Origin of the sequence: Pseudosulfitobacter pseudonitzschiae, from assembly GCF_900129395.1 — a bacterium.
Taxonomy (GTDB): domain Bacteria; phylum Pseudomonadota; class Alphaproteobacteria; order Rhodobacterales; family Rhodobacteraceae; genus Pseudosulfitobacter; species Pseudosulfitobacter pseudonitzschiae.
Genome location: NZ_FQVP01000001.1, coordinates 1 through 57,671, shown reverse-complemented (window position 1 = coordinate 57,671; position 57,671 = coordinate 1). Strand labels below are relative to the sequence as shown.

The following is a 57,671-nucleotide window of genomic DNA, read 5'->3' as shown; positions in this document are numbered from 1 at the left end:
GTCCGCTGTGGAACGTGCACCGGGCGTTCGAACAGCCCGGACAGTTCCTGCGCCAGCTGGCAGAAACGCCGGACGGCGTGCGCTATCTCAGTCTCGCCCGCGACGTGTCGAAACCGGCGGGGCGGTTCGGCGCACCCGTGCGGCGCTTTGCCATCTCGTTCGGCTGCGAGATCAGCCATGCGCGCAATCTGGTCTATGCCGACGGGCTGGATCTGGGGCGAGGTGATGCTTTTGAACCCATCGGGATTTCCTGCCGGATCTGCGAGCGCAAACAGTGTCACCAGCGGTCGGTTCCCCCGCTTGAACGCAAGCTCAGCGTCGATCCCCACACGCGCGATGTGCTGCCCTATCAGGTGGGCTAGTGCACGCTATCGCTGGGCCGGCCGCCAACCGGCGACCCGCGCCGCTGCCGCCGAGCAGAACCAGCGTTCGCCGCGTGCAATGTCGATGCCGGTGCGGTCATAGAATTCCTGCCCCGGCACGTGAAAGATGCGCCCGTTCTTCGATATGTTGCCTTTGATCACGCAGGCCGGATCAGGGGCACTGCGCCCTTTGGTGCGCAAGGCGCGGAACTGCGCCGGGGATTGCACGCGCATGGCGTGCAGGCCACGATCGTTCACGGCGGCACCCTTTTCGTCCAGCACATAGGCCTCGGAATAGCGGGTGTAGGCAAAGGCCAGACCCAAGCTGACGATCTCCCGTCCAATATCCACGTCGCCCACCACACAGCTGGCCACGGTGCGGCCATAGCGGTCGATGTCTACCTGTTGGCAGCGGGCCAGACGGTTCTGAAACAATGAGCGCACCTGATCCGCCGCCCACCGCCCGCATTCAAAGGCCACCCCCTGAGCGGTCTGGCATTCCTGATTCAACTCGGGTGCGTCAATGCCATGCAGGCGCACGCGTGTCGTGCCAACGTCGATTGTATCGGCGTCGATCACCCGTACGGGACCGGAAAATTCCCCTGCCCCGGCCATGACAGGCAGGGACAGAAGAACAATGAGGGACCAAATTCTTAACATTCGGTTAATTAGTCGGGGCACGTGCCCCGCTTCAACCGAATTCGTCGCTAAAAGTTAACGCTGCTGCGTTTCCCAATTGGGATGTATCCAGGGTGCGTCATTCACCGCAGGCAGGCTGCGGCCAAGGATATGATCAGCCATTTTTTCGCCGGTCATGATGGACGGACCATTCAGGTTGCCGTTGGTAATTCGCGGAAAAATGCTGCTGTCCACCACGCGCAAGCCATCAACCCCGATCACGCGGCCCTGAGGATCAACCACGGCCATCGGGTCGTCGGCACTGCCCATCTTGCAAGTGCCGCAGGGATGATAGGCGCTTTCGACTTCGTCGCGGATGAAATCGTCCAGCTCGTCATCGGTTTGCACGTCGGCACCGGGCTGGATCTCGTGTTTGAAGTAGGGCTTGAACGCCTCCTGTGCGAAAATCTCGCGGGTCAGGCGGATGCAGGTGCGGAAATCCTCCCAATCCTGCGGGTCGGACATGTAGTTGAACAGGATGTTCGGCGCATCTTCCGGATTGGCCGAGGCCAGCGTGACCGCCCCGCGCGAGGCCGAGCGCATGGGGCCGACGTGGGCCTGATAGCCGTGGCCTTCGGCTGCGGCCTTGCCGTCATAGCGCACGGCCATGGGCAGGAAATGATACTGGATGTCGGGATATTGCACGCCCGCCTTGCTGCGGATAAAGGCGGCGCTTTCAAACTGGTTGGACGTGCCCAGCCCGGTCTTCGAGAGCAACCACTGCGCGCCGATCCGCGCCTTGGAGAACAGGTTCCAATAGCGGTACAGCGTGATTTTCTTGAGCGAGGCGACTTGCAGGTACAGTTCCAGATGGTCTTGCAGGTTCTGGCCCACGCCCGCGCGGTCGGCGACCACGTCTATGCCGTGTTCGGCCAGATGGGCGGCGGGGCCGATGCCCGACAGCATCAGGATCTTGGGCGAGTTGATGGACGAGGCGGCGATGATCACCTCGCGGCCTGCGCGCACGATCTCGCCACCGGCCAGTTGCAGGCCGACGGCGCGCCCCTCTTCCATCACCACCTTTTCCACCAGCCCGCGCCGCAGCGTGCAATGTTCGTGTTTCAGCGCAGGCCGCAGATAGGCGTTGGCGGCGGACCAGCGGCGGCCCTTCCACACGGTCTGTTCCATGGGGCCAAAGCCCTCTTGTTTCTCGCCGTTGTAGTCGTCGGTCACCTCGTAGCCTGCCTGCCGTCCCGCATCGACAAAAGCCTGGAACAGCGGGTTCTTACGCGGGCCGCGCGCGACATGCAGCGGGCCGTCGTTGCCGCGCCATGCGGGGTCGCCCCCGTGGCCGTTGGCATGCCAGTTTTCCATGCGTTTGAAATAGGGCAACACATCGGCATAGCCCCAGCCCTCGGCCCCGCTGTCGCGCCAGTGGTCATAGTCCATCGCGTGACCGCGCACATAGACCATGCCGTTGATGCTGGACGACCCGCCGATGACCTTGCCGCGCGGCGTTGCCAGACGGCGACCGTTCAGGTGCGGTTCGGGCTGGGATTGAAAGCCCCAGTCGTACATCGACATGTTCATCGGATAGCTGAGCGCCGCGGGCATCTGGATGAACGGCCCCGCATCGGTGCCGCCATGTTCGATGACCAGCACGGATTTGCCCGCCTCGGCCAGACGGTAGGCGACAGCACAACCTGCGCTGCCTGCCCCGACGATGATGTAATCAGCTGTCATCAGAAGGGAGCCTCCATATCGTCCATGCGGACGAAAACCGATTTGACCTGTGAATAATGCTCGATTGCCGCCTTGGAGTTTTCGCGGCCCACACCCGACGCCTTGACCCCGCCAAAGGGTGCCTCGACCGGCGCGTCGTTGTAGGTGTTGATGAAACAGGTGCCTGCCTCGAACCCGGCGGCGACGCGGTGGGCGCGGGTCAGGTCGTTGGTGAACACCCCGGCGGCCAGGCCGAATTCGGTGTCGTTGGCGCGGGCCATCACTTCGGCCTCGTCGTCGAAATCCAGCACCGCCATGACGGGGCCAAAGATTTCCTCACGGGCGATGGCCATGTCATCGGTGACGTCCGCAAAGACAGTGGGCTGGATCCAGAAACCGGGCTGGTCGATGCGGTCGCCGCCATAGGCCAGACGCGCGCCTTCGGCCTTGCCCTTGGCGATATAGCCGTCCACGATGTCGATCTGGCGCTGGCTGACCATCGGACCAAAGCTGGTGTCAGGGTCCATCGGGTCACCGATCACCGCGTTGTCCAGACGCTCAGCCAGACGTTTCAGAAACGCCTCTTTGATGCCTTTCTGGACGAACACGCGGGTGCCGTTGGAGCAGACCTGCCCCGTGGAATAGAAGTTGGCCATGATCGCGCCGCTGACGGCGTTTTCAAGGTTGGCGTCGTCAAAGATAACCAAGGGCGACTTGCCGCCCAGCTCCATGGTCACATGTTTCATGCCAGCGGCAGCGGCGGAATAGACCTTGCGGCCCGTGGGCACCGATCCGGTCAGCGACACCTTGTCGACGCGCGGGTCGACCACCAGTGCGGCCCCCACATCGCCCAAGCCTTGAACAACGTTATAGAGGCCCGCAGGCAGGCCCGCCTCGTGCAATATCTCGGCCACTTTCAGCGCCGAAAGCGGCGTGGTTTCGGACGGTTTGAACACCATCGCATTGCCGCAGGCCAGCGCCGGTGCGCCCTTCCAGCAGGCGATTTGCGTTGGGTAGTTCCACGCGCCAATGCCCACGCAAACGCCCAGCGCCTCGCGGATGGTATAGACCCAGTTGCCCCCACCCAGTGCGATATGCTCGCCCGTCAGGCTGGCGGCCAGACCGCCGAAATACTCCAGTGCATCGGCTCCGCTGGTGGCATCGGCCACGGATGTTTCCTGATAGGGTTTGCCGGTGTCATAGGTTTCCAGAATGCTCAGGTCGTGGTTGCGTTCGCGGATCATGTCGGCAGCGCGGCGCAGGATGCGGCCACGTTCGGTGCCGGACATGGCCGCCCATGCGGGTTGCGCGGCCCGCGCGGCGTCCAGCGCCTGATTGATAATGTCGGGGGTCGCCGAATGCATTTTTGCAATTACCTCGCCAGTGGCGGGATAGATCACGTCAAAAGCTTCACCACCGGTGTCTTCGACGTATTGGCCGTTGATGAAATGGCTGGCGGCGGGTTGGGTTTGCATTCGGAGCCTCTTGGGAAAATGGGCAGCCCGGCCCGCATCACGCAGGCCGGACCACCGTTGGGGTTCGGGTTATTCAGCCGGAAGCGGCCGGGTTTTGGTCATGTCCGAAATCGCCTCACGCTTGCCGATCACATAGGCAATGCAGGCGACATAAAGACAGATCACCACGGTGCCGACCCACTGGATCTGCAGCCACTGGCTTTGGAACAGCAGGGTCAGCACGAACAGCAGGGCGGCGTTGCCCAGCACATATTGCACCTTGCCATAGCGGTCTGTGGTCAGGTTCAGGTTGTCGGTGTACAGCCGGATCAACGAGTCAAACGAGTTGATCACGAACAGGATGCCCACCACGGTCATCGACCAGTTGACCAGTCCGGTCATGTCGATGGCGTTCTGGTGGTAGTAGTAGGCAACCGAGAACCAGATCACGAGCGGGATCGACGGGAACACCAGCAAGGACGCCAGCAGTTGCCATGTCTTCAGCCCTCCGACAAAGCGCGAGGTGAACTGACCGATCATGATCGACCACGCGAACCACCAGAACAGGTAGAACTCGTGGTATTCGGTCAGCGGGATCACGAACTTGTGGATGTTGCCGAAATAGCCGCCCACAAGGCTGACGGTATCGACGAACTCGCCGCCCGACATGCCTGCGTTGATCCACATGCCGATGATCAGCGCAAAGAAGACCAGCGTGGAGCCGACCGACAGGAACTTGACGTATTTGATGTCTGTGGACGAATAGGACGCCGTCAGGATCACAAGGAAACAGATCACGTAGAACGCCGGGATCACCGTTTCGCCATCGCCCATTTCGGGGATGTAATAGGGCATGTAGATCAGGAACAGCGCGCCTGTGAATGCACAGGTGGTGATGATGACCAGGTTGTTGATCAGCTTGACAATGCCATGGTCAAAGAATTTCACGCGCGGTTCGATGGCGCAGAAATAGAAGGCTGTCAGAAAGTAGAACGCCCAGATCAGAAAACCCCAGAACCCGAATTCCAGCGCCAGCGGGTTGGTGAACCCATAAGCCGGTTCGGTCGCCACATCCGCATACAGCGGAAAGTCAAAGGCGATGGGGAACATGATCAGGCCCACGTCCAGACCGGACGTAAACAGGATCGCGATAAAGGTGAACAGGCCGACGGGGTCAGGCCCCACCAGCCGCAGGTTCCACCATTTGATGGTGCAGAAGATCACCAGCGCGAACGCCAGCAGAACTCCGAATGAGATGATATAGGTTAGCATTGGTCCCTCCGTGTTGGCCCTTTGGGCCTTGATGTGCGTGCCGTCAGCTTATTCTCTTCCGACGTTTCACGCTACAACGCAGCGGTTTCACTCGCCGCGCGGATATCTTGCGTTTTCTTCGACCACATTCAGGTCCATGTGGTTGCGCATGTAGCGTTCCGATGCCTTTTGAAGCGGTTGGTAATCCCACGGGTAATAGCCGCCCTGGCGCAGTGCTTCGTAGACCACCCAGCGGCGGGCCTGGCTGATGCGCACTTCGGCGTCGAACCGGTCCAGGTCCCAGCGCGCGTCGGCCTGCGCGCGGAAATCGGCGAGCGTTTCGGCATGGGCCGGGTCATCGGCCAGATTGGTCAGCTCATGCGGGTCGGCATCCAGATCGAACAGCTGGTCGGGGTCCAGCGCGCAGCGGTTGTATTTCCACTTGCCCGACCGCAGCGACACCATCGGCGCATAGGACGCCTCTGCGGCATATTCCATCGCAACGGGTTCGGTGCGCGTGGTCCCCTGCCCTTGCGGCACAAGGCTGCTGCCGGTGGTCCATGGAGCCACCTCGGACATGCTGACACCCGCCAGATCGCATAAGGTGGGGCAGACGTCGATGTTGCTGACGGGTTCGGTCACCAGCCCTGGCTGCATCTGCGGCGCGCTGATCATCAGCGGCACGCGCGACGCCCCTTCATAGAAGGACATCTTGAACCACAGGCCACGGTCGCCCAGCATATCGCCGTGATCGGACACGAACAGGATGATCGCCTCTTGGCGGGTGCCTTCCAGCGCTTCCAGCACTTCGCCGATCTTGTCGTCCAGATAGCTGATGTTGGCGAAATAGGCGCGGCGCGAGCGGCGCACGTCGTCGTCCGAGATGTCAAAGCTGCGCCAGTCGTTGGCGTCGAAAATGCGTTTGGAATGGGGGTCTTGATCGTCATAAGGGATCGGCGCGACCTGCGGCATCAGGTGCTCGCAATCTTCGTACAGATCCCAGTATTTCTTGCGCGCGACGTAAGGATCGTGCGGGTGGGTAAAGCTGACGGTCAGGCACCACGGGCGCGGGTCATGACGGCGGCCCAGATCATAAACCTTGCGGGTGGCGTGATAGGCGACCTCGTCGTCATATTCCATCTGGTTGGTGATCTCGGCCACGCCCGACCCGGTGACCGAGCCCATGTTGTGATACCACCATTCGATCCGCTCGCCCGGCTTGCGATAGTCGGGGGTCCAGCCGAAATCAGGCGGGTAGACATCGGTTGTCAGACGCTCCTCGAAGCCGTGCAGCTGGTCGGGACCGACAAAGTGCATCTTGCCCGACAGGCACGTGTGATAGCCCGCGCGGCGCAGGTGGTGCGCATAGGTGGGAATGGACGAGGCGAATTCAGCCGCATTGTCATAGACACCCGTGGCACTGGGCAATTGCCCCGACATGAACGCCGCCCGACCCGGCGCGCACAAGGGCGACGCGGTATAGGCATTGCGGAACCGGGTGCTGCGGGCGGCCAGCTTCTTGATGTTGGGCGCATGCAGCCAGTCGGCCGGGCCGTCAGGGAACAGCGTGCCGTTCAACTGGTCGACCATGAAGATCAGGATGTTGGGCTGTTTGGCCGGAGTGTCAGTCATGATTGCCTCTGGATCAAAGTGTTCAGGGTGCGCAGGGCTGCGTCGCAGGCGTCGTGATCGTCGCGTCCCGACAGCGCTGCGCGCAAATACAGACCGTCGATCAGGGCCGCCATGGTTTCGGCGTCGTTCACCGGATCGGCGCTGACCCCGCGCAGGGCATGGGTCAGGTTCGAGCGCAACCGCCGCTGGTACAGATGCAGCAGTCGCAGGGTTTCAGGATGCGACGCGGCGCGCCCGTAAAAGGTCATCCACGCGCTGATGGTGGCGGGGGCAAAGCACGACTGGGCAAAGCTGCCGCGCACGATGGCTGCGGCCCGGTCAGCGTGGCTGGTGGCCTTGGCCAAAGCGGCGCGCACTTCGGTGGCGTATTCGGTCAGGATGTGGCGCATGGCAGCCAGAAAAATCTGGTCCTTGCCGCCGAAATAATGATGCGCCAGTGCCGTGGACATGCCCGCACGACGCGCGATCTGGCCCACGGTCACATCCAGCGACCCCGCGGCTCCGATTTCGGCGATGGTCGCCTGCACCAGTGCGGATCGTCTGATCGGTTCCATTCCCACTTTGGGCACGGCCATATCCCCCATATTCCATGGGGGCACAGGATCAGGGGTTTTTACTGACTAGTCAATCAATAAAAAACGTCAGACCTTTGTGGCGTTGATCGTGGGCGTGATCGGGCGGCGTTTCAGCTGTGCCTCGCGCCATGTAATAAAGGTGACCGAGGCCAGGATCAGCACCCCGCCCAGCACCACGTAGATGTCCACCGGCTCGCCGAACACCAACATGCCCAGCAGCGTGGCCCAGACCAGTTGCAGGAATGTGATCGGCTGCGTCACCGTCACCGGGGCCGCGGCAAAAGCCAGCGTCATGGTATAATGTCCGGCTTGGGCAAACACCGCCACCAGCGCCAGAATACCGATCTGCTCCCAGGTGGGCGTGACCCAGACGATTGCCGCCAGCGGGGCAAGCCCGAGGCTGACAAAAACCGTCATCATGAACACCACCACCGTGGGTTTTGCCTCGTCCGACAGGATCTTGGCCAACAGGTAAGACCCCGAAAACACCGCCGCTGCGGCCAGCATGGCGATGTGCCCGTTGGCGACCTCGCGGAAACCGGGGCGCAGGATGATCGCGGTCCCCACCAGCGCCACCACCACCGCAAAGATACGCCGCGCCGCCAGCCGTTCGCCCAAAAAGATTGCGGCCCCGATCGAGACAAAGACCGGCGCAAGATAATTGATCGCTGTCAGTTCAGCGATGGGAATACGGGTCATGGCAAAGAACCACAGCGACACGCCGACGGAATGCAGCAACCCGCGCAGGGTGAACAGCTTCCACTGGCGTGGTGTCAGGTTGGCCTCGCGCACATCCTTGAGCATCGGGATCAGGAACACCATGCCCAGCATGTACCGCAGGAACGCCGCCTGCGAGGGCGGCATCCCCGGCCCCATCCACTTGACCAATGCGGTCACTGCGACAAAACACAGCCCCGTCACCAGCATCCACAAAATGCCCGTCATGGGGCGCGGTTCTTGTCCATTTATCATGGGCGTATCAATGGGCAAGCACGCAGGGAGGTGCAAGAGCCTGCGCGCAACCTTCTGCCTGACAGCGGCCTATGACATTGAACCCGCTTGTTTTTCACGCAAAGGATTTCAGGCCCGGACGCTGGACAGCTCTCGGGCGACTGCATCCAACAGCGCCGCCTTGTCATGGGTCCCGTCCAGCCGCAGCACGGGCACGCTCAGGGTGTCCAGCCAACGCTCATGCTGTGCCCGGTTGCGGCCGGAAAAGGCAGGATCATCATACTGCGAGGCCCACTTGCGAAAGGCCAGATGGGCCAGATGCATGTCTCCGCCCGGCAGGATACGCGCCCCGTGACGCTGCGCCTCTCTGGCGTCCAGTCGCTGCATCCGCACCTGCGTGGGCGTGTGTACATAGATGATCATGTCAACATCCTCGACCAGCGTCTCGCCCCAGCCGATGAAAGAGCCGGACAGAATCCAGCCTTGCGTCCGCGCCTGCTCGGCCCGGATCATCTGGACACGGTCTTCGGGCGCGCGTTTGGTGGTATAGGGCGGGTCGGTCGGCAGCCAGTAGAAGCTGTCCACATCCAGTTGCGGCACCCCCAGATGCGCCGACAGGCTCTGCCCCAGCGTTGATACGCCGGAACAGGACGCGCCGAGTATATACAGTCTTGACGATTGGGCCATGGGATCACCGCGCGCTACGCCGCCCGGTTACCATGCGGCAGGCTTGCAATCAACGGCGCGCTGCCGGCATCACATCCAGATCAGTTTCAGTGCAATCGCCCACATGGTCAGGGCAATCAGCACATCCAGCACCTGCCAGCTGCGCGGATTGGCGAACAATGGCCGCAGCCGCCGCGCGCCATATCCCAGACCGAAGAAAAACACGAAACTGGCCGTCACAGCCCCCACGCCAAAGGCCAGCTTGTCAGGATACTGCGCCGACACCGCACCCAGCAGCATCAACGTATCCAGATAGACATGCGGGTTCAGCCAGGTCAGCGCCAGCACGACCAGCAACGTGGCGCGCAACGATCCGCCCCGCGCATCGGCCGCATCCAGCGCCTGCCCGCCGCGCCATGCGCTGACCGCATTGCGCCAGCCGTACCACAGCAGGAACGCCGCCCCGAACCAGCGCATCACGGTTTCCAGCCATGGCACCGCCTCGGCCAACGCGCCAAAGCCCGCGACGCCTGCGCTGATCAGCAGCGCATCGGACAACGCGCAGGTCAGGCACACCCAGAACACATGCGACCGCATCAATCCTTGCCGCAGCACAAAGGCATTTTGCGCGCCGATCGCCAAGATCAATGAAAACCCCAGGTAAAACCCCGGCAAAAACGATGTCATGAAATACCTGCCTCAACCCTGCTGCGCGGTTGCTTACGGCAGCGCTGCCCCCTGCGCAAATCCAACTTTGCAATCACCGATCCGTGAGAACTGTCATTTTTGTGTCATAAAACGTCGAACGGACCTTGGCGAAGCACCAAACTTGCACCATATGCACAAGACTTGATCAAAGAAGGAACGCCAAGATGTCCGCCCTGCCCCATAGCCTTACGCTCTCAGCATCCGAATTCGAGATGATCGAAAGTGCTTTGGAAACACAGGAAAAGATCTTGTCCGTTCAAGTGCGCGCTGGTGGTGAATCTGCCGAAGTGCGCCTGACTGCCCTGCGTTCGGTCCTGCGGCGTTTGCGACGTCAGCGTCGCCAGGCAGATGCGCCCCAAGGGTGGGGCAGCATCGCGCGCGGCCTGTTCTGCAACAAGAACGCCGCCCCCGAGACAGGGCAGCGTTCCGAAGTGATCAACCGCCCGGCTTAATCGTCGCCCAGTTGTTCCATCACCTCGTCTGAGGCTTCGAAGTTGGCGGTGACGCGTTGCACGTCGTCATCGTCTTCCAGCGCATCAATCAGCTTCATCAGCTTTTGCATGCTTTCCAGGTCCATCTCGGTGGTAACGGTCGGCTTCCAGACCAGCCGGGTGGCCTCGCTTTCACCCAGTTCGGCCTCGAGCGCTGTCGACACTTCGTTCAAATCGGTGTCTGCACACCAGATCACGTGCCCGTCTTCGGTGCTTTCCACGTCCTCGGCACCCGCTTCGATCGCGGCCATCATCACTGTGTCGGCGTCACCGACAGAGGCAGGATAGACAACCTCGCCCTTGCGGTCGAACATGAAACCGACGCTGCCGGTTTCGCCCAGGTTGCCGCCGTTCTTTGTAAACGTCGAGCGGACCACGGATGCAGTGCGGTTGCGGTTGTCGGTCATCGCCTCGACGATCACCGCGACACCGTTGGGGCCATAGCCCTCATAGCGGATTTCTTCGTAATCCTCGCTCTCGCCGCCTTGCGATTTCTTGATCGCGCGGTCGATCACGTCCTTGGGGACCGAGACCGACTTGGCCTCTTTGATCGCCAGACGCAAACGCGGGTTCTTGTCGGGATCGGGGTCGCCCATCTTGGCGGCCACCGTGATTTCCTTGGACATCTTTGAAAACACCTTGGCGCGCAACTTGTCCTGACGCCCCTTGCGGTGCTGGATGTTCGCCCATTTTGAGTGGCCTGCCATAACGCCTCCGATTTGCAACTGACATGCGCCGCCGCGCGGCTTTGTCGGCTGCTATAGTGCACCGGACAGGGGGGCCGCAAGCCCGTCCAGAGCCGTGCGCCCGCGCCTTAACTGTGGTTCGGAGAATCCCAGGCCACGCGCCTCTGCGCCGGGGGCAAAGCGCCTGTCCCCCTCGCCATGCCGACAAACCCGCGAAATAGCACTGGCCGCTCCCGTGCCCGCGTTCTACGTTGCCGCGCATGACAACAGATCAAATCATCCTCTTCACCCTGTTCGGCACCGTCTTTGGGCTGCTGCTGTGGGGCCGCTTCCGCTATGACCTTGTGGCCTTTGCCGCGCTGATGACCGGCGTCGTGTTGGGGGTGGTGCCGGAAAAAGACGCTTTTTCCGGGTTCGGGCATCCTGCCACGCTGATCGTGGCGCTGGTGCTGGTGGTGTCGGCGGGGCTGGTGCGGTCGGGCGCCGTGTTGCTGATCACCCGCACATTGATTGACGCAAGCCGCAGCCTGGGCGCGCACATCACGATCATGGGTGCCGTCGGTGGCATCCTGTCGGCCTTTATGAACAATGTCGCAGCACTCGCGCTGCTGATGCCCGTTGACATCCAGACTGCGCGCAAGGCGGGGCGGCAGCCGGGGCTGAGCCTGATGCCGCTGAGCTTTGCCACCATTCTGGGCGGCATGGTCACGCTGATCGGCACGCCGCCCAACATCATCATCGCCTCGATCCGCCAGCAATCTCTGGGTGCGCCTTTCGGGATGTTCGATTTTGCCCCGGTGGGCGGCGTCGCGGCCATCGCCGGTCTGGCCTTTGTCGCGCTGATCGGCTGGCGGCTGATCCCCAGCCGCGAGGACGCGACGCTGAACCACGAGGATATTTCACAGTATATCGCCGAGCTGATCATCCCCGAAGACAGCAAGCTGATTGGCCAGCGCATTGCCGAACTGCAAGAGGAAGCCGACAGCGCCGATGTCGCGGTCCTGGGCCTGATCCGCGATGGCAAGCGGCGCTATGGCTCTGCGCGCAACATCGCGCTGCAAGCCGGTGACGCGCTGGTGATCGAAGCCACGCCCGACGCGCTGGACGAATTCCGCTCGACCCTGAAGCTGAGCGTGGCGGACGCCGAGCGCGAAGAGCGGCTGAACGCGGATGGCGAAGGCGTCGAGATCATCGAGGTCGTGATTCCCGAAGGCTCGCGTCTGGATGGGCGGACGGCACAGACCGTGGGACTGGCATGGCGTCAGCGCACCGTGCTGCTGGGCATATCCCGGCAAGGCCGCAAGATCACCTCGCAGCTGCGCAAGACCCAGTTGCAGGCGGGCGACATCCTGTTGCTGCTGGTGCCGCGCGACACCGCAGGCCACGTCACAGATTGGCTGGGGGTGCTGCCGCTGGCGGATCGCGGGCTGGCGGTGACCGAGAATTCCAAGGTCTGGCTGGCCATCGGCCTGTTTGGCGGCGCTGTGGCCGCCGCCAGCTTTGGCTTGATTTATTTGCCCATTGCCCTGGGTCTGGTGGTGGTCGCCTATGTTCTGACGCGCATCGTGCCGTTGTCCGAGCTTTACACGCACATAGAGTGGCCCGTGGTCGTCCTGCTGGGGTCGATGATCCCCTTGGGGGCGGCGTTGGAGACATCGGGCGGGACCGAGCTGATCTCGGGCGCATTGGTCAATCTGACCGAAGGGATGCCGGCCTGGGTGGTGCTGAGCGTGCTGATGGTGGTCACCATGACCCTGTCGGACGTGTTGAACAACACCGCCACCACCATTGTCGCCGCACCCGTGGGCATCCAGATGGCGCAAAGCCTGAACGTCTCGCCCGATCCCTTCCTGATGGCGGTGGCTGTGGCGGCGTCCTCGGCGTTCCTGACGCCCATCGGCCACAAGAACAACACGCTGATCCTGGGCCCCGGCGGCTATCGCTTTGGCGATTACTGGCGGATGGGGCTGCCGCTGGAAATCATCGTGATCTGCGTGTCGATCCCCGCAATCCTGTTTTTCTGGCCGTTGTAGCCCGTCACAAAACCCTAGCCCCCTGCCCCCCTGCGCGTTTACGCTTCCCGTTAAGGGAGGACATCATGGAACAGGCAGACGCCATCATCGTGGGCGCAGGGCTTGCCGGACTGGCCGCTGCGGCCGAGTTGGGGGACCGGGGCAAGCGGGTGATCGTCGTCGACCAGGAACCGCGCAGCGGTCTGGGGGGCCAGGCGTTCTGGTCGCTTGGCGGGCTGTTCATGGTCGACACCCCCGAACAGCGCCGGATGGGCATTCGCGACAGCCGCGAACTGGCGCTTTCCGACTGGATGGGCAGCGCACAGTTCGACCGGCCCGAGGATGCATGGCCGCGCAAATGGGCCGAGGCCTATATCGACTTTGCCGCAGGCGAGATGCGCCCGTGGTTGCACCAGATGGGCCTGCGCTGGTTTCCGGTGGTGGGCTGGGCCGAGCGGGGCGGCGGCTTTGCCGACGGGCATGGCAATTCGGTGCCGCGGTTTCACATCACCTGGGGCACCGGCCCCGGCACGATGGAACATTTTGCCCGCCGCTGCATCGAACATGAGGGCGCGGGGTTGGTCTCGTTCCAGTTCCGCCACCGCGTTGACCGCATTGACATGACCAACGGAGCCGCGGCCGGCGTGTCCGGCGCGGTGCTGGCCGATGACACGGCACCGCGCGGTGCCTCGACCAACCGCGATGCGGTAGGGGATTTTGCGTTCAAAGCGGCCTCGGTCATTGTCACCTCGGGCGGCATCGGGGGCAATTTCGAAATGGTGCGCAGGGCGTGGCCGACCGCGCGGCTCGGCCCCGCACCGAAAGAGATGATCGCAGGCGTGCCCGCCCATGTGGATGGCCGCATGATCGCGATTTCCGAACAGGCCGGCGGCCATGTGATCAACGGCGACCGCATGTGGCACTATACCGAGGGCGTGAAAAACTGGGACCCGATCTGGCCTGCCCACGGCATCCGCATCCTGCCGGGGCCATCGTCGATGTGGTTCGATGCCACCGGCAAACGGTTTGCGCCCCCCGCCCTGCCCGGCTTTGACAGCATGGGTACGCTGCGGGCCATTCTGGCCACGGGATATGATTACAGCTGGTTCGTGCTGACCCAGAAGATCATCAAGAAGGAATTTGCGCTCTCGGGGTCCGAGCAGAACCCCGATTTCACCTCCGCCAGTTGGCGCGAGGTGATCCGACAGCGCATCCTGTCGGGCAAACGCGCCACGGGGCCGGTCGAGGCGTTCAAGGCGCATGGCGCGGATTTTGTCGTGGCGGATGATCTGGACACGCTTGTGGCGGGTATGAACCGGATCGGGGATGTGCCGTTGGATGCACACAAGCTACGCGCCCAGATCGAAGCGCGTGACAGGCAGGCGGACAATCCATTCAGCAAGGATGCGCAGATGATGGCGATACACGCCGCGCGCCATTATCGCGGCGACCGGCTGATCCGCACCGCCAAGCCGCACAGGTTCCTTGATCCGGCCAATGGCCCGCTGATCGCAGTCAAGCTGCATATCCTCACGCGCAAGACATTGGGCGGACTGCAAACCAACCTCGACAGCCAGATGATCGGCGCAGACGGCGCGCCGGTGCCGGGGCTGTTCGCCGCCGGAGAGGTCGCTGGCTTTGGCGGCGGCGGATACCACGGCTATAACGCACTGGAAGGCACATTTCTGGGCGGTTGTATCTTCTCGGGTCGCAACGCGGGGCGCTCCACGGCCATTGCCTGAGGCGCTTGCGGAATGATGCCGACAGGGTGCGCCCCGTTGCCTTGACTTATCACCCTGCAATGCCCAGCTTCTGGGTATGATCATTCGCGAGATATATGCACGGTTTCTTCTTCTGAACCGCCCGGAACCTCGGGCGGTCTGACACCGGCGTTTCCGGCTCCTCCCGAGGTTTGCTTATCCCCGAATACGAACAAAATGGGCCCTGCCCATCTTTGGAGTGCGATCATGTTTCCCTATCAAGACCCCAATCCGCACGCGGGCCTGTCCGCTGCCGAGCCGACAGCACCGCCGCAACACTGTGTCCTGCCCCCGAACGTAAAAGATGCCGTTGCGCATCTGCTCGCAACACATTCGCCGGCGCCGCCAGTGGCCACCATTCTGCAGGACAAACTGGCCAGCGCACGCAGTGTGGAACCGCCGCATGACACAGGTTTTGCCCTGCCCGACCGGACCGTTGTCTATATGGTCAGCGGTGGTGGCGCACAGACCGTGCGGTTGACGTGTGCGGCTCCCGCGCCCGTTGTCGCGGGTCATGTTTCGGTGCTGACCCCGCTTGGGGCGACGCTTCTGGGCATGACGCGCCTGCAACGCGCGCCCTTGCCCCGTGCGGACGGCACAGTTGCCACGCTGGTTGTTCTGGGCGTCTCCGACACCTGACGGTCGCGTCCGATCACGATTTCTTCTTACCCCCTTCAACACTGCAATCCCGCCCCCTGCGGCGGTTTCGAAAGGATTATGTCATGACCACACCAACACCCCGCCCCGCCTCGCGCCGCCGCCCCAAGATCGTACTGGCGCGCGACACCTTTGACCGCATGGATGCACTGGCCGAAGGCGCGCAGCGCCGCAGCCCAGAGTTGGCCGATCGTCTGATGGAGGAACTGAGCCGCGCCAAAGTCGTCGCGAACGACAAGCTGCGCAGCGATGTCGTGGCCATCGGGCGGCACGTCACCTACCGCGACGAGAGCACGGGCCAGACGAAAACAGTGCAATTGGTGTTCCCCGAGGACGCTGATATTTCGTTGGGGCAAGTGTCCGTGATTACACCGATTGGTGTTGCGCTGATCGGACTGTCCGAGGGCGCAAGCTTTCGTTGGGAAACGCGCGACGGCACCACGCGCACGTTGACGGTTCTGGGCGTTGGCGCAAATGCCACTCTGGACTGACGCCGGTCAAGCCCCAAGGCATCCTCTGAGGGTATGCCTGATTGCACCATCGGTCTGCCCTGCCTGCGGCATGCAAGTGCCGCGCGCGGCGGCAGGCCGGTGTCCGCTGTGCCTGACCCGCTTCTGGCGGGACTGGGCGGGTTTCACCGTCAGCTTACCTTAAAACCCCCGAGGGCGTGCGCTGCGCCCTCAGATCTTGCCGCTGGCCGATAGCAGTATTGCGATGGGCCGCGCGGATTTGATCTCGGCCAGCACGATCACAAGACTGGCCGTCAGCGGCACCGCCAGCAGCGCACCGGCAAGTCCCCAAAGCGTGCTCCAGAACGCCAGCGCAAGCAGCACCACGAAGGGGCTGAGGTTGAACGCCCGCCCCATCATGCGTGGCTCAAGATAGGCGCCCACCACCACCTGTGCCGTAGTCAATGCCACCAGAACGGTGCCCGCCATGCTGAGCGTGCCGAATTGCGCAAGGCTGAGCAGCACCGGAAACAGCACGCCGATCAGCGAACCGATGTAGGGAATATAGTTCAGGAACGCGATCAGAACCGCCCAGAAAAGGGCAAACTCGATCCCCAGCAGCAGCATGATAACATAGCAGGCTACGCCGAGGATCACGTTCAGGGTGGTTTTGACAAAGAGGTATTGCCCGATCCGCTCGTTCACCCGCGACAGCAGCGTGATCGCCCGACCTCCCGCCTCTTCTCCACCCATGGCCATCACCACCTTGCGCGTCATGGCGCCCCGTTCCGCGATGAAAAAGCTGGCGTATAGCACGACGAGGAACAGGGTGGTGCCAAAGCCGCGCAAGGACAGCAGGGCCGGCGCGATCCAGGAACGGAAATCGATCCGGTCCAGCGTCACCGCGCGCACGTTGGCCCATGTCGGTTCGTCCTGAATGCCCAGCAGGCTGGCGTTGCGCGTGATCAGGTTTTCCAGGTTCTGCTCATAGCTTGGCAGGACTGCGGCGACCTGTGACAGGTTGTTCAGGACCAGGATGAACAGCAGGATCACAAAAAGCGTAAAGACCAACAAGATCAACGCACGACGCACCCAATCCGGAAGACGGCCAACCACGGGCAGTTTTTGCATGCTTTCGGCAGCAGCCAGCAGGATATAGACGGAAATCAGCGCCGCCAGCACCGGCAGCAACACGGGTTTGCCGATCCACAACAGCCAGCCGATCATCAGCGTCAGGGCAATGCCGTAGGTCGCGTTCCGCATGGTTTTGCCATCCTTCCCCAAATCCATCGGCGTGCCCGCGTCGTCCCGCATGGTTAAAGCGGCCACAGGAACGGGATCACCGCCGACGCCAGCAAACCGATGCTCAGGTTCAGCGGAATACCCACCTTCATGAAATCGGTGAACTTGTAGCCGCCGGGACCATAGACCAGCATGTTGGTCTGATAGCCGATGGGCGTGGCAAAGGACGCGCTGGCCGCGACCATCACCGCCACCACCAGCGCGCGCGGGTCAATGCCCAGTGCGCTGCCCAGACCGATGGCAATCGGCGTCATCACCACCGCCACCGCGTTGTTGCTGACCAGTTCCGTCAGCACGCTGGTCAAAAGGTAGATCGCCCAGATGATAAAGAACGGCGGCAGGTCCGAGATCAGGGGGGCTATGCCATTGGCAATCAGCGCCACCGCTCCCGAAGCCTCGAGCGCCGCGCCGATGGCCAGCATCGCAAAGATCAGCGCCAGCAGGCTGCCGTCGATGAATTCAAACGCCTCGTCCGCGTCGATACAACCGGTGATCAGCACAATCGCCACCGCCAGCACGCTCAGCAACAGGATCGGCGCCACGCCAAAAGCCGCCAAGCCGACGATGCCGAACAGCGCACCCACCGCAATCGGGGCATGCCCACGCCGGAATGCACGGCTTGAGGGGTGCGAAACATCAACCATGTCCATGTCGGACGCCAGCCGTGCGATGTCTTCCTGCGCGCCTTCCAGCAGCAGCGTGTCGCCCACGCGCACCACCAGATCGTCCAGTTGCTGGCCGATATTCTGGTTCCGCCGGTGCACCGCCAGCGTATAGACCCCGTACCGCCGACGCAGCCGCATCGATCCCAGCGACCGGCCGATCATCTTGCAGCCGGGCGTGATCAGCACCTCGACGGTCTGGGTTTCCACCGCAGAGACCTGGTCGACGCGCTTGAGCTCCTTGTTGCTTTGCAGGCTCAGCAATTCGGTCATCTGCGTGCGCAATACCACACGGTCGCCCACCTGCAGGCTGACCGCGGCCAGATTGCGCCGCAGCGACTGGTCGCCACGCACCACGTCGATCAGCCGCACGCCTTCGCGTTTGAACAGTTGCACGCCCGAAACCTCGCGCCCGATCAGGTTGCTGTCGGGGGGAATAACGGCCTCGGTGAAAAACTTCATCTTGCGTTTGTCGCTCAGCAGGTTGGCCATGCTGTCCCGGTCAGGCAGCAGCCAGGGAGCCACGAAACGCAGATAGATCATACCCCAGACCACCAAAATGGCACCCAGCGGTGTGACCTCGAAAATCGTGAACGGCGCCAACCCGTTGGCCCGTGCCGAACCGTCAACCAGCAGGTTGGTCGAGGTGCCGATCAGCGTCAGCGTGCCACCAAGAATCGCGGCATAGCTAAGCGGGATCAACAACTTGGACGGAGCGAGCCCCATTGTTTTGGAGATTTGCATGAACACGGGGATCATCACCACAACGACCGGCGTGTTGCTGACGATGGCGCTGGAGCCCACGACAAAGGCCATCAGCAAACCGATGGCCAGGGCCGGGTTTGTTCGGGCCTGTCGGCTGGCCAGCGCCGTGAACGCGTCCAGCGCTCCGGTCCGCACCAATGCGCCCATGATGATGAACATCGCCACGATGGTCCACGGCGCAGGGTTCGACAGAACCAGCCGCGCGGATTCGTAGGGCAGAACACCCGTGGCCAGCATCACCGCGGCCCCCGCAATCGCCACAACCTCGGTCGGATAGGTCTCGCGCAGGAACAGGATGAACATGATCCCGACGATGGTCAGTGTCAGGACCGCGCTGCCGGTCTGCGAAAGCTGGAAAATGCCCATATGTGGCGGCTCTACCTTATGAAAATGCCTGACGGGCACTTTTGCCGATCCGGCAACAGGCCGCAAGCAGATGCGTGCTTCCGCACGCTTGTCAGATCAACAATTCGACCCGAACACCGCATTTTCAGGCAACCGGCGACGGCCCCGCAGGCGACAAACGCCCGCCCTGTCGCACCATTTCGATCCGCGTGGCCTTGCCGGTCTTGTCGTCCGTCTCGACATAGACGCCCGACAGGGTGACGTCGCCCAGCGCGGGGGTGAAGCGTTCTTTCGGCATGCCGGTGATGAACCGGCGCAACGGTTCATCGCGCTGCATCCCGATGACACTGTCATAGTCACCACACATGCCCGCATCGCTCAGATAGGCGGTGCCCTTGTTCAGGATCATCGCATCCGCCGTCGGCACGTGTGTGTGCGTGCCGACAACCAGCGACGCGCGCCCGTCGCACCAATGGCCCATGGCCATTTTCTCGCTGGTCGCTTCGCAGTGGAAATCGACAATCACCGCCGACGCCTGGCCACCCAGCGGATGCGTGCGGAACACCTGTTCCGTGGCCGAGAACGGGTCGTCAAAGGGGCGCTTCATGAACACCTGCCCCAGCGCCTGACAGACCAGAACCTTGCGCCCGCCCCGCGCATCAAACAGACGCGCACCTTTGCCGGGGGCCGATTTGGAGAAATTCAGGGGGCGAATGATGCGCGGTTCGGCCTCGCAGAACTGCAACATATCCTTCTGGTCGAACGCATGATCGCCCAGCGTCACGCAATCCGCGCCCGCGTCGAGAATGCCGCGCGCATGTGCTGCCGACAGCCCCATGCCCGAGGTTGCGTTCTCGCCGTTGACCACGACAAAATCCAGCTTCCACGCCTCGCGCAGCTTTGGCAGCCCCTGGGACACCGCCTGTCGGCCCGCGCGGCCCATCACATCGCCTAAAAACAATATTTTCATGCGGCCCTCATATGCGCCCCGGCAGGTCCCGAACAAGCCCCTGCCCTTCTTTTGGCCAAAAATATCCTGGGGGAGCACCGCAAGGCGCGGGGGCAAAGCGCACAGCCAGTGACATCAGAACTGGATCACATCCGCCTCGGTCACGATCATGTCCAGCGGTTGATCGGTCTCTTCCAGCGGCAGCGCCTCGGCCTCCTGCGCGGCAAAGGCAAAGCCCACGGCCAACACCGGCCCCCGCGCCCGCAACCCCTGAAGCGTGCGGTCATAAAACCCGCCGCCATAGCCCAACCGCCCGCCGCGCCGGTCAAAGGCCACAAGCGGCACGATCACGATCTGCGGCACAATCCACGCGTCGACCATCGGCACCCGCGCGCCAAAGGGGCCGTCGCGCAGCGGCATGTCAGGTTCCCACTGCGAAAACTGCAGGGGCTGCCCAGCCCCCTGGATGACCGGCACACCGACAGGGCCATAGGCCGATGCCTCGGCCATCGCCGCCAACGGGTCAATTTCGGTGCGAATGGGCACATATCCCGCCAACGGAACACCGCGGTGCCCTGCCAACAGTTCCGACAACACGCCACAGGCAGCGGGCGCAGCGGTCTCATAGGCGGCCTTGCGCCGGGCAAAGGCGGCCTTGCGCGCCGCTGCTTTTTGCGCCTCGAGCGTCACAGCAGCACGGCCGCGGCCAGTCCGAGAAAGGCAAAAAAGCCGACCACGTCCGTGACCGTCGTCACAAAGGCCCCCGAAGCCAGCGCAGGGTCCACGCCGACGCGGTCGAGGATCACCGGGATCACCGTACCGGCAAAACCCGCAACAACCATGTTCACCACCATCGCGGCGGCAATCACGTATCCCAGCGCAGGCGAGCCAAACCAGACCAGACCAACCACGCCCATCACCACCGCGAACAACAGCCCGTTGAACAGTCCCACCAGCACCTCGCGTCGGATCACCCGCCAGACGTTGCTGCCGGTAAGGTCCTTGGTCGCAATGGCGCGCACGGCGACGGTCAGCGACTGGGTGCCCGCATTGCCACCCATGGACGCCACGATCGGCATCAGCACCGCCAGCGCCACGATCTGCGCAATCGCCACTTCGAACTGCGCGATCACCAGCGAGGCGGCAATCGATGTCAGCAGGTTGACCGCCAGCCATGGCATCCGCTGTTTGGTCGTCTCGATCACACGGTCCGACAGCGAGCCCTCGCCAACACCGGCCAGACGCATGATGTCTTCCTCGTGCTCTTCGTCCAGCACGGCCATGGCATCGTCGATGGTGATCAGACCGATCAGGCGGCCCTCGTCGTCGACCACCGGGGCCGAGATCAGGTGATACTGGTTAAAGGCATAGGCCACGTCGCTTTCGGGCTGCGTGGCGGGGATCACCTGAAACGTCGGCTCGACAATATCCAGCAGCGGCACATCGCGGCGCGAACGCATCACCTTGCCCAATGTAACATTGCCCACCGGATGCAGGCGCGGATCGACCACGACGATGTGATAGAACTGATCCGGCAGATCTTCTTCGGACGAGCTGCGCAGATGATCGATGGCATCGCCTACGGTCCAATGCTCGGGGGCCATCACGACCTCGCGCTGCATCAGACGGCCGGCGGAAAACTCGGGGTAGGACAGCGCCTGTTTCACCGCCAGACGGTCGGCATCCTCAAGGGCGTCCAGAATCGCCTCTTGCTGGCTGTCGTCCATGTCCTCGACCAGATCGACCACGTCGTCGCTGTCGAGGTCACGCACCGCCTGCGTCAGCACCTGCGGTGTCAGCACCGCGATCACTTCGTCGCGGATGCTCTCATCCAGTTCCGACAGGATGTCGCCGTCGAACTCGCGATCATAGAGCCGGATCAACCGCGAACGGTCATAGGCGTTGATCTGTTCCAGAAGGTCGGCGATGTCCGCCGGGTGCAGCGGATCCATCAGTTCGATCAGCTTGGCCTGATCCTCGATGTCGACCGCATACAGAATCGCGCTGACCGCTTTGCGGTCCAGCTGATAGGCCTCGTCAGGGCGTTCTTCCTCGACCTTGGCGTCTTGTTCAATCGTATCGAATTCGTCAGCCATGGCCCGGTCCCCGCGTTGCGCCCGCGACCATAGGGGCGCAGGTTTCCCTACACAATGGTGCGACGGGAACAAAGGTCAATTTACCTTTGTCCTTCGCCCGCTTAACGTGCACTGCATGAGCAAAGATATCCTTTTGACCGGCCATGTGCTGGTGACCACGGGCGACCCATTCACCGATCCGGATGCGGTGCAGATCCATGCCGGTCACGGCGTGCTGATCAAGGGCAGCCGCATTGCCGCCACAGGCCCCGCTGACGTCCTGCGGGCACAGGCACCGGATGCCACGGTGCATGACCACGGCGACCGTCTGATCCTGCCCGGTTTTGTCGACGCCCACGTGCATTATCCACAGACAGCGATCATCGCGAGCTGGGGCAAGCGGCTGATCGACTGGCTGAACACCTATACGTTTCCCGAAGAATCCCGCTTTGGCGATGCCGACTATGCGGCACAGGTGGCGAACAGCTATCTGGACCTGGCCCTGGCCCATGGCACCACGTCGATGTGTTCCTTTGCCACCATCCACCCCGCGTCGGTCGACGCGTTTTTTCAAGCGGCGTCGGCGCGGGACATGCGGGTGGTTGCCGGCAAGACCTGTATGGACCGCAACGCGCCGGACAGCTTACGCGACACCGCGCAAAGTGCCTATGACGACAGCAAGGCGCTGCTGACCCGCTGGCACGGCACGGGACGCGCGCATTACGCCATCACGCCGCGTTTCTCGCCCACTTCGACACCGGACCAGCTGGAGGCATTGGGCGCGCTTTGGGCCGAGCATCCCGATTGCCTGATGCAGACGCATCTCTCGGAACAGGTGGATGAGATTGCGTGGGTCCGTGACCTCTATCCAAATGCCCGCGACTATCTCGACACATACGAGGCGCACGGGTTGCTGGGCGCACGCGGGGTCTACGGCCACGCCATCCACATGGAGCCGCGCGAAGTGGACCGGCTGGCCGAGGTCGGGGCGGCCGTTGTGCATTGCCCGACGTCCAACACATTCATCGGCTCGGGCCTGATGGATCTGGCCGGACTGGCGGCGCGCGGGATATCCGTGGGGCTGGCCACCGACACCGGCGGCGGATCGTCGTTTTCAATGCTGCGCACGATGGCGGCGGCTTATGAAATCGGCCAACTGCGCGGCACCCCGCTGCACGCTCGGCACCTGCTGTGGCTGGCCACCGCCGGATCGGCGCGCAGCCTGCAGCTGCACGACCGGATCGGGACGCTGGCGGCAGGCTATGACGCAGACATCTGCGTACTGGATCTGGCCTCGACCCCGGCGATTGCGCAGCGGGCCGCAAATGTGTCGGACATCTGGGAGGCCGTCTTTGCCACGATCATGATGGGAGACGACCGGGCCGTGGCGCAGGTATGGGTCAACGGACGGATGGTCGCCTGAGCCCGCAATGTCCGGTCGCGCGTGTCCTGTCAGCACGTTCAATGCGCTGACGCGCCACGAAACCAATCTGACCACCACGACCGCGAGGGCGCGCGGGCCGCTTCGGCGACGCTGGGATGCACCCGTTCAGAGGGGTCCAACCCGACCTTGCGGGCGCGCCGCGTGATGAACAGTCCGCCAAAGCCGCGCCATGTGCCCACCGACGGGGCCAGCGGATCCTGCGGAAACCGCGCGGCCCATCCTTCGGGCAATGGCAGGCCACAGCTCTCTGCCTTTTCCAGCATCCAGACCAACGAGATATTGGACAGGGGCCGCGCCGCATCAAAGCCACCCAATTGCCCGCCGACATCCCCGTGCGTGCCCCGGAACCACATCTGTTCCAGATGACCGTGCCAGTCGTTGCGGGTCTCCCACATGACAGGCGCATAGGCCATGCGTGTCTCGTTGCGGGCCAGTGCGTGATAGCCGTGCTTTACATGCGGACCAAGCTGGTGGTCGTGAAAGGAATGGTTCGGCGCGCTGAACCGCCACAGCACCGGCGCGTTCAGTCCCAGCGATTTCACCGTGTCCCAGACGCCGATCATCTCGATCGGCACATCCGCGTGACAGTGCATGCGGGCAAAGGCACGGGCCGCATCGCTGCGGCCCCCCGCCTCGTAATGTCGGTACACTTCACGAATGTTCCGCTCGGTTGCGCTCTCGGCCTTGAGCAAGCCCAAAAAGCCGACAATACCCGCCAAGGAACGCACCGCATAAGCACCGCGCGAATAGCCCATCAGGAAAATCGTGTCGCCGGGACGGTAGCGCGATGCCAGATAGCCATAGGCGCGCCGTATCTGCCGGTTGATCCCGCGCCCCAGCAAGACATCGCCCGCGCGTCGCCAGTGCGACCATTGCAGGCCGGATTCGTAATAGACCGACACGTCCGAGCCGGTCTCATGGAGCAGTTTGTAGGTCAGACCCGCGTTCGTTTCGAAATCCGGCATGAGCGTGGACATCGTGCCATCAAGGATGATGACATGGGTGGTTGGCCCGCGTCTGCGCGGCGACCCGGTCGGAGCACCCGAGCGGAATCGTCCGCGCAGCCAACCGGCAATTGCTCTATTCAGCCGCGACAGGCTCATTCTTCAGCATTTCCCAAACTCGCATCGGTGTGAACGGCATATCCGCCTGTCGCACACCGCGTTCCCAAAGTGCGTCCTGCACCGCATTCGCCACAGCCGCCAGGGCACCGACGGTCCCCGCCTCGCCGCAGCCTTTCATGCCCATGATGTTGGCCGTGGACGGCACCGGCTCTGACGTGAAACCGATCCAGGGCACGTCATAGGCACGCGGCATCGCGTAATCCATGAAGGACGCCGACAGCAGCTGGCCGTCTTCGTCGTAAACCACATGTTCAGTGATCGCCTGACCGATGCCCTGTGCCACGCCGCCGTGCACCTGACCCTCGGCCAGCATCGGGTTGATCAGGTTCCCGAAATCATCGACCACGGTATAACGGTCCACCGTCGTCACACCGGTCTCCGGGTCGATCACAACCTCGGCCACATGGGCACCGTTGGGGAAACTGCGCGCAGGCAGGCTGGCGCGGGCCTCGTGTTTCAGCAGGTCATCGCGCTCGACCTCACGGGCCAGTGCGGCAACCTCCAGCATGGTGGGTGTCAGGTTGCTGCCCTCGGCGCGGAAGCGTTCGTCGTCAAATTTGATCTCAGACGGCTCGACCCCCATTTCACCGGACAGGAATTCCTTGAAGCTGGTCAGGATCACATCGACTGTCGCCAATGTGGCGTTGTTCTGCGTGGTCACCGACCGCGATCCGCCTGTCCCGCCACCCTGTTTGATCAGGTCGCTGTCACCCTGGATCACCTTGATCAGGTCATGGGGTATGCCCGTCTGGTCGCTGAGGAACTTGGCATAGACCGTTTCGTGACCCTGCCCGTTGCTTTGCGTCCCAACATAGATCGACACCGTACCATCCTCGTTGAAAGTGACCTTGGCCCCTTCCGAAGGATCGCCCAAAATACTTTCGATATAGTAACAGGTGCCACGGCCCCGCAGCAGACCGCGCTCGGCATCCGCAGCCTTGCGCGCGGCAAAGCCGTCATCGTCGGCCTCGGTCACCATGCGATTGAGCACTTTGTTAAAATCACCCACGTCGTAGGTTTCCCCTGTGGCCGTCTTGTAAGGAAACTGGCTGGGCTTGATAAAGTTCCGCCGACGCAGCTCCCACGGGTCGATGCCCAACTCGCGCGCGGCGCGGTCCATGACGCGTTCCAGCACATAGATCGCTTCGGGTCGGCCGGCACCGCGATAGGCGTCCACCTGCGTGGTGTTGGTGTAATAGCCTTCGACCTGCAGCCACGTGGTTTGAACGTCGTAAACGCCCATCAGAACGCGCGAGAACAGTTGCGTCTGGATAGGCTGGCCAAACTGGCTGTTATAGGCCCCAAGGTTGCAGCGGGTGCGCACGCGGTAGGCGGTGATCTTGTGATCGGCGTCAAAGGCCAGCTCGGCCAGCGACACCAGATCGCGCCCGCCGTTGTCGCTCATCATCGCCTCGCCCCGGTCGGACATCCAGCGCACGGGGCGGTTCAGCGTGCGGGTGGCATGGGCCAGCACGAAAGGTTCGGGATAGCCCATCGCCTTCATCCCGAAACCGCCGCCCACGTCGGGGTTGGTCACGCGAATTTGTTCCTTGTCGACCTGCAACGCCTCGGCCAGTTGGTCCTTATGCGCCCAGACCCCTTGCGCGTTGATTGCCACGTGGATGCGGTCGCCCTCCATCTCGGCGTAACAGCCGCGCGGCTCCATCGAGTTGACGATGATACGGTTGTCGCCAATCTCAAGGCTGACCGTGTGCGCGGCAGCGTCAAAGGCAGCCTGCGTCGCATCCTCGTCGCCCATGCCCCAGTCAAAGGCGCGGTTGTCGGGGGCCTCGGCGTGCAGGGTTTCGCCGCCCGGCGCCAGGTCCATCTTGGCGGGCAGCTCGTCATAGTCCAGCACGATCAGCTCGGCTGCATCGCGGGCCTGTTCGTATTTGTCGGCAAAGATCACCGCGACAGGTTCACCCACATAGCGCAGCTTACCGGTGGCAAGGATCGGGCGTTTCGGAGCGGCCCCCTTGGTCTTGTCGCGGTTGTCGACGGTGGCACCCTGCATCCCGGTGTTCATGCCCGCCGCTTCCAGATCGTCATAGGTCAGCACCAGCTGGACACCGGGCGCGTCCTTGGCCTCGGAAACGTCAAGTTCGGTGATGGTCCCGTGCGCCACGGGCGAGCGCAGCACAAAGGCATGCAAAGCGTCCTTTGGCGTGATGTCGTCCACATAGCGGCCCGCACCGGTGAGAAAGCGTACATCCTCGACCCGTACCGTCGACTGGCTTTTCCCGAACTTGTCCATGAGTATCCCCTGTTCGCATGACTTGCGTTGCTGCGGAGATTAGCCGTGCAGACCACATTGTCCAGAGAGGGTGGATGCAATTGCAGCGCGAGGCGCGGGGTGTTGCCTTATCCAAGGGTCACGGCCCCAGGTGCTGGCGCGCCTGCACCGGGGTTTCCCGATCAGGAAAAGAGGCACAGGTGGCGCGCGGGGCTATGAGTGCTTTTCCTTTCTTTGCGGCTTTGCTAAGCCCAGCGGGCCATTCATCCACCTGCCGGAGACAGCCCATGCCCTTGGAAAAATCATTCAACGCCGCCGAGGCCGAACCCCGGCTGTATTCCGTCTGGGAAGAGGCCGGATGTTTCGTTGCGGGTGCAAACGCCAAGCCGGGTGCGTCCTCCTATTCCATCATGATCCCGCCGCCCAACGTCACCGGCGTGCTGCACATGGGTCATGCGTTCAACAACACGCTTCAGGACATCCTCGTGCGCTGGCACCGGATGCGCGGCTTTGACACGCTGTGGCAGCCCGGAACGGATCATGCGGGCATTGCTACGCAAATGGTCGTGGAACGCCGTCTGGCCGCAGCGCAACAACCCAGCCGCGTCGAAATGGGCCGCGAGGCGTTTCTGGAGAAGGTCTGGGAATGGAAGGCGGAATCGGGTGGCACCATCGCAAGCCAGCTGCGCCGTCTGGGCGCATCCTGTGACTGGTCGCGCGAGGCGTTCACCATGTCCGGCGCCCCCGGCGCGCCCGAGGGTCAGGAAGGCAACTTCCACGATGCGGTGATCAAGGTCTTTGTTGACATGTTCAACAAGGGTCTGATCTATCGCGGCAAGCGGTTGGTCAACTGGGACCCGCATTTTGAAACCGCGATTTCCGACCTTGAGGTCGAGAATATCGAGACGCCCGGCCAGATGTGGCATTTCAAATACCCGCTGGCCGGTGGGGCCACCTATACCTACATTGAGAAGGACGAAGACGGGAACGTCACGCTCGAAGAAGAGCGCGATTACATCTCGATCGCCACCACGCGCCCCGAAACCATGCTGGGCGATGGTGCGGTTGCGGTTCACCCGTCAGATGAACGTTACGCGCCCATCGTCGGGCAGCTTTGCGAAATTCCGGTGGGGCCGAAAGAGCACCGCCGCTTGATCCCGATCATCACCGACGAATACCCCGACAAGGATTTCGGCTCGGGTGCGGTCAAGATCACCGGCGCGCATGACTTCAACGACTATCAGGTCGCCAAACGGGGCGGCATCCCGATGTACAACCTGATGGACACCCGCGGTGCCATGCGCACCGATGGCCGCCCCTATGCCGAAGAGGCCGCGATTGCGCAGGCCATCGCCAACGGTGAACAGGAGTTCGACGAGGCGATGATCGCCGCGATGAACCTTGTGCCGGAAGAATACCGCGGCCTGGACCGCTTTGACGCCCGCGCCCGCGTTGTTGACGACATCACCCGCGAGGGGCTGGCCGTCATGCACATGGTTCCGGTGACCGACGCCGAAGGCAACGAAAGCGTGGAGGCGGTGCCCTATGTCGAGCAAAAGCCGATCATGCAGCCCTATGGCGACCGATCCAAAGTGGTGATCGAGCCGCTGCTGACAGACCAGTGGTTCGTGGACACCGACAAGATCGTCGGCCCCGCGCTGGATGCGGTGCGCAATGGCGATGTGAAAATCATCCCCGAAAGCGGCGAAAAGGTCTATTACAACTGGCTGGAAAACATCGAACCCTGGTGCATTTCGCGCCAGCTTTGGTGGGGTCACCAGATCCCGGTTTGGTACGGCTTTGACCTGCACGCCTTTGGCTTTGCCGACGACGAGGGCGACGGCGCGTTGGATATGGTCGAAGTGGGCCGCCTGCTGTCCGCGCAATCGCTGCGCGACCGGGCTGACCGCCACATCTGCGGTGCGGATTTTGACGGCGTTCATGCGGACTTTACCGCGTCGTTGGCCGAACTGCCGACACCGCTGGGCCACGCCCGCGTGGTCGAAGTGGCCGACCGCGACACCGCCATGCACCAGTTCACCGCAGCACTGGCCGAATATGCCACCACGCAGGACCCCACCACGCTGATCTATCCGGTCTGGCGTGACCCCGACGTGCTGGACACGTGGTTTTCCTCGGGCCTGTGGCCCATCGGCACGCTGGGCTGGCCGGAACAAACGCCTGAACTGCAACGCTATTTCCCCACATCGGACCTGATCACAGGGCAGGACATCCTGTTCTTCTGGGTCGCGCGGATGATGATGATGCAGTTGGCGGTTGTGGGCGAGAAGCCCTTTTCGACCGTCTACCTGCACGGCCTTGTGCGCGATGCGCAGGGCAAGAAGATGTCCAAGTCGACCGGCAACGTCATCGACCCGCTGGACCTGATTGACGAGTTCGGTGCCGACGCCCTGCGCTTTACCAATGCGTCGATGGCCAGCCTGGGCGGCGCGCTCAAGCTCGATACCAAACGGATCGAAGGCTATCGGAACTTCGTCACCAAGCTGTGGAATGCCGCGACCTACGGCGAATTCAAGGGCACGTTCGAACTGCCCCACTCGGATGAGGTGCCGCAGACCACACTGCCCCTGAACACATGGATCAAGGGCGAGATTGCCAAGACACTGGAAACCGTGAACGCTGCACTGGAAACCTATCGGTTCAACGATGCGGCCAACACGCTGTACAGCTTTGTCTGGGGCACCTTCTGCTCGCAGTATCTGGAGTTCACCAAGCCGGTTCTGGATGGCGACGACGCGGCGGCAGCCGCTGAAACCAAGGCCACCTATGCCTGGGCGCTGGACCAGATCCTGATCCTGCTGCACCCGATCATGCCCTTTGTCACCGAAGAGCTGTGGAGCGCCAAGGCGCGACCCAAGATGCTGGTGCACACCGATTGGCCAACCTACACCGCCGCCGAACTGGTGGACCCCAAGGCCGACGCCGATCTGACTTGGACCGTGGCCATCATCGAGGCGATCCGTTCCGCGCGTGCGCAGATGAACGTGCCTGCGGGCGCTTTCGTGCCGCTGGTGGTCAAGGACATGGACGACACAGCGCGACGCGTCTGGACCGAGAACGAGGCGTTGATCACCCGCTTTGCCCGCGTCGAGGCGCTGACCGAGGTGACCGAGATGCCCAAGGGCACCGTGGCGCTGGCGGTCTCGGGCGGCAGCTTTGGCCTGCCCTTGGCCGACGTCATTGACGTGGCCGCAGAAAAGGCGCGTCTGGACAAGACATTGGGCAAGCTGGCGAAAGAGCTGGGTGGCCTGCGCGGCCGTCTGAACAACCCCAAGTTCGTCGACAGCGCGCCCGAAGAGGTCATCACCGAAACCCGCGCCAATCTTGCCCTGCGCGAGGCCGAAGAGGCCAAGCTGAAGGACGCGCTGGCACGGTTGTCCGAACTGGATTGATCCGGCCCCGGCCTGCCCCCTTCCCGTTTGTGATAACGGGGAGGGCAGCGCCGGGCACAGCGTCCCCCACCGACAGCGCGATGCGTTACTGGAACACAGGCGCGCGCTTTTGCATCGCCGCCGCGACGACTTCCATCTGGTCCGGTTTGCCGATCAGCTTGGCTTGCTCGACGCTTTCCGCCATCAGGATCCTATCCGAATAAGCCCCATAGCCTTGCGTGATCAACGCCTTGGCTGCGCGAATGGCCGAGGGGCTTTTGCCTGCGATCTCTTCCGCCAGCGCCAGCGCCGCCGCCAGCGGGTCGTCGGCCAGTTCTGTGACCAATCCCCAGTCCAGCGCCTGCTGTGCGCCCACGGGTGTCGCGGTATAGGTCAGCCGCCGCGCCACATCCTCGCGCACCAGACGGGGCAACAGCACCATACCGCCCATATCGGGCACCAACCCCCATTTCATCTCCATCACCGCCATTTGCAGGTCCGGCCCCGCAATGCGGATATCCGCCCCCAGCGCCAGTTGGCAGCCCGCGCCAAAGACCGGCCCGTGCAGGGCCGCGATCACCGGCATCGGCACGCGGGTCCAGATCATCGCAACCTCTTGCCACTGGTTCGTGGTGCCGTCCCCGTGGCTGCGGGGAACCAGCGCTGCCTCGGGATCATTGCCCATGGATTTGCCCAGCCCGCCGATGTCGATACCTGCGCAAAACGCGCGGCCCTCGCCCGACAATACGACCACGCGGGCATCCGAGGCTGCAACCTCCTGCCCTGCCGCGATAATCGCGTCGATCATATCCTGATCCACGGCATTCATCTTGTCCGCGCGGGTCAGGCGCACGTGGGCGATGTGGTTTTCATGGGTGACGGACACGCGCGACATGGGCAGAACTCCTCTTTGCGCGCACCTCAGCGCAAAGCCGCCCCGAATTCCAGCCCGACGTGAGGGCACGCCCCTGCGCCATGCCCTCTTTCCAAGGGCACGGTCCCACAGTATTCCTGCGCGCATGACACATGCACGCCTCACCCCGCTCGCCCAGTCCCTGCCCGCATCGGTTCCCTTTGTCGGCCCTGAAACCCAGGAACGCGCCCGTGGGGGCGCTTTCGATGCGCGTCTGGGGGCCAATGAGAACGTGTTTGGCGCATCGCCCAATGCCCGCGCCGCGATGAGCGAGGCAGACGCCTGGATGTACGGCGACCCCGAATCGCACGACCTGATTGCAGCGCTGGCCGCCCATCTGCGCACCGACCCCGCGCATATCATGGTGGGCGAAGGCATAGACGGCCTGCTGGGTTATCTGGTGCGGCTTTGCGTGGGCGAAGGCGATGCGGTGGTCACCTCGGACGGGGCGTATCCGACGTTCAATTACCACGTGGCGGGCTTTGGTGGCGTTTTGCACAAAGTGCCTTACAAGGGCGATCACGAGGATCCGATGGCCCTGTTCACCAAGGCCGCAGAGGTGGACGCCAAGCTGGTCTATCTGGCCAACCCCGACAACCCGATGGGCAGCTGGCACGAGGGTGACACCATCGTGCGTGCATTGGATGCGCTGCCCCAGGGCTGTCTGCTGGTTCTGGACGAGGCTTATATCGACTGCGCCCCGCCCGGCACCGCGCCCGACCTGCCCTTTGACGATCCGCGTCTGGTGCGGATGCGCACGTTTTCCAAGGCTTACGGCCTGGCAGGTGCACGGGTCGGCTATGCTTTGGGCCATCCCGATCTGATCACCGCCTTTCATAAGGTGCGCAATCACTTTGGCATGAACCGCGCGGCACAGGCAGGCGCGCTGGCGGCACTGGAGGATGACGCGCATCTGGCGCATGTGCTGTACCAGATCGACGGCGCGCGCCGACGGATTGCCGAGATTGCCATCGACAACGGGCTGGCCCCGCTGCCCTCGGCCGCGAATTTCGTGGCGATTGATTGCGGGCGCGACGGAACCTTTGCCAAGGCGGTGCTGGACGGGTTGATCGCGCGGGGAATCTTTGTGCGGATGCCTTTTGCCGTGCCGCAAAACCGCTGCATTCGGGTCAGCTGCGGAACACCCGAGGATCTGGATGCCTTTGCAGCGGCCTTGCCCAAGGCATTGGCGGAGGCCGCGACAAAGGCCTGAAACCGCGACCAAGCCCCGCTTCTCGGTGTAAATCACCCCCGTCGGACAGAAAATCTACGCACCGGCCAATTCAGCGCTATACTCACAGGCACACCCCTTTGATGTGCCTGCCATGATCAACCGCCCAACGCAGTCCGCGCCGAACTATACCAACGCCTGCATCGTCATGTTCGGCGTCAATCTGTCGTGGGTGTTCCTGGTGCTCTGGGCATTATGGGGCCTGCTGGCCGTGGTCGCCCTCGGCTGGACACTGAACCGCTGGATGACTTGGCTTGAGGCCCGCAAGGCGCGGGCCTGCCTGCCGTTCACCCCGCAGCGATAACGCCCGAGGCTGCTTCAAGCGCACCGCTGCCGTGCGGCAGGTCCAGCGCCTTGAGCCCGGAATCGATACCGCCCAGCATGCCCATGACCATGTGGCCGCTGACGTGGCCCATGTGACCCAGCCGGAAAAAGCCGTGCCATGCCGGATCGTTCGGCTCGGCCATGCCCAGACCGATGCCCAGCGTCAGGCCCAGGTTCTCTTCCGTCCAGTTGCGCAGCTTGGTGGCATTGGGTGCACCAAGACCGATGGCAGTGACCGAATGGCCGCGTTGCGCCGGATCGGGCACGTTCATTTTCATCGGGCCATCCGCCCCCCACGCGTCGACAGCAGCCCAGACCGCACGGGCCAGCAGGTGATGCCGCCGCCAGACGTTTTCCAGACCCTCCTCGTGGATCATGTCCAGCGCCGCGCGCAGGCCATAAAGGTGATGCGTCGGTGCCGTGCCGTTCCAGTATTCGAAAAACGCCGTGGGGTTTGCACGCGGCGTCCAGTCCCAATACCGGCTGACACGGTCCATCCGCGCACGCGCCTCGGCCGCCTTGTCGCTGAAAAAGACGAAACACATGCCCGGCGGCACCATCATCCCCTTTTGCGAGCCTGCAATCACGACATCCACGCCCCAGGCGTCCATCTCGAACGGATCACAGCCCAGCGAGGCCATGCAGTCCGCCATCAGCAAAGCGGGGTGGTTCAGGTCATCCAGCACCGCGCGCAGGGCAGCAATGTCGTTTTTATAAGAGGTCGAGGTGTCCACATGCACGGCCAGCACAGCCTTGATCTCATGCGCCTTGTCCGCAGCCAGCCGTTCCGCCACCCGCACCGGATCAATCGCCGAGGATTTTCCGAAATCCATCACTTCGGCATCAATGCCCAGCCCCACGGCCACGTCCGCCCAGCCCAGACCAAAGCGGCCCGTTGCAGGCACCAATACCTTTTGCCCCGCCATGACCGTATTGCTCAGGCAGGCCTCCCATGTGGCATGGCCGTTGCCGATGTACATCGCCACATGCTGACTGGTCCGCGCCACCCGTTTGAGGTCGGGCACCATCCCTTCGACCATTTCGATCAACGCGCCATGATAGATGTTCGGCGCCGGGCGGTGCATGGCCCGCAGCACCCTGTCGGGCATCACGGACGGGCCGGGAATTGCAAGGTAATCGCGACCAAATGCAGCGAGCGGGTGTTGAGGCATGAGAGGCTCCTGAGACTTATCGTGGGCACACTACGCCAGCGCGGCGCGGCGTCAATCGCCATTGGACAGCTTGTGCGCTTGCACGGGGCCTGTTCGCCAAGTACACCAAAGGTCAACCAAAACCACGAGGACCGCAGCCCAGTGCCGCGTGTGAAACAAACATCGTGACAACACCCCCCGAAAAGAAACCGGCCACCGCAACCCCGCTTGCAGCGCCTGCGACGGCACCTGTCAACTATGCTTCAAGCCACCTGATGACCTGGCTGTGGCAGAACTATCTCAAGAGACATGTGCCCACCTTGATCGTGGCGGTGATGTTCATGATCATCGAAGGGTCGATGCTGGGCGCGCTGTCGTGGATGATGCAGCCGATGTTCGACACTGTTTTTGTGCAGGGCAACGGCGACATGCTGATCTGGGTCGGAGTGTTGCTGGTCGGCATCTTCGTGGTGCGCGCGGTGTCCTCGGTGGTGCAAAAGGTGCTGCTGACGCGGATCGCGCAAAAGACTGCGGCCGCCCTGCGAATCGACTTGCTGGATCACATGATGAAGCTGGATGGTGCGTTCCACCAGTCGCACCCGCCCGGCTTCCTGATCCAACGGGTCCAGCAGGACGTGAACGCCGTGGGCGACGTCTGGCGCGCCATCATCACAGGTGCGGGGCGTGATTTCATCGGGCTGATCGTTCTGATCGGCGTGGCCATCAGTGTTGACCCGATCTGGGCCTTGCTGGCCTGCGTCGGCACGCCGCTTTTGGTGCTGCCTGCGGCCATGGCGCAACGCTATGTGCGCCGCCATGCCCGCAACGCCCGCGATCTGGGGGCCAACCTGTCCACCCGTCTGGACGAAGTGTTTCACGGCATCGTTCAGATCAAGCTGAACGCGCTCGAGGATTACCAGTCGACCCAGTATCGCGGTCTGACGGACCGTTTCGTGCGCACCGAAGTGCGCACCGCCTTTGGCGGCGCTGCCATTCCCGCGATGATCGACATCATGTCGGGTGCGGGTTTCATGGCCGTGATCCTCTATGGCGGGGCCGAGATCATTGCCGGTGACAAGACCATTGGCCAATTCATGACCTTTTTCACCGCCATGGGCTTTGCCTTTGACCCCCTGCGCCGTCTGGGCGCGATGAGCGGGCTGTGGCAGGTCGCCGCCGCCGCCATCGAACGGATCAAGGAATTGCTGGACGCGCCGGTGAACCTGAAATCGGCCAAGGCACCCAAACCAGTGCCCACTGGCACGCCCGAAATTGCGCTGGAAAACGTCACGCTGGCTTACGGCAACACCACCGTGCTGCACGATCTCAGCCTAGTGGCTGCCCCCGGCAAGACCACGGCGCTGGTTGGCGCATCGGGCGCGGGCAAGTCCACCATCTTCAACTTGCTGACACGCCTGGTCGATCCACAAAAAGGCGTTGTGAAAATCGGGGGCGTGCCAGCGGCGGAAATGAAGCTGCATCAATTGCGCAGCCTGTTTTCGGTGGTCACCCAAGAAGCCCTGTTGTTCGACGAAACCCTGCGCGAGAATATCCTGCTGGGGCGTACCGATGTGTCGGATGCACGGCTCAAGGAAGTGCTGGACGCAGCCCATGTCTCGGACTTCCTGAGCAAGCTGCCCGATGGGCTAGACACCCACGTCGGTCCGCGCGGATCGGCCCTGTCGGGCGGTCAGCGCCAGCGTGTCGTGATCGCCCGCGCCCTGCTGCGCGACACACCGATCCTGCTTCTGGACGAGGCCACCTCGGCACTGGATGCGCAATCCGAACACGTGGTGCAAGAAGCGTTGGACCGTCTGGCCGCAGGCCGCACCACCATCGTGATCGCACACCGCCTGTCCACCATTCGCGGGGCTGACAAGATCATCGTCATGGACCGTGGCAAGGTCATCGATCAGGGCACCCACGACGAGTTGCTTGCGCGCGGCGGCATTTATGCGGACCTCTACCGCCTGCAATTCCAGGACGGCAAAACCGTGGTCGATGTGGCCGGGTCACGTCGGCCTGCGCCGCGCGTTGATGGACCTTCGGACCCGCGTCCCGGCATTCTGGCACGGATGCGTGAACGCCTGTTCGGCTAACGGCGATAGGCCTGCGCCAACCGTGCAGGCGACACGCCGCAGGCATAGCGGACCAGCGTCCAGAGATTGCGCGCCCCGCGCCGTATCCATCCCTGTTGGCGGTACTTCGCTGCACTGGTCACTGCCACTGCGTCCAGCCGCACCAGCTTGCCGCGCAGGCTGCGCGCCATGGCGACGTCCTCCATCAGCGGCTGATCCGCATAGCCGCCGACCGCATCGTACAGGCTACGCGGCAGCAACAGCCCCTGATCCCCATAGGGCAGTCCCAGACGGCTGCGCAGGTTGGCCCAGCCCGCCACGAACCGTCCTCCCCGGTCAAAGCGCAGGCGAAACCAACCGGCGCACGCGCTGCTGTTCAGATGCTCGGCCACAACGCCGGACCATCCCTCCTGCAACACCGTGTCGGCATGCAGCACCAGCACCCACCGCCCTTGCGCCGCAGCTACCCCGCGCCGCAACTGCCCGCCGCGTGACGCTGGCCCGCTGACCACCTGCGCCCCCCAGGCATCGGCCAGCGCAGTGGTGTCATCGCCCGAACCGCCATCCGACACGATCAATTCGCGGATCAGCCCGGCTTCCAGCCCCTCCACCAAAGCTGCAAGGCAGGCGGCCAGTTGCGGGGCCGCGTCCAGCGTCGGGATCACGACAGATATCGGTGCGCGCATGGGCCTGCCCCCTTTTTCCTGCGGTTTCGACTGTTATATGTCACAAGACACCCAAAGGGAGCCACCCATGACCGACCGCACGATCCTGCGCCTCAGCGGCGCCGACACCCGCGACTTTTTACAAGGGCTGGTCACCAACGACGTCAGGAAACTGGATCAAGGGCTGGTTTATACGGCCCTGCTGACGCCACAAGGCAAGTATATCGCCGATTTTTTCCTCAAGGCAGATGGCGATGACGTGCTGTTGGACGCGGATGCGACACAGGCGCCTGCGTTGATGCAACGCCTGTCGATGTACAAACTGCGCGCCGATGTGACGATCGCGGAAACCGGGCTGCACCTGCACCGCGGCCTGAGCGCACAGCCCGACGACGCCCTGCCCGACCCGCGCCACCCTGCCCTGGGCTGGCGCGCCTACCGGGATGTGCCACAGACAGAGGACACCACCGACTGGACCGCATTGTACGTCGAACACATGATCCCCGGCGCAGGCCGCGAGCTGCACCCCGACACGTTCATTCTGGAGGTCGGTTTCGAACGCCTGAACGGCGTAGACTTCCGCAAGGGATGCTACGTGGGCCAGGAGGTCACGGCGCGGATGAAACACAAGACAGAACTGCGGAAAGGTCTGGCACAGGTGCACATCGACGGCCCCGCCGAGCCGGGCGCCGAGATCATGGCCAACGGCAAACCCGCAGGCACGCTGCACAGCCGCGCAGGTGATCGCGCGATGGCCTACCTGCGCTTTGACCGTGCAGGCGGGGACATGCACGCAGGTGACGCAACGGTCCGCAAACTGGACTGATCCCCTCTTTGGGCCTGAAATATCCCAAGGGTTCCGAACAGCCCCCCAAAACAAAACACCCGCCACAAAGGACGGGTGTTTCCAATCAAACCTGAAACCGGAAGCTTACGCGCGTTCTGCGTATTCCATGGTTTCGGTGTTCACGATGATCTCTTCGTCGTTGCCCACGAAGGGCGGCACCATGACTTTGACGCCATTGTCCAGAATCGCGGGTTTAAAGCTGTTGGCAGCCGTCTGACCTTTGACCACCGGCTCGGTATCGACGATCTTGCAGGTGACTTTCTGCGGCAGGGTCGCGTTCAACGCCTCTTCTTCGTGGAATTCCACGACGATCGTCATGCCATCCTGCAGGAACGGGCGACGCTCGCCCAGCAGCTCGGCGGGCAGCTGGACCTGCTCGTAGGTTTCGATGTCCATAACGACCAGCATCCCGTTCTCTTCGTAGAGGAATTGCTGATCTTTTTGCTCAAGCCGGACACGCTCGACCTTGTCCGCAGACCGGAAGCGTTCGTTCAGCTTGGTGCCGTTGCGCAGGTTGCGCATTTCGACTTGTGCAAAAGCGCCGCCTTTTCCGGGCTTTACGTGGTCGACCTTCACAGCCGCCCACAGGCCGCCGTTATGTTCAAGCACGTTTCCGGGGCGGATTTCGTTTCCGTTAATTTTAGGCATGAGGGTAAACCACGGCAAAAGGTTGATGAAGAAGTGAAACACCCTATATATTGATGCGCTGCCTCGCGCAACACGGCTATCTACTGCGCTGCACTGCGGCAGATATGCGCCTAACGCATGGACGCTATGCAATATCGGGGTATCCGAATCGACGTGGATGGGTCATAAGAAGCCTCACGCCGAAAAGACAAGAGCAAGAATAAAGGAAGGACGAAGAATGAACGACTTCGTTGACGGCACAGCCTTCAATAACGAGCAAGGCAACCGTGCACGTAAACTCTTTGCAGCCGTTGTGTTGGCTGCTCTGGACGACGCCATCGCTGACGACAAGAAGTATGGCAATGGTCCGGAACAGATCGCCCGCTGGGCACGTTCGCGCGACGGTCGCGAAGTGTTGAGCTGTGCAGGCATTGACCCCAACGAACGTGTGGTGTCGGGCCTGATGGAATTTGTCGGCAAGGGTGTTCGCACCTCGGTCGCGCTGTCGCGCGAAGAAAGCGAACGTCGCAATGCCGCGCAACAGGCCGAAGCCGCCTGATCCATACGACCAACCGCTGCTGAAATTAAAAAAACGCGCCCTCTGCTGGGCGCGTTTTTTTGTTGTGCGACGGACACAGCCCACGCAATTGCAGATTTGCCGCTTGCAGGTGTCGTGCCCTCTTGCCTCGGGCCTGCGCGAATGCGACGCAGTGCGCCATGACACGTGCAATCATGATCCAGGGCACCGGCAGCAACGTCGGCAAATCCATGGTCGTCGCGGGCCTTGTACGGGCCTGCGTGCGACGCGGCATGGCGGTGCGCCCGTTCAAGCCACAGAACATGTCCAACAATGCCGCCGTTACGCCCGAAGGCGGCGAGATTGGCCGCGCGCAGGCGCTTCAGGCCCGCGCGGCGGGTGTGCCGCCGCATGTGGACATGAACCCCGTGCTGCTGAAACCGCAAAGCGAGACCGGCGCGCAGTTGATCGTGCAGGGCAAGGTCATCGGCACCCAAGAGGCCCGCGCCTTTGGCCGTGAACGCGGTGCCCTGATGGCCCCCGTTCTGGACAGTTTTCGCCGGTTGGCCGCGCAGGCCGATCTGGTCTTGGTCGAGGGTGCGGGCAGTCCTGCCGAGACCAACCTGCGCAAAGGTGACATTGCCAACATGGGCTTTGCCGTGGCCGCAGGTGTGCCGGTGATCCTGATGGGCGACATCGACCGTGGTGGGGTGATCGCACAGCTGGTGGGCAGCCACGCGGTTCTGGATGACACCGACCGCGCATTGATCCGCGGCTTTGCCATTAACAAATTTCGCGGTGACCCCAGCCTGTTCGACGATGGGCTGACCGATATTGCGCACCGCACAGGCTGGCCGTCGCTGGGCGTTTTACCGTGGTTCGACGCCGCCCATCGCCTGCCGGCCGAAGATGTCCTGGACCTGCCCGCCCGCGCTGGCAGCGGCGCGGGACTGGTGGTCGCTGTGCCGGTGTTGCCGCGCATCTCGAACTTTGACGATCTGGACCCGCTGGCAGCCGAGCCGCATGTGGACCTGCGCCTGATCCAGCGCGGCACGCCCCTGCCCGCCGATGCGGATGTGATCCTGTTGCCCGGCAGCAAGTCCACAATCTCCGATCTGGCCTGTCTGCGTGCCGAAGGCTGGGACATCGACATCGCGGCCCACGTCCGGCGCGGCGGCCACGTGATGGGGCTGTGCGGGGGCTATCAGATGCTGGGGCAGACCATTGCCGATCCCGCTGGCGTCGAGGGACCTGCCGCCACGGTTGCGGGCCTGGGATTGCTGGACGTGCACACGACGCTGGCACCGTTGAAAACGCTGGCCCTGCGCACCGGCGTCGATACAGCCAGCGGCACGGCGCTTACGGGTTATGAAATTCACATGGGCGAAACCACCGGCCCCGACACGGCCCGCGCATGGCTGGACATGGGCGGAGTTGCCGCTGGGGCTGCGAACGCCACGGGGCGGGTCAAAGGGTGCTATTTGCACGGTATTTTCGGATCAGACGCCTATCGCAGCGCCTTTCTGGACCAATTGGGCCAACGCAGCGACCTGTCCTACGACCAGATGGTCGATGACACGCTGGACGCGCTGGCACAGCACCTTGAGGCGCATATGGATATTGATCTGCTGTTAAGGCTGGCGGCAGAGGTCTAGGACCCCTGCGTTATTCCAGTTCCTGCGCAGCCAGGGCGCGATGGATCTCGCGGCGCACCAGTTTGCGCACATTGCGGGTGATACGTTCACCCAAAGCACCTTGCAACTCTTGCCGCACGATGTCGGACACCAGATCGCGCAGGGCGTCCTCGTCCAGGATGTCCTCGTCCGTGTTCAAACTGTCCGCCGAGGTGTCGCGACGCGCTCCTTGCCCTGCAAACAATGTGGCCTCGGGCGCGGTATCGGCGGCATCTTCGGATTCGGCATCTTCTGCGGCATCTTCCCACGCCATCGCGGGCGGCTCTGTGCCAGCGTAATCGTCACGGCCTGCACCATCTGGCTCCCACTGGTCGTCCGTGCGCGCAATCACTTCTTCCAGAACGGCAATCTTTGCGCTCAGGCTTTGGGCGTTCATCGCTGCGGTGCTGGGTCCACGGTATTCGGGGACATCGCGCAGGGCGGCGGCTTCGGCCTCTTGTGCGTCCACGGCACGAAACACTTCGTGCAAGGTCCGGCCATCCGTCAGGCCAGCGTCATGATCGGCCTGCGCAGTTTCTTTGTTGTTCTCAGTCGCGGCAGCGGCAGCGTGCTCCTCGGATACCTCACGGTCCGCGTCAGCCTCACCGTCCAGATCAACGTCGACTTCGTCGCTGACAGCCATCTCAGAGGCAGCGTCCTCTTGCGCGCCGTGCTCTTGCGCCATCAAGGCGTCGATCACCGCATCGGCGTCAGTATCTTCCTGGGAACGATGATCGTCGAAACCGTCCTGATCCTCGGCGCTATCGGCCGCACGCGGCCCGCCCTCGTTTTCCTTGTGCCGGGGCGCTTCAGCCACGCGCAAGGCTGGGGTCAAAACCAGACGATCGGTCTTGGCCTTGGGCTTTTCTTCGGCGGGAACGCGTCGGTCTTCGGACACCAGGCGACGAATAGACGACAGAACGTCCTCGACCTCGGCATTGGTCACTGCATCAGGCATATTGTTTTTCCACTCTCACCTCAGCCCGCAGTCTACCGCGAACCAAAGATTCTCACAACAGGCGTGAAAAATTGTCGGTCTTTTTCCGTCAGTTTTTGCCCAGCGCCTTAAGCACGCGGTCCAGCTGCTTGCCCTGCTTGGTGTTCTTGGCAGGTCCGGTCTTGACCATATTGTAATAGGCCTCCGGGTCATAAATCTGCACGTTCAGGCCCAACTGCTGCGCCGTGAGCAGCCCCATCGAGGCCAGAACCGCATAAGCTGCAACATAGACCTGCGCCTGTGCCTGAATGCGCAGTGCCTGGGCATCCAGAAGCGTCTGTTCGGCGTCAAGCACATCCAAAGTCGTCCGCGCGCCCAAGGTTGCCTCTTCGCGTACACCTGTGAAAGCGACACTTGCCGCACGCACCTGCTGTTCGCTGGCCTGGGATTGCGCGATCAAAGCCTGCAAGTCCGCAATCGCATTGCCGACACCTTCGGCCAGGTTCTTCTGCACGACGTGCAGGTTGCTGCGGGCGGCGTCACGATTTGCCATCGCCGCGCGGTTGGACGAAGACAAGCGCCCGCCCTGATAGATCGGGCCACCCACTTCGATGCCCACCGAACCGGCCCGGCGGAAATCGTCGTTGTCAAAATTCTCGGTCACCGACAGCCCGCCGTTCAGGGTCACCGTGGGGTACATGTCGCGGCCGGTGGCGACCACCAGCAGGTCATTCGCAGCCACCTGGTGCTGCGCGGCCCGCAGATCGGGGTGCAGACGCATCGCAACGGCCTTGGCCTTTTCCACATTGCTTTCGGTGCGCGGCAGGCCCGGCGGCGGCGCCAGTTGCCCCGGCTCGCTTCCGACCACGTTGCGATAGAATTCAATGGCCTGGGCCAGATCACGTTTGGCCGCGGCCACACCGCTGCGGGCAGAAGCCAGCTGCGCCTCGGCCAGTGACACGTCGGTGCGGGTCACTTCACCCACCTCGAACCGGTCTCTAGCAGCACGCAGTTCCTGCGTCAGCAAACGCTGGTTGTTCTCGCGCAAGGCGACGAATTCATAGGACTGCCGGACGGTCATATAAGCCGAGACAGCCCGCAACAGCACTTGTTGTTCAATCGACAACAGCGACGCCCGCGTCGCCAGCACAACCTCTTTCGCGGCTTCAATGCGCGACGCGGATGCCCCGAAATCATAGACCAGCATCTGTGCCACGATGCCCATCGTCGTCGACGTGTCCTGAAGCGAGACGCGGTTGAACGAGGTGATGCCGAAAATATTGGTGTTGGACGAACCCGCGTTTCCAAAGGTGTGGTCGATGCTGGCAGACCAGTTCACGATCGGTCGCAGCAATGCCTGAGCCGAGGCGACATCCTCGTCAGCCGCGCGCAGCAAGGCGCGGTTCTGGTCCAGCAGGCCGGACCTTGTATAAGCCCCGGCCATGGCATCCGCCAAAGTGTCCGCACGCGCAGGCGCGGCGAAGGCGACACCGACAGCGAGCGCAATACTCAGGACAGAACCGGAAAAGCGTCTCACAGGTGTTTTCATCTCGAATTCGTCCTCAACATGCGGTGCATTCCACACCGGCTTGATCTGATTGCAACGTCTTCGGTCCGCCCGGAGACGCAATTACAGCTGGAACTGGCTGTGCGCCTCGAAACCGGGCAGAACAGGCGCGCCTGCGTTAAACGCGTTGCGCCATGAGATCCGCCCATCAATCTTGTACCCGACGCGCACTTCTCCCAGCGCGCCGTCCATGAACAGGCAGGCGATGCGACCGCCGTCCTTGATCTGGTCCAGCAAGGCCTGCGGCAAGCGCGCCACGCCACCCTGAACGATCACGACATCATACGGACCATGCTGCGCCGCACCCTCGGCGAGCGGGCCGGTGTGCAGGGCAACATTGTCCGCGCCCGCGGTCATCAGCGCCTCTTGGGCTTCACGCGCCAGATCCTCGTCTTCTTCAACGGCAACGACTGCTTCGGCCATATGCGCAATCACCGCAGAGGAATAGCCATAGGCCACCCCCACATCCAGAACCAGTTCGTCATTGCCGATGTCCAGAACGTCCAGCATCTTGGCCAGTGTCCGCGGCTCAAGAACCACGCGCCCTGCCCCCAGATCAATGTTCTCGCCCATATAGGCCGCTTCGCGTTGTGCCGCAGGCACAAAATCTTCACGGGCGACGGAAAGCATGGCTTCGATAATCGGAAACTTCGTCACATCCGAAGGCCGCACTTGCGTATCAACCATCACCGTGCGGCGCATTTCAAAGTTTGTCATGAACTGAACTCATCTGTTCGGAATCTGTCAAAATCAGATGTGCCACATTCCGAACCTCACGGCAACGGGCCGATGGGCGAAATAGGACCGTCCAATGTGCAGCCGTGCACAGTCAAGTCGCAATTGCCCGGGAGGTCAACGCCGAACCTCGCTGGCACGCAGCCCTGACCATGCGGCGCGCATCTCTGGCATTTGCGAAGTGTTGAGAAGCCTCAGGAATGCGCTTGCGCTCTCGCCGAAAACGGCCTATCACCCCGCCAACCACGAAAACCCTTGTTTTCAAGGCGCTGGCGAGTTGGCGGAGTGGTGACGCAGCGGATTGCAAATCCGTGTACACCGGTTCGATTCCGGTACTCGCCTCCACAAACTTCCTATATATTTCAACGCTTTGCGAGACACCCCCGCCGGTTCGGGTTGCTGTGGGCGATAAACAGCCACAGCATAGCCACGATCAATTTGGGCGCTGGCCATCCCCCTAAAAACGAAAAAGACCGCCCCGATTAAGGGGCGGCCCGAAACCGCACGGTTTTCAAAGGAATTCTCTGACATGGTGCCCGAAGGCTGGGTGGGTCTTGCCACATCGCCACCCGTCAGTGTCGCAATGGATCAAGCGACGGCGAACGCCTAATTGTTACCGCCGATCGCCACACGATGCAAGAACCTTTAAGCCCCCGCCTTGTGCCCCGTTGTGACCCGTTGTGACCTTTTATGCCCTTAATATCAACGGCTTAGCCCCTTTACAGCATCGAGAAACTTTGACACGGTGACTGCATCGGCCTGCCACGGTCGCGCATAGAATGGATCAATCCCATGACACACCCACAACGCCCCGCGCGGGCGAACAATACCGCTACGCCCAGCGTTGTTCGCAGCATCGAATACCACACCGACGGCCACCGCGTCGCAAAGTTGCTGTTGCTGAACGACGGTCGAACCCGACAGATAATCGAACAGGGTTGCCCGCTGCGATTGCGCGTCAAGATCGCCGCTGACGCGGTGTTGTTGGTCAACAGCTAATGTCACCCCGCGCGCAAATTACGGTTTTCACTTCAACGGATGCACGCCAGCCGCTGAACAAACGGTTCTTTGTCGCACCTGATGGAACGCTGGGCAAAACGTCACTCGCCCAAATGGTCAACGGGGTCGGGCAGGTCGTCAATCTGGAACGCCCCGCCGATCTGGTGAACGTGCGCAACGCCCTGACCGCACACCAAGCAATCGGGTTGGGCGTCCCGCTGACACCATACCTGCCCGAGACATTCAACATCACCACCAAGGAAAACAAACAGCGATACCCGCAGTTTTACGCCGAACACATCACGCGGACCGCCGCCCACATGGGCGCACCGAAAACACCCGCCCGCGTGTTCATGCTGGACAGTGACCCCGACGCCATGCCGCCAGCGGTGGCCGATCGGCTGGGCGTCGCAGGCGGTGTGCGCCCCGCGTTGCGGACCATCTGGCCGGAACTGGCCCGCGCCGAGGCTATCGAAACCGCTTCATCCAGCGCGGGCGTGCGTCTGGCCGGTCACCCGATACCGACCGCAAACAGCCTGCACACATTCGGGTTCATCCCCGCCGATACCAACCTGTCCGAACTGCTAAAAGACCTTCAGCGGCGGGCGTGGTTGCACGGGTTCGCGTGGCATATGGTCAGCAAATCCGGCCACCTGCTGGAACGATCAATCGTCGATACCACCGTCGGCGGCATGGAACGCCTGATTTACGAAGCCGCCCCGACAATCGACCCCGGTGTGGAACGTGACGCCCCCCCACCGGTGGTCCTGTCAGGTCAACCGGTGGCCGACCTGCCCGCACCTCTGACCGATGCAGAACGGACCACCGCCGACGCCCTGCGGATCGCCGACCGTGAACGCATGGCGGCGCTGGCTGGTATGGTGCGCACGCACTGGCGCGTCGGGCGCCGCGAACGGATCAAGGCCCACGGCAGCACCAAGAGCGACGCGGAAATCGACGCCGATCTGGACGCATTCGACCGTTTCAGCATCCTGACCGATGATTTCGTTCTGCAACTGGCCGACGGCACCGACATAACCGTCGCCGAACTGCTGGACAGCGGGCGGTTCGCTGACGGCCAGTATATCCCGTGCCCGATCGAAGGCCGCGACTACGGGTCAGCAACAGCGCACCTGCGGCTGGGGGTCGATGCGCATATTTTCAGTTTCGCCCACGGCTGGAACCGACGGTTCACATTCGCCCGCCACGGTGAAGCCGCCAATTTCACCAACAACGTGTTGCCCGCCGGATCGGGCACTATGGACGACGCGCGGGCCGTGGTGGCCGACACATTCCACGAACTGGCCGCCAGCTTCAAACCGTGGGCCGAATACCTGATCGAACGCCAAATGGTGACCGAACAGCGCGCAGAGGAAGCGAAAGCGATACGGGATAAAACGCCATCCCCCCCGATGGCCCGCCCCATGCCAGAGCCGCCAGCCGACGCCCTGGCACGCGTCGTCAGGGTCGCGACCGGCGTCGGGAAAACCTACGGGATTGAAAACGCCGTCCATTCGCTGGCCGCCAACTGGCAAGCCATGTCAAAACACGCGGCCAGCGCCCAGGGTGCCGCCGGTCTGTGGCGCGCGCCGGTGGTGGTCGCCATGCCCCGGCATGAACTGATCGACGCCACCGTCGATCGCATACGCGCAATCGAAGCCGAACACCCGCACATCGAACCGCTGAAAATCGGCGTGCTGCGCGGGCGTGATCACCCACACCCTGACGATCCCAAACGATACCTTTGCGGCCTGAGACCCCCCAAGGGCGAAACCACCGACGCCCAAATTTATAAAACCCCCGTTTCGCTGGCGATCGACGCGGGACTGGGTGTCGATCGGGCCGTGTGCGCCGCCTGTCCGTTGCGTGACGGGTGCAAGTACATCGAACTGCGCGACGACGCCCGCAGCGCCGACGTGGTGTTCATGCCGCACCAATATCTGCGGCAGTCCGCAAACGGCTTGTTCCCACGGGGCGCAATCGCCGGTCTGATCGTCGACGAAGACCCGACACTGATCGCCGTGGGCAGCGACCAGCCGTTCCCGCTGGACCACCTGAACCCCGACACGCTGGACCAGTGCGACGGCGGGCAACCCGCATTCGGACCGGATCAAAAGCGACTGCGCGACAGGCTGGCGATGATCCACACAACGCTGGCGAACACCCCCGACGGTCGTGTGCCGGCCCATTGGATAATCAACCGTGAACAGTACAGCGAACTGATCGACGCGCTGGGGAAACGGCGGGGCGAATTCGGCAAGGTTTCCGACGTGGGCGACACCGGCAAACAGGAATTGATCGACTGGAAAAACGACAAAGGCCCCTACAACGACGCGATGCACGTCCTGCGATACCTGCGCAAACACACGTCAACCGACGCGATGGCCCAATATCAGACAATCCCCGCGCTGAAGCTGAACACCGCCGCCGCCAACGGAAAGCGGGCGGTCTGGATCGGGGGTCACACGCCAATTCACCACACATGGACAGACGCACCATTCGCAGTCATGTCAGCAACGATCGACCCCGAACTGTTCCGCTACGCCATCGGCAAGGGCGCGCAGGACCGCCTGACCGTTACCCACGCCATGCCGCCGCTGCCCGAGAACACCACCCTGCGCACCGTCACCGATAAATCGTTCAGCCGGTCGTCGCTGGTGGCGCCGGACCCCATGACCAACCTACTGAAGCCGTCGCCGCTGCTGATGGACGTTGAACGATATTCCCAGCACCGGCGGAAACAGCTTGGCGCAAAACGCGCGCTGGTGGTCGCTCAAAAAGCCGTCACCGACACCGGCCTGTTCGACGCCGACAACGACGACGGGCTGACCGTGATGCACTTTAACGCGACCACCGGACAGAACGAAGCCGCCGACGCAACCTATGCGCTGATCATTGGCCGCGTCCTGCCCACCATGGACGCAATCGAACACATCGTCGAAATCCTCACGCAAACGGCCATACCGCAGGCGCAGCGGGTGCCCCTGGACGCCCACCCCGCAAGATACATCGAAGGGTTCCACGCCCGCGCACTACCCAACAGCGGGCCGATCCCCACCCGTGGCGTGATCTATCACCCGAACACGATTGCAAACCGCCTGCTGATCCTGATCGTGCGCGGGGAACTGATGCAATCCATCGGCCGGTTGCGCGCTCACCGGCGGCCCGACGAAAAACTGTTCATCGACATTCTGACCGATACACCGTTGCCGCTGTTCTATGACGAATGGGGAACGTGGCAGGAATTACAGCCCACGGTGCGCGATATGCTGAACGTGCGCGGGCTGGACGTAGACAAGGGCGTCCGACACCGCCGCGAACTGATCCGCATTGCGCTGGGTGGAATTTTCGAAACCCCCGAGCAGATCAAGAACGCCGAAGAATACGAAACCGACGTGCGGGGGCTGGAAACGCACCGCCAGCGCATGGCCCGCGATTTCGGGCGCACGTACCGCCCCCGCCTCGGGATACCGTCGTGCGCCCCCGATTTCAAAGCGCAGGGCGGGTGTTTCGTGACGGTGGGTGGCGAACGGGTGCCGGTGACGGTCGATGCGGCCACACAGGACGCCGCAGACGCCATTCTAAGACCGTTGTTCGGGTTCGGGGGGCAGGCCGACGGTTTCGCCCCGCTGGGCGACGTGCTGGACGCTGTGGTCGATTACCTACGCACCCAACCGCCCGAACAGATGATCGAACGCGGCACGGGTGCTGGATCAATCGCCCACACCATCCGGCAAGCGTTCCCCGATCTGGACGCAACGGCAATCGTAAAGCGTTTGAAGGCTGAAAAGCGGCTGATCGCAGGCGTTCGGGTGCGTTTGGGCAGCAAAATGCGCCCGACAATGCGCCCGAAACCCTAAATTATCCAATGAAATCAACGCAAACCCGCACTTCTGGCGATGTGGCGGAATTTGGCTATATGTAGGATATATAATTAGCCGTTTTCCGCCACATCGGCCAAACTGCGGGTTTGTGTTGTTTTTAAACGATAATTTGCCATTCTGGGGGAAATGAGCGAAATTTCGCTTATGCCCCGATCCAAAACCGGAAACACCGAAACGCCACTGAAACGCTGCTGGGGGATTGCTGGGGGGAGTTTTAAAGGAATTTTAAAAGAGTTTTGTGGTTGTGCGAAATTTCGCACACTTTTGTCCGACTTTTCGCACAGTCTAGGGCATCCAGTAACGAAACCACCCTGACCGATCCGCAGGCCAACGGACGCACCACACGGCCCCTTGACCACACACCACCTGCGCACGTACGTTGACCGCAACGGGTGCCCCCAACAACCGCCCGTTTGCGCGCTGACCCCGAACGCCTGCACGCGGGGGGTCGGCAATGCGGCTGGCCCGTCGGCAAGTTGGCCAGCCGCAGAACACCCGCACCGGTATCATAATACCCCAGCCGATGGCCGAAAATGGCTATGCCGTGGCTAACCCTGAAAACGGCCAACCGCAGGCCAAAGGTACGCCATAAAAATAAGTGGTTTCCGCTCGTTTGTACGCGGATAACTTATCCGTTTTCGAGTTCGGTCAGCAGTTCCAGCACCGCGTCGTCACCGTCCCGCGTGTCGGGGGCTTCCAACAGGTCGATTGCGGCTTGCACGTCGTCGTCGGTCAAATCCATGACACACCGCCCCCGTCCAATGCACACGCCGCCTGATGCACCGCCGCGCGTTCCGTGGGCGTCAGCGGCCTGTCGGCGGTCAACACCGCCTGATGAACCCACGCGGGCACCTTACGGGGCGCGCAGATAGCATCGCGCCCAAAGGCACCGTATTCCGCCGCTAGGGTGCGGTCGTGGTCGTGCGGTAGCACCACCGTGCCCGACCACCCGACAAACGCCTGTAGGTCGGCCCGTAGCGTCTGTGGTGTGATCGTCAGCACGTCCAGCACGACCAGTTCCTTGGTGTTGCCGGAAATCTTGACCACCGCGCCGTCGCGGCGTTCGGCCACGTTCCATTGCGGCAACCAAAGCGGGACGTGGCCAAAGGCCAGCGTGTGGCCGCGTGCAAGCCGTGGGGCGTCGCTGGTGGCCGTGGTCAGTAGGTTGGACAGTTCCATCGGTGATCCTTTCAAACGTAGACGACGCCGCCACCGTGGCGGCCAATTGCAAGAGACAGACCGGAAAGAGCGTAGCGGATGGCGTCTGGGCAATGATCGACGCCCACCGCCTCAAGAGGCATCACGACCTTGCCGTGTTTGTCGGTTTTCCACCGCAGCGCCTTGCATTGGGCGTAGCTGGTCGGGCAGTCGGGTGAAAAGACCAGGTAGACGCTGGCCAGCATCGCCAGCCCTTGATTGATGCTGTTCTGGCCCTTGACCGCCAGTTCGGCCCTGACGCGCCCGTTCGCCCCAACCGCCTCTGTCAACAGCGGGTTGGCGCTGTCGCAATAGATCGACCCGCCGTCAGCACCGACCGCAACGGCCATTTCCCAAAGCCGATCGACGGGGCACACACTGCGGACGTCCTCGCGGTGGATATAGATCACCGTTTTGCACGTTGGATCGTCTGGATCGTAACCGGGCAGTTGATCCGCCGGAATGATCGAAAGCCCGATCGCCGCGTGCTGGCCGCTGCCTGACCCGTGGCTGAAATCCATTCCGGCGCGGTCGATAATCGCGGCCTGATTTAGAACCTTGGTGAAATCGAACCGCCCCACGGTCATGTTCGCCGGGTCCAACACCACCGCGTCGTGACTGTCGAAATACGCCCCGCAATAGATGTGCAGATATTTCGGTTTCTTTGGGTCGCTTTCGGCCAGCCACGACCGGCGCATGTCACCGATCATGTCGCCAACGAACAGCCACCGGTTGCCCTCAACAGGCATGTAGCGCACCAACGCCCGTTCCGCTGGCGTATCGCCCCTGAACAGGGCGTCAACCGGCTGGGGGTCCGGCATGGGGTTCCACGTCCACAAAACGCGGCTGGTGGCTTGGCGCATGATCGTCGGCAACAGCACGTCAATCACCGTCTGCGTGACCGGTCCGGCTTCCTCAAACCACGTCAGCGTCGCGCCCTCTAGCGACTTGATCGTATCGGGGTCGCGGCACCCCTTGAACACCACGGTTGACCCCGTTTTGTTGTTCCGCAGTTCTTGGTCAAGGATCGTCCAGTCGTCGGCCCATTCCGACGCCTTGATCTTGATTTCCAGCGTTTCCTTGGCGCTGTCCTTGATGCTGTTCTGGACCATCCGAAGGCAAACGACCCGTTCGCAAGCGGTGGACGCCAGTTCGATCACCGCAGCGGCGGCGCGGTGCGATTTCGTGGCACCGCGCCCCGACCACAACGCAAAGTGACGGTAGACGCCCGACCGGTTCAACAGGTCGGCCAGCGGGTCGCTGTGGTCGTCTGGATCGTATTCGGGCGGCTTCCATGAGAACAGTTTCGGGAACAGTTCGACGTCGGCCTGTTCGGCGGCTTTCACACGATCGCGAACCGCCTGCGGCGCCATGGTCAACCGAACCGCAACGTCGCGCGGCTGGGCCTCGGGCGGCATCTTGAGAACGCGGGTGCGCGCAAGGTGACGGGTGATCAGGAAGCCCGAAACCAACTGTTGCGAAGACCACGGGGCGATATATCGCCGCTGTTCAAGGCGCACGGTATTTCACCCCCGCGTCGATCTGGGCTTGGCTGAACAACAGGGGCTGTTCACCGCGTGCCAGGATGGCGTCCAGTTCGTCGTCGGTCATATCGGGGTGCTGGTGGATCGCCAGATTTCGGTCGTCGATCGCCGGTGCCTTGGGCGATAGCGTAGCATCGACGTTTGACACGCTGTGGTCGGCCAACTGGACGTACCGCGCCACCAGACCGGGGTTGAACACACCGGCCATCCCGCCCGAGATGGCCAGAGATCGAATATAGTTGTCGATCTGCGAAACCACCGCGCACAGGTCTGGCCGTTTGTTCTCGGGGCGTCGCCATTCCACAAACAAATTGACGTGTATCGACAGCCAAGCGGCCAGCCCTTCCCACGTCGGCAGGTGTTCAGTTTCAACCGGAACGACCTTGCCTTTCGAAAGTTTGTTGATCCGAAACGGTGTACCCTTGCAGTGCTGGAAATAGGCCGCCGCCTCTTGCCACAGTTCATCGCCGTTCTGAAACCGGCGGGCGTCGGCGCATCTGGACGGTAGCGGCGCGGGCCATCCCTCTTGCGGCGGGGCACCCCATGGCGGCGTATAACCTCTTGGTGCGGGCATCCGGTTCATGATCAAGCCCCCCGTGGTCGCGGCATCAACGCAACCGGTTTCGTCGGCGCTGGCCCACCGTCGCGCTTGCCGTAATGGGCCTTCAAACACTCGCGGACGTGCCACGAAAGCGACATGCCACTTTCTTTCGACGCTTGGACAAGATCGGCTTTGGCTTCCGGTGTGATGTAAATGCCCAGAAATTCGGTGTGCAGTGAGTGACGACCTGCCATTTTAAAAACTCCTTTAAAGGCTCCTTAAAGGAGTTTTAATACCCCAACGACCCCGCACCGCAAGGAAAATCGTTCTTGTTATCCTTTGTTACCAAGAGGTTACGCGAAAAAAGCCTTGACCACCGGCCGAAATCTGTAGCACCATGACCCCACGCCCTTGCGGCGCGGAACTCCACCCCCCCAACCGGAATGCGCCCGTGCAGGCGACTACGGCCCGCCCCAAAAGGTGCGCCCATGTTTGCCGACCGTATCGCGCTTTATGCCTATCTGATCGACCATAAGTTGGTCGCCGATATCCCGTCGGCGGCGCTGGTCTGTCATTTGGTTTCGCAATTCCACCAACAACAACAGGCCCCCCAATGATGAACCCCCCACAAGCTGAACCCGTGTTCGCGTGTCTGGCCGATCTTTACGACTACATGGTCGACGAAGGTCTGGCCGACGATCATTCGCAGGCCGCCATGCTGTTCGAAATGGTGGCCGAACACATGCTGGTGCCCGCATGAAACTGACCAGCACCCGCCCGAGTGATCGGCGCAATCCCCCGCAACCGCAGACGCCGCCGGACCAGTACGGAACCGATGCGCCGGTTTCCCCCTGCAATTCGAAAGGCCAGACCGATGCGAATTCTTGAAAATGGCCGCCTGACGGCCAACGCGACCGCCGGTATCCGCCCCGAACTGTTGAACGGCGTTCAAAAGTCGGCGCTGGCCGACACGCTGGCCCGAAATGGCCGGTTGACCCACCGCGACCTTGCGCCCGTGCTGGAAGCCCGCCGCGTGTGTGGCGTGACGAACAAGACCGTGACCACCGATCCCGCTGCGGACGCAATCGCCGCCCTGTCGCGCGCCCTCAAGACGTTGGGCCGCTGATATGCCGTTTTTCATTTCCGGTTGGGCCAGCGCCCCGACAATCGACCGTGTGGGCCACAAGACGCTGGCACGCGGTCTGGTGATCCATCCCGCGCTTGGCACAGGGGCATCGCGCGCCCTCAAGATGCTGTGGACCCACGACCGCCACGTCGTGCCCGTGGGCATCTGGATCAAGGCTGAACCGCGCCTTTGGGGTTCGGGCCAATACGGCCTGTGGGTCGAAGGTATCGTCGTCGATACCGAAGCGGGCCGCGACTTGCAGAAACTGTTGGCGGTGCAACTGCTGTCGTTCAGCGTCGGCATGTTCCTTGACACCGTCAGCGTCGAACCGTGGCCGGGCGACCCTAACCGCGAATATCTGGTGATCGAAAAGGCCGAACTTGAGGAAGTTTCGATCGTGGTCGAACCGGCCTGTTACGAAGCCGTCATGACCAGCGCCCGCGCGATAACCGACAAGGAAATGGCCAAGCTGCTGGGCCGCGATCTAGAAAGCGCCGTGAAGGAATTTTCAAAGTTCACCCGCGAACTGACCGGAACCGCCAGCACGTTGACCCCCACCGAACAGAGGCTGGCCGACCAGCTGAAAGCATTCAAAGGAATTCTCGCATGAACCACCTGACCCCCGCCGACGTCCACACGCTTTTCCGCCGCCTGTCCGGTGATCGTCGCCAGTTTGCCGTTCGCCTGCTGGCCAGCCGCACCGGTGCATCCGCCGCCGCGATCGACGCATGGGAGCGCAACCCCGACAAGGAACCGCTTTCGCAGGAGGCATTCGAAGTCGCCCGCGCCTATGTCTCGGGAAACGTGGTTCAGAACGCCGCCGGTGACTGGATCATTCGCCCGCTGCGGGCCGGTGCCCCCGTCCTGCTGGGCGTGCGTCCGGCTCCGGTGCCACGGTCAAACACCGTCCATGTTGCGGGCGAAGTCGTCGGACAATGCACGATCGAACGCGGCCCGAAACGCGGGGCAGACATGCCCGAGATTTCCGAGTTGAAAGCCGGTCAAATTCGAGAGGCGGAAGCCGCCGACATGCTGGAACGGAAGAAAAATGCCGCCAAGCATCGTGCGGGGTTCGGCCAACGCGTTCGGGAAGCCGTGCCCCTGTGGGGCAATCGCATCGTGGGGAACGGCTGACGGCCAGCACCCGCGCCGAACCGCACTCTCGGCATGGAATTCCGATGCTGAACTCTCAGTCCAGATTGCGTGCCTTCAAGTATGTAGACCAAAGCGAGAAATTGATTAAATCGCCGATATCAGGGGTGCTGGTGACATATAGGCTTTCCACCATGCCTGTGATGCGACGACAACTTTACACAGCTATGTCGCGCGAACCATACGCGCGATCGCAACGGCTAGAAACCTAGCTTTCCATATGCGCGGTGTCATCGGCCAGTTCCATTGGTTCACTTGACAACCAAATATCGTAGCCCCTTTCAGGATGATCGACATCATAGCCAACAGCACCAAGAAGGGCTTTGGTTTCGGCTACCAATGCGCTCTTCAACTCAAGGCTGTTTGAAATCGTCTCATCTATATTCTCGATTTCGACTGATCGGCGCAGCGCTCGAATGTGGTCGGAAATCGGGGCTTGGCCTGCATGAGGTTGGGCATTCGGTGTAAGCCCCGTGTTATCAAGAATCGGGATGTTCCTTGGTAAAAATAGATAACATGTTGAGACCATGTTCGGCAGATACGGCTCTTTCCTAAACATTGAATAACAAACTGCAGGCAGCTTTTTGACATTGAAGTTTGCCTGTTCAGCTAAGTGAACAAGCCACTTAGAGACCGCAAGAGTTATAGTTCGCACAAACTCGTGTCCGTTTTCTTGCGATACACGCACCAAATACTGATCAACGTCCTCACCATCAGCATATCGCCCAGCTAGTTCTTCGGCAAATTCAGTATCGGCGGCAACGTTATTTCGCACTTGGTCATGGAGCGCTCGTTGCGCACCTTCAGATACGCTGTCGGTTTGAACTGGCGTCGTAAGATACAGCAACCAAGGCTGACGGCTTGCATTCAGTTGATAGTCCACAATCGTTCGTATTGCGTCAACGAGCCTCCCGGTTTGGTTTCCGTCTTCATTGGCTATGGGCTCACATGCATCGATGTTAACGATGCTGTATGGGCCACCTCGTTCCATCAATGTTTTTGCCGCGGAATTGGCCCTAGTAATTTCTTCAAGCCGCGAGATATGGACACCTGACCCGGGTAAAACTTGGGTGCCTCTATCTAGTGCGAATTGCTGCGTATGGCGTCTTAAGCGGACTGCTTCAGTTTCACGCACATAGCAGAAACCAGTATAGTGTAGCCTGACTTCCTGATCTGCACACACGTCTGCCATAAGTTTCACATCAAGCAAATCTGGACCGGGAAGAGTTAAATATCTGACCGGTGAATTTGCATCTAAATGACCTGCATCTTTCAATTTTTTAATAGTAGCATTAGCGTGACGAACCCACTGGTACTTTCGTACAAACTGCTTTCTAGGCTTGTGCCAAGGAGCAAAACTTAGAGGCTCAGGAGATGCAATCTCTCCAATGTCTTCTGGAAGAGAAAAGGCATCAAAGCTATCTTCCGACAAATTGACCTCACTATTCATGCGTCATCTTCAAAAATTGTTGCTATATCAAACAGGAGATCGGCACGGCGCTCATCATCAAGCAGTTCAAGTATGCCATAAGCATCCAAAACAATTGAAATCGCTTCGATGCGGTCTGATCGTCCAATTTTGCTTTTGCTGATTCTGGGCTGATCCCACGAAATCTCGTTGCCGCCAACTTTGACAGGCAAGCTCTCACCCTGATAAATTGATCTTTTCTCGATTGTTGGCAGGGCAATGTCATCGCCTCGCATTCGCTCCCAAACTTCGCCGGTGATATCAGCTAATTTCGAATTTACACCAGAACTAATTTCCTCGACTTCTATTTCGCGAACCTCGCGACCGATTTTCTTGTGTTGGGTCGCAAACTGCCTGAACGCGTTATGAAGCCACTTCTGAATGTAAAGATAATGGGCATGACTGGTATTGTACGATTCTCGATCGATATTCAAAGCACCATCTAACCCTTCAAGAACGAAAATCTCGCAAGTTACTTGTTTCTTCCGCGTTTGTTCTGCGATCTGATAGCCAAGGAAATCTGGATCAAATAAAGTTCCGCTCGCGCCGTTAACCCTTATGAGCGCACCAATGCTTTCTTTTGGAATGATTTTGGAATTCCAATAGAGGTACGCTTCAAAGGCAAGCTTTCCTCCAGATCTGTCAGCCGAAGCATCCCCAAAATTGGTTTCAACTTTGCCTGCAAAGAACATCGGACGAGGAAGGTTTTTTGACCCTTGCAGCACGTCAGATAGCTTGACAGGTCTGAAAAGTTCAACTCCGTCAATAAACACCGAAAACTCTGAAAGAGGATCCTTGGTTCCGGCCTCCAATCCCATTGACGATCGAATACTCTGATCTTCATCAAGATAAATGCTGCTAGCCGCACCTTTAGGTTTATTTGAAAGCGTAAAGAAATCTAAATCTACTGAACCTGTAAAATCAAAAGGATGCACTTCCAAATATCTGATTGGACTACCTAAACTCAATCTCCAAACCATCTTCAGGTAATTGTCGAGGTGCGATAAATCAGTTCGGTCGCTGGAGTTCCGTCCCAGTTCAATCGTTCTGTCAAATAGTTTTTGGAACTTCTCTTTCGAACTATCAGTTGTGGCCCACGGTAGATTTGAAGGCACCGACAGTTCCCCGTTCGCACTCACTCTACCTATATGAAAGTTCGGCCTTGAAACGATGTCGAATAGACCAAATGATCCTTCACTTTCCTGCTCATCAAGAGCATCCCATATTTCACGACTTTGCAGTTTTTCCCGTACCGCCCGTTGAATGTTCATCAAAACAATAGTTGTGCCGTGCGCATCGATGTCAGAAGTCTTTTCTGCGACCACCTTATATGTGCCACTCGCGTAGGCCTCGTCGCCTTCATCCGTGTGTGCGTTTTCCCGATATGTGTTTATCTTAACGGTGGCTGAGATTCTCTCTGAATCACCTTTGCGCTTTGTGATGATCTGGAAGTGATTTGTAAGTTGCGCAACAGCAAAAAGGCCAATCCCGATTTTGCCAATTAACTTTCTGCCAGACGGACTCTTTGTAGGATCACTTGTGTTGACCGTCCCGAGAGATTTCCCTCGAAATGTACGTTTTGAACTACCGCCAATGTTTGTCAGCAAGTCGGCAACAGTCTGGCTATCCATGCCTATGCCATCGTCACTGATCCGTACCTCATTGAAAAATGGGTAGTCGCAGTCAATTGACACTGAAGTCGCATCTGCATCGTAAGCGTTCGACACAAGCTCTCGAAATGCTGACCAAGGCTCACGATAGATCCCATCAGTGACCCTTGCAATGATCCTATCATTTGTCTCTAGACGTCCCTCAGCGGCGGTCCCGTGTAAAAGACTATCGCGTATACTACCGACAAGCTCTTGAGTCTTTTCATTTACAGATGTGGGCAAAGTAATGTCTCCGAGAAAATCTGACTGCAGCCATGCTGGATAGAACCTGCCAAAACTTCAACACTGATACCGGCTAAAATCTGCGGGCTCAACCGCTGCCTGCAATTAGTTCATAGACGGCCAAAAAGAATCGCAACGCAATCGATCAATAATAACCGTGCGAAGTTGCAAGATCGAGTCGAAGGCACTGCGATGTTCGTTGATCAAACGAAAGCCTAAGCGGGGTAATCCCCCCCGATCTTAAGGGGATGCGGAAGTAGAATTTTCTCGGCAGGATGAACGAGGAGATTCCGATGAAGAAGACACGTTTTACCGAGG

At 61.6% G+C, this 57,671-nt stretch carries 50 protein-coding genes and 1 tRNA gene (1 of these 51 running past the window's edge); 22 read left to right on the top strand and 29 right to left on the bottom strand.

Translation table 11 applies throughout. The annotated features are described in order from the left end of the window. Positions 1 to 362 carry the 3' end of a helix-turn-helix domain-containing protein gene (locus BUC08_RS00245; protein ID WP_037921792.1) on the top strand. 1,039 nt of this gene lie to the left of the window's left edge, so the window shows 362 of its 1,401 coding nt (coding positions 1,040–1,401); its start codon lies beyond the left edge, outside the window; it ends in the stop codon at positions 360 to 362. A gap of 6 nt (positions 363 to 368) precedes the next feature. Here the strand turns inward: BUC08_RS00245 and BUC08_RS00240 are convergent, their stop codons facing one another. The 9 genes from BUC08_RS00240 to BUC08_RS00200 all read right to left on the bottom strand — a co-directional run bounded on the left by BUC08_RS00240 (position 369) and on the right by BUC08_RS00200 (position 9,918). Continuing rightward, positions 369 to 977 carry a thermonuclease family protein gene (locus BUC08_RS00240; RefSeq protein WP_318173667.1) on the bottom strand — a complete coding sequence of 203 codons (609 nt, stop codon included), beginning with the start codon at positions 975 to 977 and terminating at the stop codon, positions 369 to 371. A 99-nt stretch (positions 978 to 1,076) separates the two neighbouring features. After that, complete coding sequence (gene betA, locus BUC08_RS00235; protein WP_037921797.1) at positions 1,077 to 2,723, bottom strand: choline dehydrogenase; 1,647 nt, start codon at positions 2,721 to 2,723, stop codon at positions 1,077 to 1,079. Beyond that, entirely contained in the window at positions 2,723 to 4,177 is a 1,455-nt protein-coding gene (gene betB / locus BUC08_RS00230; protein ID WP_037921799.1) for a betaine-aldehyde dehydrogenase, read from the bottom strand. Before betB ends, betA begins: the two co-directional genes overlap by 1 nt. A gap of 69 nt (positions 4,178 to 4,246) precedes the next feature. After that, positions 4,247 to 5,428: a choline transporter gene (locus BUC08_RS00225; protein ID WP_037921801.1), complete on the bottom strand. Its 1,182-nt coding sequence runs from the start codon at positions 5,426 to 5,428 to the stop codon at positions 4,247 to 4,249. An 87-nt stretch (positions 5,429 to 5,515) separates the two neighbouring features. After that, on the bottom strand, positions 5,516 to 7,039 hold the full coding sequence (gene betC, locus BUC08_RS00220) for a choline-sulfatase (protein ID WP_037921804.1): 1,524 nt from the start codon (positions 7,037 to 7,039) through the stop codon (positions 5,516 to 5,518). After that, the gene (gene betI, locus BUC08_RS00215; RefSeq protein ID WP_037922210.1) at positions 7,036 to 7,608 is read right to left on the bottom strand and encodes a choline-binding transcriptional repressor BetI; all 573 of its coding nucleotides are present in this window, start codon (positions 7,606 to 7,608) and stop codon (positions 7,036 to 7,038) included. The genes betC and betI overlap by 4 nt, the downstream gene beginning before the upstream one ends. A 72-nt stretch (positions 7,609 to 7,680) precedes the next feature. Continuing rightward, on the bottom strand, positions 7,681 to 8,559 hold the full coding sequence (locus BUC08_RS00210) for a DMT family transporter (protein WP_224769730.1): 879 nt from the start codon (positions 8,557 to 8,559) through the stop codon (positions 7,681 to 7,683). A gap of 135 nt (positions 8,560 to 8,694) precedes the next feature. Beyond that, positions 8,695 to 9,252: an ATP-binding protein gene (locus BUC08_RS00205; RefSeq protein ID WP_037921805.1), complete on the bottom strand. Its 558-nt coding sequence runs from the start codon at positions 9,250 to 9,252 to the stop codon at positions 8,695 to 8,697. Between the two features lie 69 nt (positions 9,253 to 9,321). Further along, positions 9,322 to 9,918, bottom strand: coding sequence for a LysE/ArgO family amino acid transporter (locus BUC08_RS00200; RefSeq protein ID WP_037921807.1), 597 nt, complete (start codon positions 9,916 to 9,918; stop codon positions 9,322 to 9,324). A gap of 185 nt (positions 9,919 to 10,103) precedes the next feature. On the opposite strand from BUC08_RS00200, the gene BUC08_RS00195 reads away from it, so the two are divergent. Then, on the top strand, positions 10,104 to 10,391 hold the full coding sequence (locus BUC08_RS00195) for a hypothetical protein (RefSeq protein ID WP_037921810.1): 288 nt from the start codon (positions 10,104 to 10,106) through the stop codon (positions 10,389 to 10,391). On the opposite strand, the gene BUC08_RS00190 is transcribed toward BUC08_RS00195, so the two are convergent. Then, positions 10,388 to 11,137 (bottom strand): YebC/PmpR family DNA-binding transcriptional regulator, encoded by a 750-nt coding sequence (locus BUC08_RS00190; protein WP_037921813.1) that lies wholly within the window; start codon positions 11,135 to 11,137, stop codon positions 10,388 to 10,390. The two genes, BUC08_RS00195 and BUC08_RS00190, sit on opposite strands and share 4 nt — an antisense overlap. A gap of 239 nt (positions 11,138 to 11,376) precedes the next feature. Here BUC08_RS00190 and BUC08_RS00185 point away from each other — a divergent pair, with 239 nt between their 5' ends. The 4 genes from BUC08_RS00185 (at position 11,377) to rnk (ending at position 16,036) form a co-directional block, all read left to right on the top strand. Continuing rightward, complete coding sequence (locus tag BUC08_RS00185) at positions 11,377 to 13,149, top strand: SLC13 family permease (protein WP_037921815.1); 1,773 nt, start codon at positions 11,377 to 11,379, stop codon at positions 13,147 to 13,149. Positions 13,150 to 13,214: 65 nt separating this feature from the next. Then, positions 13,215 to 14,870, top strand: coding sequence for an FAD-binding dehydrogenase (locus tag BUC08_RS00180; RefSeq protein ID WP_037921818.1), 1,656 nt, complete (start codon positions 13,215 to 13,217; stop codon positions 14,868 to 14,870). A 225-nt stretch (positions 14,871 to 15,095) separates the two neighbouring features. Beyond that, entirely contained in the window at positions 15,096 to 15,527 is a 432-nt protein-coding gene (locus BUC08_RS00175; RefSeq protein WP_051693927.1) for a hypothetical protein, read from the top strand. Between the two features lie 83 nt (positions 15,528 to 15,610). Further along, the gene (gene rnk, locus BUC08_RS00170) at positions 15,611 to 16,036 is read left to right on the top strand and encodes a nucleoside diphosphate kinase regulator (RefSeq protein WP_037921820.1); all 426 of its coding nucleotides are present in this window, start codon (positions 15,611 to 15,613) and stop codon (positions 16,034 to 16,036) included. 189 nt (positions 16,037 to 16,225) lie between these two features. Here rnk and BUC08_RS00165 read toward each other — a convergent pair whose 3' ends face one another. The 5 genes from BUC08_RS00165 to mgtE all read right to left on the bottom strand — a co-directional run bounded on the left by BUC08_RS00165 (position 16,226) and on the right by mgtE (position 22,113). Further along, positions 16,226 to 17,257 carry an AI-2E family transporter gene (locus BUC08_RS00165; RefSeq protein WP_081855314.1) on the bottom strand — a complete coding sequence of 344 codons (1,032 nt, stop codon included), beginning with the start codon at positions 17,255 to 17,257 and terminating at the stop codon, positions 16,226 to 16,228. A gap of 53 nt (positions 17,258 to 17,310) precedes the next feature. Then, the gene (locus BUC08_RS00160) at positions 17,311 to 19,089 is read right to left on the bottom strand and encodes an SLC13 family permease (RefSeq protein ID WP_037921824.1); all 1,779 of its coding nucleotides are present in this window, start codon (positions 19,087 to 19,089) and stop codon (positions 17,311 to 17,313) included. Positions 19,090 to 19,213: 124 nt separating this feature from the next. After that, a complete protein-coding gene (locus tag BUC08_RS00155; protein ID WP_037922213.1) occupies positions 19,214 to 20,038 on the bottom strand; it encodes a TIGR00282 family metallophosphoesterase in 825 nt (274 codons plus the stop codon). A 114-nt stretch (positions 20,039 to 20,152) separates the two neighbouring features. Beyond that, positions 20,153 to 20,707 (bottom strand): 5-formyltetrahydrofolate cyclo-ligase, encoded by a 555-nt coding sequence (locus BUC08_RS00150; RefSeq protein ID WP_037921827.1) that lies wholly within the window; start codon positions 20,705 to 20,707, stop codon positions 20,153 to 20,155. After that, the gene (gene mgtE, locus BUC08_RS00145; protein WP_037921830.1) at positions 20,704 to 22,113 is read right to left on the bottom strand and encodes a magnesium transporter; all 1,410 of its coding nucleotides are present in this window, start codon (positions 22,111 to 22,113) and stop codon (positions 20,704 to 20,706) included. Before mgtE ends, BUC08_RS00150 begins: the two co-directional genes overlap by 4 nt. A gap of 115 nt (positions 22,114 to 22,228) precedes the next feature. On the opposite strand from mgtE, the gene guaD reads away from it, so the two are divergent. Then, positions 22,229 to 23,515, top strand: coding sequence for a guanine deaminase (guaD, locus tag BUC08_RS00140; protein ID WP_037921832.1), 1,287 nt, complete (start codon positions 22,229 to 22,231; stop codon positions 23,513 to 23,515). A gap of 38 nt (positions 23,516 to 23,553) precedes the next feature. Here guaD and BUC08_RS00135 read toward each other — a convergent pair whose 3' ends face one another. Together BUC08_RS00135 and BUC08_RS00130 are read right to left on the bottom strand one after the other, a co-directional pair. Then, entirely contained in the window at positions 23,554 to 24,639 is a 1,086-nt protein-coding gene (locus BUC08_RS00135) for a DUF2235 domain-containing protein (RefSeq protein WP_037921834.1), read from the bottom strand. After that, the gene (locus BUC08_RS00130) at positions 24,617 to 26,914 is read right to left on the bottom strand and encodes a xanthine dehydrogenase family protein molybdopterin-binding subunit (RefSeq protein WP_037921837.1); all 2,298 of its coding nucleotides are present in this window, start codon (positions 26,912 to 26,914) and stop codon (positions 24,617 to 24,619) included. Before BUC08_RS00130 ends, BUC08_RS00135 begins: the two co-directional genes overlap by 23 nt. A 266-nt stretch (positions 26,915 to 27,180) precedes the next feature. On the opposite strand from BUC08_RS00130, the gene BUC08_RS00125 reads away from it, so the two are divergent. Next, positions 27,181 to 30,306 carry a valine--tRNA ligase gene (locus BUC08_RS00125; RefSeq protein ID WP_037921840.1) on the top strand — a complete coding sequence of 1,042 codons (3,126 nt, stop codon included), beginning with the start codon at positions 27,181 to 27,183 and terminating at the stop codon, positions 30,304 to 30,306. Positions 30,307 to 30,391: 85 nt separating this feature from the next. Here BUC08_RS00125 and BUC08_RS00120 read toward each other — a convergent pair whose 3' ends face one another. Continuing rightward, positions 30,392 to 31,180 (bottom strand): crotonase/enoyl-CoA hydratase family protein, encoded by a 789-nt coding sequence (locus BUC08_RS00120; RefSeq protein WP_037921842.1) that lies wholly within the window; start codon positions 31,178 to 31,180, stop codon positions 30,392 to 30,394. A gap of 124 nt (positions 31,181 to 31,304) precedes the next feature. Between BUC08_RS00120 and BUC08_RS00115 the strand changes: the two genes are divergently transcribed. Both BUC08_RS00115 and BUC08_RS00110 read left to right on the top strand, forming a co-directional pair. After that, entirely contained in the window at positions 31,305 to 32,411 is a 1,107-nt protein-coding gene (locus BUC08_RS00115) for a pyridoxal phosphate-dependent aminotransferase (protein WP_037921845.1), read from the top strand. Between the two features lie 112 nt (positions 32,412 to 32,523). After that, a complete protein-coding gene (locus BUC08_RS00110) occupies positions 32,524 to 32,733 on the top strand; it encodes a hypothetical protein (RefSeq protein WP_037921847.1) in 210 nt (69 codons plus the stop codon). On the opposite strand, the gene BUC08_RS00105 is transcribed toward BUC08_RS00110, so the two are convergent. After that, positions 32,717 to 33,925 carry a pyridoxal-phosphate-dependent aminotransferase family protein gene (locus BUC08_RS00105; RefSeq protein ID WP_037921850.1) on the bottom strand — a complete coding sequence of 403 codons (1,209 nt, stop codon included), beginning with the start codon at positions 33,923 to 33,925 and terminating at the stop codon, positions 32,717 to 32,719. The genes BUC08_RS00110 and BUC08_RS00105 overlap by 17 nt on opposite strands. Positions 33,926 to 34,179: 254 nt before the next feature. On the opposite strand from BUC08_RS00105, the gene BUC08_RS00100 reads away from it, so the two are divergent. Then, entirely contained in the window at positions 34,180 to 36,003 is a 1,824-nt protein-coding gene (locus BUC08_RS00100; protein ID WP_037922214.1) for an ABC transporter ATP-binding protein, read from the top strand. Here BUC08_RS00100 and BUC08_RS00095 read toward each other — a convergent pair. Next, positions 36,000 to 36,668: a TIGR04283 family arsenosugar biosynthesis glycosyltransferase gene (locus BUC08_RS00095; RefSeq protein WP_037921852.1), complete on the bottom strand. Its 669-nt coding sequence runs from the start codon at positions 36,666 to 36,668 to the stop codon at positions 36,000 to 36,002. The two genes, BUC08_RS00100 and BUC08_RS00095, sit on opposite strands and share 4 nt — an antisense overlap. A 67-nt stretch (positions 36,669 to 36,735) precedes the next feature. Between BUC08_RS00095 and ygfZ the strand changes: the two genes are divergently transcribed. Next, entirely contained in the window at positions 36,736 to 37,473 is a 738-nt protein-coding gene (ygfZ, locus tag BUC08_RS00090; protein ID WP_037921854.1) for a CAF17-like 4Fe-4S cluster assembly/insertion protein YgfZ, read from the top strand. A 105-nt stretch (positions 37,474 to 37,578) separates the two neighbouring features. On the opposite strand, the gene efp is transcribed toward ygfZ, so the two are convergent. Next, positions 37,579 to 38,142: an elongation factor P gene (efp, locus tag BUC08_RS00085; protein WP_037922216.1), complete on the bottom strand. Its 564-nt coding sequence runs from the start codon at positions 38,140 to 38,142 to the stop codon at positions 37,579 to 37,581. A 217-nt stretch (positions 38,143 to 38,359) separates the two neighbouring features. On the opposite strand from efp, the gene BUC08_RS00080 reads away from it, so the two are divergent. Further along, positions 38,360 to 38,680 carry a DUF6280 family protein gene (locus tag BUC08_RS00080; protein WP_028955814.1) on the top strand — a complete coding sequence of 107 codons (321 nt, stop codon included), beginning with the start codon at positions 38,360 to 38,362 and terminating at the stop codon, positions 38,678 to 38,680. 158 nt (positions 38,681 to 38,838) lie between these two features. Continuing rightward, a complete protein-coding gene (locus tag BUC08_RS00075) occupies positions 38,839 to 40,293 on the top strand; it encodes a cobyric acid synthase (RefSeq protein WP_037921856.1) in 1,455 nt (484 codons plus the stop codon). A 10-nt stretch (positions 40,294 to 40,303) separates the two neighbouring features. On the opposite strand, the gene BUC08_RS00070 is transcribed toward BUC08_RS00075, so the two are convergent. The 3 genes from BUC08_RS00070 to BUC08_RS00060 form a co-directional block, all read right to left on the bottom strand. After that, the gene (locus BUC08_RS00070) at positions 40,304 to 41,269 is read right to left on the bottom strand and encodes a hypothetical protein (RefSeq protein ID WP_051693929.1); all 966 of its coding nucleotides are present in this window, start codon (positions 41,267 to 41,269) and stop codon (positions 40,304 to 40,306) included. Between the two features lie 88 nt (positions 41,270 to 41,357). Continuing rightward, positions 41,358 to 42,797, bottom strand: a complete 1,440-nt coding sequence (locus BUC08_RS00065; protein ID WP_037922219.1) for a TolC family outer membrane protein — start codon at positions 42,795 to 42,797, stop codon at positions 41,358 to 41,360. Positions 42,798 to 42,878: 81 nt separating this feature from the next. Further along, on the bottom strand, positions 42,879 to 43,532 hold the full coding sequence (locus BUC08_RS00060) for a protein-L-isoaspartate O-methyltransferase family protein (protein WP_037921858.1): 654 nt from the start codon (positions 43,530 to 43,532) through the stop codon (positions 42,879 to 42,881). Positions 43,533 to 43,821: 289 nt separating this feature from the next. Between BUC08_RS00060 and BUC08_RS00055 the strand changes: the two genes are divergently transcribed. The 3 genes from BUC08_RS00055 (at position 43,822) to BUC08_RS00045 (ending at position 48,409) form a co-directional block, all read left to right on the top strand. Further along, positions 43,822 to 43,895, top strand: a tRNA-Cys gene (locus BUC08_RS00055). Positions 43,896 to 44,342: 447 nt separating this feature from the next. Continuing rightward, entirely contained in the window at positions 44,343 to 44,549 is a 207-nt protein-coding gene (locus BUC08_RS00050; RefSeq protein WP_037921860.1) for a hypothetical protein, read from the top strand. Beyond that, complete coding sequence (locus BUC08_RS00045; protein WP_037921863.1) at positions 44,549 to 48,409, top strand: hypothetical protein; 3,861 nt, start codon at positions 44,549 to 44,551, stop codon at positions 48,407 to 48,409. Before BUC08_RS00050 ends, BUC08_RS00045 begins: the two co-directional genes overlap by 1 nt. Before the next feature lie 756 nt (positions 48,410 to 49,165). On the opposite strand, the gene BUC08_RS00040 is transcribed toward BUC08_RS00045, so the two are convergent. From BUC08_RS00040 to BUC08_RS00030, 3 genes are read right to left on the bottom strand one after another with little or no spacing between them, the layout of a single operon-like run. Beyond that, positions 49,166 to 49,612, bottom strand: a complete 447-nt coding sequence (locus tag BUC08_RS00040; protein WP_037921865.1) for a hypothetical protein — start codon at positions 49,610 to 49,612, stop codon at positions 49,166 to 49,168. A gap of 11 nt (positions 49,613 to 49,623) precedes the next feature. After that, entirely contained in the window at positions 49,624 to 51,150 is a 1,527-nt protein-coding gene (locus tag BUC08_RS00035) for a PBSX family phage terminase large subunit (RefSeq protein WP_051693931.1), read from the bottom strand. Then, positions 51,140 to 51,757: a terminase small subunit gene (locus BUC08_RS00030; protein WP_037921867.1), complete on the bottom strand. Its 618-nt coding sequence runs from the start codon at positions 51,755 to 51,757 to the stop codon at positions 51,140 to 51,142. Before BUC08_RS00030 ends, BUC08_RS00035 begins: the two co-directional genes overlap by 11 nt. A gap of 446 nt (positions 51,758 to 52,203) precedes the next feature. Here BUC08_RS00030 and BUC08_RS25095 point away from each other — a divergent pair, with 446 nt between their 5' ends. The 5 genes from BUC08_RS25095 (at position 52,204) to BUC08_RS00010 (ending at position 53,975) form a co-directional block, all read left to right on the top strand. Beyond that, the gene (locus tag BUC08_RS25095; protein WP_268794393.1) at positions 52,204 to 52,332 is read left to right on the top strand and encodes a hypothetical protein; all 129 of its coding nucleotides are present in this window, start codon (positions 52,204 to 52,206) and stop codon (positions 52,330 to 52,332) included. Further along, positions 52,332 to 52,475 (top strand): hypothetical protein, encoded by a 144-nt coding sequence (locus BUC08_RS24525; protein ID WP_159436662.1) that lies wholly within the window; start codon positions 52,332 to 52,334, stop codon positions 52,473 to 52,475. Before BUC08_RS25095 ends, BUC08_RS24525 begins: the two co-directional genes overlap by 1 nt. 114 nt (positions 52,476 to 52,589) lie before the next feature. Then, positions 52,590 to 52,841, top strand: coding sequence for a hypothetical protein (locus BUC08_RS00020; RefSeq protein WP_037921871.1), 252 nt, complete (start codon positions 52,590 to 52,592; stop codon positions 52,839 to 52,841). A 1-nt stretch (position 52,842) separates the two neighbouring features. Further along, complete coding sequence (locus BUC08_RS00015; protein WP_037921874.1) at positions 52,843 to 53,451, top strand: HK97 family phage prohead protease; 609 nt, start codon at positions 52,843 to 52,845, stop codon at positions 53,449 to 53,451. Continuing rightward, entirely contained in the window at positions 53,448 to 53,975 is a 528-nt protein-coding gene (locus BUC08_RS00010; protein ID WP_037921877.1) for a hypothetical protein, read from the top strand. Before BUC08_RS00015 ends, BUC08_RS00010 begins: the two co-directional genes overlap by 4 nt. Before the next feature lie 226 nt (positions 53,976 to 54,201). On the opposite strand, the gene BUC08_RS24250 is transcribed toward BUC08_RS00010, so the two are convergent. Both BUC08_RS24250 and BUC08_RS00005 read right to left on the bottom strand, forming a co-directional pair. Continuing rightward, a complete protein-coding gene (locus tag BUC08_RS24250; RefSeq protein ID WP_143186649.1) occupies positions 54,202 to 55,443 on the bottom strand; it encodes a PP_RS20740 family protein in 1,242 nt (413 codons plus the stop codon). After that, positions 55,440 to 57,353, bottom strand: coding sequence for an ATP-binding protein (locus tag BUC08_RS00005; RefSeq protein WP_159436661.1), 1,914 nt, complete (start codon positions 57,351 to 57,353; stop codon positions 55,440 to 55,442). The genes BUC08_RS24250 and BUC08_RS00005 overlap by 4 nt, the downstream gene beginning before the upstream one ends. Positions 57,354 to 57,671: the final 318 nt, after the last annotated feature.

Bases quoted from the DNA above. Each gene is read 5' to 3' on its own strand.
- BUC08_RS00240 (WP_318173667.1), bottom strand. From the start codon at position 977: ATGGCCGGGGCAGGGGAATTTTCCGGTCCCGTACGGGTGATCGACGCC.
- betA (WP_037921797.1), bottom strand. From the start codon at position 2,723: ATGACAGCTGATTACATCATCGTCGGGGCAGGCAGCGCAGGTTGTGCT.
- betB (WP_037921799.1), bottom strand. From the start codon at position 4,177: ATGCAAACCCAACCCGCCGCCAGCCATTTCATCAACGGCCAATACGTC.
- BUC08_RS00225 (WP_037921801.1), bottom strand. From the start codon at position 5,428: ATGCTAACCTATATCATCTCATTCGGAGTTCTGCTGGCGTTCGCGCTG.
- betC (WP_037921804.1), bottom strand. From the start codon at position 7,039: ATGACTGACACTCCGGCCAAACAGCCCAACATCCTGATCTTCATGGTC.
- BUC08_RS00210 (WP_224769730.1), bottom strand. From the start codon at position 8,559: ATGACGGGCATTTTGTGGATGCTGGTGACGGGGCTGTGTTTTGTCGCA.
- BUC08_RS00205 (WP_037921805.1), bottom strand. From the start codon at position 9,252: ATGGCCCAATCGTCAAGACTGTATATACTCGGCGCGTCCTGTTCCGGC.
- BUC08_RS00200 (WP_037921807.1), bottom strand. From the start codon at position 9,918: ATGACATCGTTTTTGCCGGGGTTTTACCTGGGGTTTTCATTGATCTTG.
- BUC08_RS00195 (WP_037921810.1), top strand. From the start codon at position 10,104: ATGTCCGCCCTGCCCCATAGCCTTACGCTCTCAGCATCCGAATTCGAG.
- BUC08_RS00190 (WP_037921813.1), bottom strand. From the start codon at position 11,137: ATGGCAGGCCACTCAAAATGGGCGAACATCCAGCACCGCAAGGGGCGT.
- BUC08_RS00185 (WP_037921815.1), top strand. From the start codon at position 11,377: ATGACAACAGATCAAATCATCCTCTTCACCCTGTTCGGCACCGTCTTT.
- BUC08_RS00180 (WP_037921818.1), top strand. From the start codon at position 13,215: ATGGAACAGGCAGACGCCATCATCGTGGGCGCAGGGCTTGCCGGACTG.
- BUC08_RS00175 (WP_051693927.1), top strand. From the start codon at position 15,096: ATGTTTCCCTATCAAGACCCCAATCCGCACGCGGGCCTGTCCGCTGCC.
- rnk (WP_037921820.1), top strand. From the start codon at position 15,611: ATGACCACACCAACACCCCGCCCCGCCTCGCGCCGCCGCCCCAAGATC.
- BUC08_RS00165 (WP_081855314.1), bottom strand. From the start codon at position 17,257: ATGCGGAACGCGACCTACGGCATTGCCCTGACGCTGATGATCGGCTGG.
- BUC08_RS00160 (WP_037921824.1), bottom strand. From the start codon at position 19,089: ATGGGCATTTTCCAGCTTTCGCAGACCGGCAGCGCGGTCCTGACACTG.
- BUC08_RS00155 (WP_037922213.1), bottom strand. From the start codon at position 20,038: ATGAAAATATTGTTTTTAGGCGATGTGATGGGCCGCGCGGGCCGACAG.
- mgtE (WP_037921830.1), bottom strand. From the start codon at position 22,113: ATGGCTGACGAATTCGATACGATTGAACAAGACGCCAAGGTCGAGGAA.
- guaD (WP_037921832.1), top strand. From the start codon at position 22,229: ATGAGCAAAGATATCCTTTTGACCGGCCATGTGCTGGTGACCACGGGC.
- BUC08_RS00135 (WP_037921834.1), bottom strand. From the start codon at position 24,639: ATGAGCCTGTCGCGGCTGAATAGAGCAATTGCCGGTTGGCTGCGCGGA.
- BUC08_RS00130 (WP_037921837.1), bottom strand. From the start codon at position 26,914: ATGGACAAGTTCGGGAAAAGCCAGTCGACGGTACGGGTCGAGGATGTA.
- BUC08_RS00125 (WP_037921840.1), top strand. From the start codon at position 27,181: ATGCCCTTGGAAAAATCATTCAACGCCGCCGAGGCCGAACCCCGGCTG.
- BUC08_RS00120 (WP_037921842.1), bottom strand. From the start codon at position 31,180: ATGTCGCGCGTGTCCGTCACCCATGAAAACCACATCGCCCACGTGCGC.
- BUC08_RS00115 (WP_037921845.1), top strand. From the start codon at position 31,305: ATGACACATGCACGCCTCACCCCGCTCGCCCAGTCCCTGCCCGCATCG.
- BUC08_RS00110 (WP_037921847.1), top strand. From the start codon at position 32,524: ATGATCAACCGCCCAACGCAGTCCGCGCCGAACTATACCAACGCCTGC.
- BUC08_RS00105 (WP_037921850.1), bottom strand. From the start codon at position 33,925: ATGCCTCAACACCCGCTCGCTGCATTTGGTCGCGATTACCTTGCAATT.
- BUC08_RS00100 (WP_037922214.1), top strand. From the start codon at position 34,180: ATGACCTGGCTGTGGCAGAACTATCTCAAGAGACATGTGCCCACCTTG.
- BUC08_RS00095 (WP_037921852.1), bottom strand. From the start codon at position 36,668: ATGCGCGCACCGATATCTGTCGTGATCCCGACGCTGGACGCGGCCCCG.
- ygfZ (WP_037921854.1), top strand. From the start codon at position 36,736: ATGACCGACCGCACGATCCTGCGCCTCAGCGGCGCCGACACCCGCGAC.
- efp (WP_037922216.1), bottom strand. From the start codon at position 38,142: ATGCCTAAAATTAACGGAAACGAAATCCGCCCCGGAAACGTGCTTGAA.
- BUC08_RS00080 (WP_028955814.1), top strand. From the start codon at position 38,360: ATGAACGACTTCGTTGACGGCACAGCCTTCAATAACGAGCAAGGCAAC.
- BUC08_RS00075 (WP_037921856.1), top strand. From the start codon at position 38,839: ATGACACGTGCAATCATGATCCAGGGCACCGGCAGCAACGTCGGCAAA.
- BUC08_RS00070 (WP_051693929.1), bottom strand. From the start codon at position 41,269: ATGCCTGATGCAGTGACCAATGCCGAGGTCGAGGACGTTCTGTCGTCT.
- BUC08_RS00065 (WP_037922219.1), bottom strand. From the start codon at position 42,797: ATGAAAACACCTGTGAGACGCTTTTCCGGTTCTGTCCTGAGTATTGCG.
- BUC08_RS00060 (WP_037921858.1), bottom strand. From the start codon at position 43,532: ATGACAAACTTTGAAATGCGCCGCACGGTGATGGTTGATACGCAAGTG.
- BUC08_RS00050 (WP_037921860.1), top strand. From the start codon at position 44,343: ATGACACACCCACAACGCCCCGCGCGGGCGAACAATACCGCTACGCCC.
- BUC08_RS00045 (WP_037921863.1), top strand. From the start codon at position 44,549: ATGTCACCCCGCGCGCAAATTACGGTTTTCACTTCAACGGATGCACGC.
- BUC08_RS00040 (WP_037921865.1), bottom strand. From the start codon at position 49,612: ATGGAACTGTCCAACCTACTGACCACGGCCACCAGCGACGCCCCACGG.
- BUC08_RS00030 (WP_037921867.1), bottom strand. From the start codon at position 51,757: ATGAACCGGATGCCCGCACCAAGAGGTTATACGCCGCCATGGGGTGCC.
- BUC08_RS25095 (WP_268794393.1), top strand. From the start codon at position 52,204: ATGTTTGCCGACCGTATCGCGCTTTATGCCTATCTGATCGACCATAAG.
- BUC08_RS24525 (WP_159436662.1), top strand. From the start codon at position 52,332: ATGAACCCCCCACAAGCTGAACCCGTGTTCGCGTGTCTGGCCGATCTT.
- BUC08_RS00020 (WP_037921871.1), top strand. From the start codon at position 52,590: ATGCGAATTCTTGAAAATGGCCGCCTGACGGCCAACGCGACCGCCGGT.
- BUC08_RS00015 (WP_037921874.1), top strand. From the start codon at position 52,843: ATGCCGTTTTTCATTTCCGGTTGGGCCAGCGCCCCGACAATCGACCGT.
- BUC08_RS00010 (WP_037921877.1), top strand. From the start codon at position 53,448: ATGAACCACCTGACCCCCGCCGACGTCCACACGCTTTTCCGCCGCCTG.
- BUC08_RS24250 (WP_143186649.1), bottom strand. From the start codon at position 55,443: ATGAATAGTGAGGTCAATTTGTCGGAAGATAGCTTTGATGCCTTTTCT.